Here is a 57,671-nt window from a genome sequence, read left to right as displayed (position 1 = left end):
TCGCCCAGCTTCAGGCTGCGGTCGGGCGAAGTGCCCTTGATGACATACACCGACAAGCCGAACGGCGGCGTCAGCAAGCCCACCTCGACGGCGATGACGGTGACGATGCCGAACCATACGGGGTCGATGCCCAGCGTCTTCATGATGTGAAAGAACAACGGAACGACGATGAGCAATATGGATGAGCTGTCCAGTATTGTGCCCATCGCAATAATCAGCACCACATAGGCCACGATGACGCCCCAGTAGCCGATGTCGCTTGCCGCAATGGCCATGCTCAGGTATTCGGGCAGGCCGCTAAGGGAAAGCATGCGGGAATACATGCTTGCGGCAATGATCAGAAAACAGATGGCCGCGGTTACCTGCCCGGTATCGGCCAGCACCTTCCAGATACGCCCGGCGGGCAGCGCGCGGCGGAAGAAGCCGATGATTATCGCGCCGAGCGCGCCGACCCCGCCCGCTTCCGTCGGCGTAAAGAACCCGCCATAGATGCCGCCCAGAACCAGGGCGATCAAGATCACGATGGGAGCGATCTTGCCCAGCATGGCGCCCAGGGAAAGCGGCGTGTCGTTTTCCGTAATGCCGCTGCCCGAGAACGCCGGCCAGCGCCGCGCCATGACATAGACGCCGGCCCCGAAAGCAATGGCCAGAATCATGCCGGGCACGATGCCTGCCAGAAACAAGTCGCCAACCGACTCTTCGGTGAGAATGCCGTAGAGAATAAGCAGCAGGCTGGGAGGAATCAGCATGCCCAGCACGGAACTGCCCGCGACGATTCCGTATGCAAACCGCTTGGAATAACCATGGCGCAGCATCTCGGGCACGGCGACCCGGGTGAATACCGCTGCCGAGGCAATGGAAATGCCGGTAATTGCCGCAAAAATGGCATTGGCGCCGACGGTCGCAATGCCAAGGCCGCCCTTGATGCGGCCCAGCATGCGGTTGGCCACATCGAAGGCATCCCGTCCTATGTCGGCCTGCGACACCACGAAACCCATCAGCACGAACAACGGCACGACACCGAAGATATACGAATCGATGGACTCGGAAGCGGCCAGCGCCAGCATGCGCCCGGCCAGCACCGAACTGCCCTTGATCGCGAACACGCCCAGAAAGGAACACAGCGCAAGCGCAATCGCCACATGCATGCCGGCATAAATGAGGCCAACCATGCCAAGCAGGGCCAAGGCCCCTATCATCAGGTCGCTCATGATTGCTCCTGCGCAATGTAGGCTGGACGGCGCTTGCAGACGACCAGGAGGGCCCGGATGGCCCGCACCGCGAACTGCACGCCCAAGGCGGCGACCCCAATCAGCATGATGAGGCGCACCGGCCAGAGCGGCGCGCTGAAGTCGCCGATATTGCCGACATAGACATTGCGCGTCCAGACCCGGAAGAACAACGGCAACAGCCCGTTGAACAGCACCACGCACAACCAGGCGCCGGCCGCGCAGTAAAGGGTCTCGAGTGCCGCCTGTGCCCGCAGCGGCAGCCTGTCCATCAGGACTTCCGCGCGGGTCAGGCCGCCCGATCGCAAGGCATGCGCCACCTGCAGGAATACGATGGCCACGATCGACATGCTGACCAGTTCGGGCACACCCGAAACCGGCCGGCCGAACAGGCTGCGGCTAAGCACGTCGGAGTTGATCGCCAGCATTACCGCGACAATGAGCAGCGTGCCGCCGACATTCAATAGGGAGGTAAAGGCATCCAGCAAACGCAATGCGGGATGATCGACGGGAGGAAGAAAATCTCCTTCCCCCGGAAGCGCATCGGGGGTTTCAGCCATGATGGTCTCCGTTCAGCAAGCCCGCCGGCTTATTCGCTGGCCCAGTCGCGGATCGGATGGGCTCCCGCCGCCTTGACCTCTTGCATATAGCTTCCAAGCACCTGGCGGGCCGGCAGCTTCTGGCGTTCAAGCTCGGTTACCCAAAGCCTGGCCGGATTCTCCATGACCTTGGCGTAGGCCTTGCCCAAAGCCTCGGAGTCGGCATTGAGCACTCCGCCGTTCTTGACCAGGGTTTCGAGGGCCGCTTTCGTTGCCTGGCGCAAATCGTCGAGGTAGGCCGTGCCGAACTGTCTGGCTCCGGCCGCCAGGGCCTGCTGCAAGGCCTTGGGCTGCGCTTCGTACCAGTCCTTGTTGACGGCGATGCCGCCGGCGTACTGCGCCCCGTAGCCGATACGGGTGATGTAAGGCGCGACTTCCTGGATCTTCGCCGGCAGCGCCGCCGTGGCGAAAGTCACGACGCCATCGTATAGCCCGGTCTGCAGGGCGTTGTAATATTCCGTAAGGTTGCCCGCCACGCCGACCGCGCCGGTGCCCTTGACCCAGTTGATGGACGGGCCCGGGGTGCCGATTTTGCGCCCTTTCAGGTCGTCCAGGCTTTTTACGGGGAATTTGGTGAACAGCAGGTAATCGTCAAGCGCAAAACCGCCCCCGATGTAGACGACGTCGTTGTCCTCCCAGGCCTGCATCATGGCCGGCGTCTTGCTTTGCACATCTTCCACCGCCTTGGTCACGATGCCGGGATCCGACGACACGAAGGGCGTGTAGTAGGTGATGTTCTGCAGCGGCATCTTGGACAATTCGAATATGGTCGGCACCAAGGCCACATCGGCCACGCCTTCCTGGGCGGCCTCCAGTTCTTCGCCCACCTTGGCAAGCGAGCCGCCGTATTGCTGCTTCCACTCGACGGTAATGCCCGAGCCCTCCAGCGCCTTGTCCACCGCGGGCACAAAACTTTGCTGCAAGTGCTTTACCCAGCGGAATACCGGCGGATGGCCATTGACGAGAGTCACGGTAATCGTCTTGGCCTGAGCCGCCAATGACGCCGCGGCAAGAATGGCCGCCAGAGCGGTCGATTGCAGAATACGCATGTGCTTGTCCCCTTTCGAGTTGTTGTACCGGATTGGTCCGGTTTACGTTGATGAATGCGAAGTCAAGGCTTCGATACCAGCAGAAATGAAAGGCACGATTCTCGCCATGACGGCATCGACGTCGCTGTCGTTGCAGACGCCGCCCGACAGCCGTCCCGCCCGGCCCGTGGCGGCCATCATGGTCATGCCCACGCCGATGGCGAACATATACGACCAGACGGCGTCCGAAGGCTTCAGGCCCGGCACGACCCGCTGGAAAGCATCGATGAAGCGCTGCGCTATGGCGTCGTAATGGGTCGCGATGAGGGCGCGCGAGCGCTCGTCGTCGGCATTGGCGGTAGCGGCCAGCACCCGGGAAAACATATTGCCGGCCTGCCCTTCGTGACCGAACTCGACGGTCGGCCGGAAAAGAGCTTCCAGCAGGCTTGCCAGCGATGGCAGTTGTTCGCCGCCTGCCGCAAACAGCACATCCAGGCGCGCGGCCCGTTCGGTGTTGATGGCGTCGGAGCGCCGGGAGAACATGGCCTCGTACAGTTTTTCCTTGGTGCCGAAATGGTAATGGAGCAAGGCCTGGGCCACCCCGGCTTCGACGGATATCTGGCGCATGCTGGCGCCCTCGAATCCGTGCAGCGCGAATATGCGCTCGGCGGCATCCAAAATGCTCTGGCTGGCGTTCTGCTCGGGCAAACCGTTCTCCTCGACTCTGGCAAAACATCATTTTTTCCGCAGTATAGGCACTGACTGATCAATCAGTCAACATCCATGCCAAAAAAAAGGCCCTGGTGCATCCAGGGCCTGATATCGTGACGGCCGTCAGGAAGCCGCGGCTGCCGAGGCGGTAGAGTCAGCCGACTGCTCCTGCTCGACCAGCATCGCCAGCACCCGCCGTGCGCGGATGGCGGCCGCGTCGGTGGTCAGCATGACCGGGTTCAGCGACATGAGGTCGGCGGTTTGCATGCGGGCCTGGCAGTCCTCGATCATGGGTTCGTCTTCCAGGCGGAAGGCGCCGTCGATGCCCTTCCAGATGATTTTGCTCAGTTCCTCGTCGTCCCGCATGGTGTCGCGCGCCGCCGCCCAGAAATAATGAGTCTTTTTTTCTGTTTCGGGGGTGAGGATGTGCGCGCTGGGCATGGAGGGACCTTCGGACGTGGGGCGGCCGCAATCGGTAAAGCCCACATCCAGCAGCAAGTGCGAAGGCGCGTCCCAGCGCATGTTGGCGCGCCTGTCGCCCACTTTGGCCGTGCTTTTCCACATCAGTTGCCACAGCTTGGTGGGCGGCTCGCCGGGCATGTTGTTGTAGGCCCAGACCGTGCTGCCCTCCACCTTCATCTCGAAGGTGTTGCGGTCGCTGGAATCGGAATTGCCGATGAAGGTGTGCACGAACTGCGCATGACTGAGATCGAGCAGGTTGTCGGTGACCAACTGGTAGTTGGCCTCGATCTTGAGGTAGCCATTCACAATTGCATAGTTGTCGTGATCGGCGATGATGCTGAAGTCGGGCAGCTTGGCCGGGTCGGCCTTGTCGGGGTCGCCCATCCATATCCAGATCAGGCCGTACTTTTCCAACAAGGGAAACGAGGCCACGTACGCGGCCCTGGGAATGGAACCGTGAGGGTTGTGCACACAGGCGCCGGAGGCCCCGAAACGCAGACCGTGATACGGGCACTGGATGGCATTGTCGATGATCTTGCCCTTGGACAAAGGCGCGAACCGGTGCGGGCAGCGGTCGGCAAGCGCAACGGGCTTGCCGGCCTCGTCGCGATACAGCACGACAGGCTGATCCAGAAAAGTGCGGCCCAAAAGCTGCCCCGCGGCAACTTCGTTGTCCCAGGCCGCCGCATACCACGCATTACGTAGATAAGTCATGTTTGTCTCCATTCTCCATAAGGCCTGCCGCAGTCCTTGTTATGTTTTTCGACTGACAGGCCGGCTATACAATAATCAGTTCAAGCATCGAGCCCCACAGCCACGGCCAGCGCCTTGCCACCCGCGGGCCATGTATCGCCAGCCCAGGCTATGTGCTGATCCGTCCTGATAAGGGTCAGGGCGCGGGGGTACAGGCCATGAATGGCTCCGATCTCGGGCCGGATCACCGTAAGCGGGATATTCAGGCGTGCCGCGTCGGCGGTGATCGCCGCGACCGAGGCTTCGCCTTGCGGCGCCGAAACCAGCAGAGTCAGGCCGGACCCGAAATGGTCGTACAGCGAGCTGCCGTCGTGCAGCCACGCGTGCGGCGCGCGATAGCCCGGTTCGGAACAGGGAATATAGTTGAGGAAATCGCGCTTGGCGTCGTCGGGCTTGGCGTAGCCGCTGCGATCGACCACCGGCGAATCGGCGTAGCAATCGCCCAGGATGGTGCCAAGCGTATAGAACTCTGACAGCTTGCCCGCCTGGATGCGCCGGCCGGCATGCTCGCGCGTTGCCTCGCCCTGGGGCGTATCGTCCTCGATGCCGCTTTCCAGCAGGGCATTGCTCATGAGGCTGTGATTGTTGGTCGCTTCGTCCATGACATGAAGGTGCACCGGACGGCGTTCGCGCTCGTAGCTATCCAGCAGCTTTGCGCCGCCCCAGCCCTGCAGCACGGCCGCCAGCTTCCAGCCCAGGTCGACCGCGTCGCCCACGCCCATGTTCATGCCGAAGCCGCCAAAAGGCGGATGCATGTGCGCCGCATCGCCGGCCAGGAAAACGCGCCGGTCGCGATAATGGGTGGCCAGCAGCCGGCTTGCCGTCCATTCGTCCGCGCTGATGATTTCGTAGGGCAGGTCGATGCCTGTTGCCTTGCGGATAAGAGCGGGCGCTTCTTCCTTGGTGATGTGCACGCCGGGCGCCAGGCCCGTTGGCATGAAGAACCAGCGATCGCCGGTGTCCATGGGACCGATCAGGCTGGGCACGTCGCTGTTGACCTGCCAGTACATGATGGCCGGGCCGTGATGATGCGCCTTGGCCAGCCCGGGCGCCCTGAATACAAAGTTGTAGTTCCTGGACAGGCCGTAAGTGCCTTCGAGCTTCGCGCCGATGGTCTCGCGAACAAGGCTGCGCGGACCGTCGCATCCGATAAGATACTGCGCCCTGACCTCCATGGCCATGCCGTTCTTCGCATCGTCCAGATGAGCGACCACATGGTCTTCGTGCTGTTCGAACCTGAGCAGTTCGCATTGCAGCTTCAGGCTCACGGAAGGCAGGGTGGCAAGGCGGTCGCGCATGATTTGCTCGACCGTATATTGGGGAATCCATTGCGCATGCTCGGAGTACAGCGGACTGCGTCCCGTGCCGCAATACAAGGCATTGTCGAACCGGGCCAACTGGTAGCCGGAAAGCCGCGTGGTAAAGATGACGTTGGACGGATAATAAATGCCCAGCGGAGAAGCTTCGCGCAATGCCTCGGCAATGCCCCAGCGCCGGAAATGCTCGCGCGTGCGGATATTGGTGGTTTTTGCGCGGGGCGCCGTGCCGACGCGCTCGTTCTTGTCGATGACCATGCAGTCGATGCCATGCAAGCCAAGCTCGATGGCCAGCCCCTGCCCCACCGGTCCGGCCCCGACAATAAGGACCTGCGTTTCAACGCGTGTGGATGTTGTCGTGTTCACTGGTTTTGCTTCCATGTTCTATACGTCGTCATAGCGCCGGTGATTGCCGCTACTCGATCCCCCATGATGTTCATGATGGAATATACCCAGCGCCCCCGGCCCGGAGAAGATGGCATTTCTTTTCGAACGATGCCTAGAATTAATCAGCTAAGATATAAAGGCAGGCAACGGTTCGTTCTTGCCCGGGCAAAATTCGCCGCCCCTTGCCGGATTCAATCGATACGAGACAGGCATCATGAAACTTATTCAAGTTCGCAATCTGCTGGCGATTGCCGAACACGGCAGCGTCCGTGCCGCGGCGCGCCATCTTGGCGTGGCGCAATCGGCGCTGACCCGCAGCATGCAGGAACTTGAACGGGAGCTGGACGTTTCGCTGTTCGACCGGGAGGCCAAGGGAATCAGCCTGACCCCCACCGGCCAGCGTTTCCTGACCCGCGCCCAGATCATACAAAACGAAGTCCGGCGCGCCCAGGAAGAAATCGAGCAGCTGCGGGGCAGCGCCACGGGCTCGGTCTACGTAGGCCTCTCGACCGTTACCCAGATCGCGCTGTTCCCTTATGCGATCAAGGCATTCCGCGCCCGCTACCCCGAAGTGGTCCTGAACGTTCGCGACGGGCTGTTTCCCACCATAGAGCCGCTGCTGAAAAACGGCACGCTCGACTGCTACGTGGGACCGATACTGGTGCCCGCGCCGGCGCCGGACCTGCTTGTCGAAAAACTGGTCGACAATACCCGCGCCATTCTGTGCCGGAAAGGCCATCCGCTGGCCGGGGCGCGCTCGCTGAGCGAACTGGTCGATGCCGAATGGGTCACGACCTCGGTCACGTTCAAGCCCGAGGAAGAACTGGGCCCCTTGTTTGCCCAATACGGCCTGCCCAAGCCCAAGCTCGTCCTGCGCGCGCACTCGGCGCTGATGTTCCTGACCGCGCTGACCACCACCGACATGGTGGCCGCCCTGCCTGTTCAGTTCGCCGAACTGGCCATGACCGGCGCCACGCTGGACATCATCAAGGTCAAAGAACCCCTGCCCGAGCCCCCCGTTTGCCTGGTGCGCCGCTCGGGCCTGCCGCCCACTCCCGCCGTCGAATATTTTTGCGATATGATCCGCCGGGCTGCCGTGCATCTGGAGAACGAACGCAAGACGCGTTCAGCGGTATAAAAATGGCATCAGTCCCGGCCTGAAAAAAATTGACAAGCCCAAATGGTACTGTCACCATACCAAGTATAAAAATCATCGCATTATTCATTGCGAAGGCAACCCTTGGGCGCATCGAAACAGCCCACGCAAACGGAGACCACTATGACAGCCACTACAACGCGTACCGGCGCCGCCAATCTTAAATTCAGCCACATGGGGCTAAGCGTTAAAAACCTGGAGGCCATGGAAGAGTTCTACACCAAGGTTCTGGGCTTCACGGTAACCGATCGTGGCCTGGCCGGCGGCATGCAACTGGTTTTTCTTTCACGCGACCCACTAGACCATCACCAGATCGTGCTGGCCACGGGCCGCCCGGCCCAACTGCCCCCCAACACGGCAAACCCGCAATTCGGGCCCAGCATCAACCAGATTTCCTTCAAGGTGGCTTCGCTGCCCGACCTGCGCGACATTCTCGAGCGCCTGAACGCGGGCGGCGGAGACAGCGTGTTCCCGGCCAACCACGGCGTGGCCTGGAGCATCTATGCCCACGACCCCGAAGGCAACAACCTGGAGTTCTTCGTCGACACCGACTGGTACATCAAGCAGCCTTTCCTCATCCCGCTGGACTTCTCCAAGACCGACGAGGAAATCTACGAGCTGACCAAGTCCATGTGCGAATCCAGCGAAGGCTTCCAGCCCTATGGCGAGTGGCGCGATCAGATCGCCCCCAAAATGAATCCGTACGTCGAAGCCGCCCGATAAACGCTAGCGGGAGCCGAATATGTACGTAAGATGTGGATACTTCATCGGGCAGCCGGTTGCCGGCAAAAAGGCCGAGCTGGACGCCCAATTGCACGGGATCGTGGAACTATACCGGCGCTTCCCGCGCATTCGCTGGGCGAATATGTCGGTTGCCGATGAGGTCGACGAAGGCGCGCCCGCCATCTATGCAACCATACAGTTCTGCTTCGACAGCAAGCAGGATCTGGAAGCCGCCCTGGCCACGCCGGTGCGCCAGGAACTGCGAACGCATTATGCCAGCGCCGTGCTGCCGTTGTTCGAAGGAACGATCAAGCACGCGAACCAAACCGTGACGCACATGGCAATGCCAGACTGAAAGCACGCCGACACCCGGGTCCGGAATACCCTTCGAATGGAAATTCGAGTCCGGGCCCGACTCCTTCTTCCCCAGAACAGGCCTCGTTTGCGCCTTACTCCCGGAAAGCCTGGGGGCCTTCCTTTTCAGCAAAATACGCGCGCAGCGCCTGCAGTGCGCGCAGCACCACGGCGCCGTCGTCTTCGCCCATGGCGGCCATCATTTCCGCCTGGACCTGCGTGATGGCGTTGCGGATGACCCCCATCAGCACGAAGCCCTGCTCTGCGAACGATACGACTTTCGCCCTGGCATCGCTGGGGTCGGGGCGCAGCGTCACCAGGCCGAGCTGCTGGCACTCCTTCACGATCTGGCCCATGGAACCCTTGGTGATGCCTGCGCGCGCGGCAAGCTCCACGATGCGGGTCCCTTCGAGATCGAGATGGCGGAACACCTTGAAATGCACACGGCGGATCATGGTGAAGCCCGCCTCGTGGATCCGGCGCATCAGGGCGACTTCGAAATACCCCCATCCCTCCATGAGCAGGCGGCCCACGTTATCGTGGCGCAAGCCTCGATTCAGCTTCAACTCCGGGTATGTTTCGTTTTGCTCCACCTTCATGCCTTTGTCACCGTGCTGATTCAAAATACCAGCGTCAAGGCCAAATCTTACATGAACTGGAACGACAGATTAAACGCCCACGTATTCGCGCAGCAGCTCGGGCCGGGAGCGAAGCTCGGCCGAAGCGCCATCCCATACGATGCGGCCCTTTTCTACGATGTAATGATGGTCGCCCACCCGGAGCAAGGGGCCGATGTTCTTGTCGATGACGATCAGCGCCAAACCCGACGCCTTCAGGTTTTCCAGGGACTTCCAAATTTCGGCGCGAATCACCGGCGCAAGGCCCTCGGTGGCTTCGTCCAGGATCAAGAGCGTCGGATTGGTCAGCAGGGCCCGGCCTATCGCCAGCATCTGCTGCTCGCCGCCCGAAAGGTTCGAGCCGAGGTTGCGTTCGCGTTCTTTCAGGCGGGGAAACATTTGATAGATTTTATCGATGCTCCAGGGGTTGCCGCGCTGCGACCGCTGGGTGGCCGTCGCCACCAGGTTCTCTTTGACGGTAAGCGTGGGAAAAATTCGCCGGCCTTCCGGCACCAGCCCTATTCCCGCCTTGGCAACCTGATACGGGGCGCGGCCCGTGATGTCTTGCCCCGCAAAATGCACCGTGCCGGATCTGGGCGGCACCCATCCCATGATGGTGTTTATCGTCGTGCTTTTGCCCATGCCATTGCGGCCGATGAGCGTCACGCACTGCCCCGCCGACACCTCGAAGGAAACCCCGAAAAGCACCTGGCTGGTGCCATAGGATGTCTGCAAATCGCTGATGGAAAGAAGCGCCGTCATACAGTTTCCTCCTGGTCGCCGAGGTATGCGGCCTTTACCTCGTCGTTGCCGCGGATTTCGTCGGGCGTGCCGCAAGCGACGGGACGCCCATACACCACGACCGTAATTCGATCGGCCAGCGCAAACACAGCATCCATATCGTGCTCGACAAGCAGGATGCTGTATTCGCCCTTCAGGCTGCGCAACAGCGAGACGAGCTCTTGCGACTCCTGCTGGCTCATCCCCGCCATGGGCTCGTCCAGCAGCAGCAGCTTTGGCTGCATGGCCAGCGCCATGGCGATTTCGAGCTGGCGCCGCGCGCCATGCGCAAGCTGCCCGACCGGCGTGTGCATTTCGCGCCCCAGTCCGGCGCGCTCGACCGCCTGGCGGGCCGGCTCGACCAGCTGCCTGTCCTGGAGCACCGGCGTCCAGAACCGGAAGCTGTGCCGGCTGCGCGCCTGCACAGCCATCAGGGTGTTTTCCAGAACCGAGAAGTCGTTGAACACGGAACTGATCTGGAACGACCGCGCAATGCCCGACAACGCCCGCTGATAAGGCCGCTGGCCGGTAATGTCCTTGCCTTCGAATAGAATGCGGCCCTCGGTCGGCGTGATGTCGCCCGAAAGCTGGTTCATCAGCGTGGTCTTGCCCGCGCCGTTGGGGCCGATGACGGCGTGAACCTGGCCCGCCTCGACGTCAAGGTCGAGGTGGTCGGTTGCCAGCAGGCCGCCGAAGCGTTTGACGAGCCCGGTAACGGAAAGTATGTTCATCACGCCCTCTCTTTTCCGGAAAACACCACGCCGTACAACCCGTGCTTGAGCGTGATGGTGATGACGATCACGAAAAGCCCCATGACGGCCAGCCAATGCGTGTGTATGTAATCGTCCAGGCCCCACGGCAACCCCAGCGACAGCGACGACAGCAGTTCTTCCAGGACCAGCCACGCCGCCGCGCCGACGATCGGCCCCATCAGGGACGCCATGCCTCCCAGCACCGCCATGACGATCAGGTCGCCGGAGAAAGTCCAGTGCATGTAGGAAGGCGACACGAAGCGGGTCAGGTTGGCCAGCAGCAGCCCCGCGACCACGCACACCAATGCCGAAATCACATAGGCCGTCAGTTGATAGCGCAACACGGGAAACCCCAGGGCGCCCATGCGCCGCTTGTTGGACTTGCCGCCGCGCAGCACCATCCCGAACCTGGCGTGGATGAGCTTGTGGAAGAAAAACACAACAAGGAAGAGAATGGCGAAAATCAGGTAATACAGCACGATATTGTTGTCGATGTCGATGATGCCGAAGTCGCTGCGCGTGGGCAGCGGCATGCCGTCTTCCCCGCCGAACGCCTTGAAACTGATGGCCAGCGAATAGAACATCTGGGCGAAGGCCAGCGTGATCATGATGTAGCCGACGCCGCTGGTTCGCGAGCAGACCAGCCCGATGATCGTAGCCGACGCCGTGCCGGCGGCCAGCGCCACGGCAAGCTGCACCCAGCCGTTGGTGATGCCGTAGGACGACAGGATGCCGACCGCATAGGCGCCGATGCCGATATACAGCGCATGCCCGAAGCTGACCATGCCGCCGTACCCGAGCACCAGGTTCAATCCCACCGCCGCCAGCGCGACGATCATGATGCGCGACACCAGCGTGATGTAAAAGGGCTCGGCAGTCAGGCTCGTTGCGACCGGCACCAGGGCCAGAATGGCGACGATGGCCAGGGGAGCGGCCACCCGAAGCCATGGCCGGCCCGGCTTTCGAGCCTGAGAAACCGGCGCGGAAGCGGGCGTGCCGTGAAGATTCTGTGTCGTATTCATATAAAGCGTCCTGGTGCGCTGCTTGATTGGTTCATGCCTTCGATTCGGCCAAATCCACGCGTGTTCCGTCTGTCCGGCCTAGCCGTGCCTTACCGGGAACAGCCCTTGCGGGCGCATGGCCAGCACGATGATCATCAAAATATAGATGGACACCGAGGCCACGGCCGGCCCCGCCACCTGGGCCAGCGCCGGATCGAGAATCGCCCGGAACAATAGGGGCAGGAAGGCACGCCCAAGCGTCTCGACCATGCCGATGATGAGGGCGCCGTAGAATGCGCCCCGGATGGAGCCTATGCCCCCCGTGACGATCACGACCAGCGTAAGGATGAGCACCGGGTCTCCCATGCCCGACTGCACCGACAATATGGGTGCGGCCATCAGGCCCGAAAGACCGGCCAGCCCGGCGCCCGCGCAAAACACCAGCAGGTTGACGAGCTTGATGTTGACGCCGAGCGCCGACACCATGGGCGCATCGGATGCGCCGGCGCGGATGAGCATGCCCACGCGCGTCTTGTTGATCATCCAGTACAGCGCCAGGCCAATGATCAGGCCCACCACGATGATGCTCGCCCGGTAAGCCGAGTAGTGCAGGCCGAACAGGTTCACCGTGCCGGACAGCGCCGAGGGAAGCTCGGCATACAGGGCCGCCCGGCCCCAGACCATGGTGACCAGCTCGTTGAGCAAAAGAATGAGGCCGAATGTCGCCAGCACCTGGTATAGGTGATCGCGCGCATAAAGCTTTGCCAGCACCAGGCGCTCCATGATGAAGCCCAGCAGCATGGTTGCCGCAATGCCCAGCAGCACGGCGCCGATGAACGATCCCGTCAAGTTGTAGGCAGCAACGGAAAAATAGGCTCCCGCCATGAACAGCGAACCATGGGCCAGGTTGACGAAATTCATGATGCCAAGCACCAGGGTCAGGCCGGCCGACAACAGAAACAGCAAGATGCCGAATTGGAACCCGTTCAAAAGCTGGGCAAAGATTATCGACGAACTCATTTCAGGAAACCTGCCTTGAACTTGCCCGCCTCATGGCCGGCGACAAAAAAGTGCCCGGCGGGCATGGGGCTTCCATGCCGCGACACTTACGATTTATTGACCGGCGCCCGCCCGCGGTCGGGCTTGGCGCAGGAGTGGAACACAGGGCCGAGGCCGGCCATGCGCCGGCGGCCTGGCGGGGCGCAGCGGCGAAGAGGCCGCCCCGCCCTGCCCGACTTACTTCATCGGGCACATCTTGTGATAGGCATCCTGATGGTCTTTCATGGGCGTGGCAACCGTGCGGACGGTATACCGGCCCTTGGCATCCTTGATGACTTCATACATGGACATGTCCTGGATGGGGAAGTGATTGTTGTTGAACTTGAACTTGCCGCGCACCGACTTGAAATCGGCCGCCTTAAGCGCGGCCCGCAGAGCATCTTTGTCCTGCATATTGCCTTTGACCTTGGCGATGGCCGAGTCGAGCAGCAGCGCGGCGTCGTAGCCCTGGGCGGCCCAGGTCGACGGAATATGGTTGTACTTGCTTTCGAAATCGGCGACGAACTTCTTGTTGACGGGATTGTTGGCATCGGGCCCCCAGAAGGATCCGCCGAACGCCCCCAGGGCGCTGTCCTTCAGTGCCGCCAAAGTGGGGATTTCGAGAATGCCGCTGGACAGCAAAGGGATGGTCTTGAGCAGGCCGGCCAATTGATACTGGCGCACGAACGTAATGGCCATCGACCCGGGGTAGAAGGCGAACACCGCATCGGGCTTGGTTGCCGCGATTTGCGTCAGTTCGGTGGAGAAGTCGAGCTGGTTCAGCGGCGTGTAGATTTCGTCGAGTATCTTGCCCTTGTAGAACCGTTTGAACCCGCCCAGGACATCCTTGCCGCCCTGGAAGTTCGCGGTCATGAGCACCACGTTCTTGTACCCCTTGTCGTTGGCGTACTGCCCCACGACCTCGGAGATGTTGTCGTTCTGCCAGGAGGCCACGAACAGGTTGGGCAGGCAGCCCGAACCGGCCAGCGGCGAGGGGCCGGAATTGGCGCTGATGAGGAACACACCCTTATCGGAAATAGGCTTGGCCACCGCCATCATGACGTTGGAGCCGACGATGCCGGCGATAATGGGTACGTGATCGCGCTCGATCAGCTTTGTGGCGGCCTGCGTGGCGACCTCGGGCTTGAACTGGTCGTCTTCCTTGATGATGTCCACCGGCACGCCGCCCAGCTTGCCGCCGCGTTCGGAAACCGCCAGCATAAAGCCCTGGTACATTTCATGCCCGGGAACGGCAACGGGCCCCGAGAACGTGGACAAGAAACCTATTTTTATCGGCTCTTGCGCAAATGTCGCCGAGGCGGCCAACAGGGCCGAGCCGGCGATCAGGTATCGAATTGAACGATTCAACATTGTTTGTCTCCTTGTGGGTATGTATTTTTATTATGTGAATATGTGCCGACTACTGTACGCGTTTGAAGCATTGCCCGGAAGATCACAATAAAACCGGTTCGATACCTGAAAAGCATCATCAGTTGCTTCAAAGGCACGCCGCATTCATCATTCGGCCATAATCGGCCGGCCGGCTGGACGGCGGTTTTTCCTCGCCATGATTCATTGCAGGCATCAATCGCGCTTTTTTTTCATCTTCCATCGCGCCCGTCCCTCGTTTACATTCAATTGGCCGGATCGGCGGCGAAAAACCAAAAGCAAATCCTCGAGACAAGCACACCACCGAACCACACTCTCTCCCATGCCGGAACGGCCCGTCCAATACGAAAACCACCCGGCCCAAACAAAGAATCGGTCATGCAAAAGAAAATAGACATCTACAACCACGTACTTCCGCCACAGTACCTGGAGCTGGTCAAGGCGCATTCCAAAGACGCCGGCATCGTCAAGCGCATGGTCAGCCTGCGCATGCTGTGGGATATGGAAGCGCGCGCGGCCATGATGGTCGAGAAATTCCCCGACGTCGTTCAGGTCCTGACCCTGAGCCAGCCGTCGCCCGAGATGCTCGGCGGCCCGGATCAGTCTCCGGAATTCGCCCGGGTGGCCAATGACGGCATGGCGGAAATCTGCCGGCGATGGCCCGACCAGTTTCCCGCCTTCGTCGCGGCGCTGCCCATGAACAACGTGCCTGCCGCCCTGGCGGAAATGGATCGCGCCATCAACCAACTGGGCGCGCGCGGAGTCCAGGTTGTCACCAACGTGAACGGCCGCCCCCTCGACGACCCCGAGTTCTTCCCGGTATTCGAAGCCATGGCGACGCGCCACGACCTGCCTGTCTGGATGCATCCTTTCCGGCCCGGCACCACCATCGATTACAAAGGCGAAGAACGCTCGAAGTACGAAGTCTGGCAAGTGCTGGGGTGGCCTTTCGAAACATCGGTGGCCATGTCCCGCATGGTGTTCTCGGGCATGCTCGAAAAACTGCCCAACCTGCGCGTCATCACCCATCATTGCGGCGGCATGCTGCCTTATTTCTCGGGCCGGGCCGAAACGCTCTGGGCGCAGCTTGGCAGCCGCAGCGCCGACGGCAGCGAAGCCGACGTGCTCAAGCGCCTGTCCAAGCCGCCCATCGAATACTTCAAGATGTTCTACGGCGACACGGTGCTGGGCGGCTCGGCCTCGGCGCTACGCTGCGGCCTCGATTTCTTCGGAGCCGACCATGTGGTGTTCGCCTCGGACTGCCCCTTCGACCCCGAAGGCGGCCCGATGTTCATTCGCGAAGGCATCCGTTCCATCGAAAGCCTCAACCTCAGCGCCGAGGATTCCGACAAACTGTATTTCGGCAACGCCCTGCGGCTGATGCGCCTGCGGCGCCTGGCCAAGTAAGGAGACACACCATGACCCAAGCTCTTGCGGCGCAAATTCCCGCCTCGCAGCCACGCCAGTACCGCCAGCTCATCGGCGGAGAATGGGTGGACGCGGAAGGCGGCGCCACCTTCGAAGACCTGAACCCCTACAACGAGGAAGTCTTCGCCCACATTCCCGCTTCCACCGGCGCCGATGCGCTGTGCACCATCGAAGCGGCCGACAAGGCCTTCCCCGCGTGGGCGGCCATGGGCGCCCGCGCCCGCCAGGCCCTGTTCCTGAAGGCCGCCGACATTCTCGAGCGCCGCGCCGACGAAGTCGTGCTCATCATGGCCCAGGAAACCGGTACGGCCACGCCGTTTGCGCGCTTCCAGATCCAGTGGGCCTGCGGGCTGCTGCGCCAGGCTGCGGGCTATCCCTATCTGCCCGGCGGCGAGATCGTGCAGTCGGACACCCCGGGCGTGTTCGCGATGGCTGTGCGCAGGCCATTGGGGGTGGTTGCCGGCATTTCCCCCTGGAACGGCGCCTTGGCCCTGGGCTTTCGCACCATTGTCGCGCCGCTGGCCTGCGGCAATACCGTGGTGCTGAAACCCTCGGAGGAAGCCCCCGTTTCCGCCGGCCTGCTGATGGGCGAAATCATGACCGAGGCCGGCTTCCCGCCCGGCGTGGTCAACGTGGTAACCCACGCGCCAGGCGCCGTGGGCCCCATTGCCGACCCCCTGTTTGAAAGCCGCAAGGTCCGGGCCTACAACTTCACCGGCTCGTCAGCCACGGGTTCGATGCTGGCCGCCCGCGCCGGCAAGCACCTGAAGCGCATCGCGCTGGAACTGGGCGGCTACAACCCCATGATCGTGCTGAAGAACGCCGATCTAGACTACTCGGTGGACACGGCCATTTTCGCGGCATTCTTCCACCAGGGCCAGATCTGCATGAACACCCGCAAGATCCTGGTCGAACGCCCGCTCTACGACGACTTCCTCGCCCGGTTCGCCGCGCGGGCCCGCGACATCAAGGCCGGCGACCCCAGCAATCCGCAGAACAAAATCGGCCCCCTGATCAACGATGCCGCGCTGGCCAAGTTCAAGCTGGCCATCGAGCAGGCCGTGGCCAAGGGAGCCCGCATCGCGGCCGGCGGCAACACTGAAGGCCGTTGCGCCGAACCGACCGTGCTGGTGGACGTGCCCGAAAGCGCGCCCATCCATTGCGAAGAGGTATTCGGCCCCGTGGTGATCGTCGAACCCTTCGACACCGAGCAGGAAGCCATGGACAAGGCCAATGGCACCGATTACGGCCTGTCGGCTTCGATCATGACCTCGGACGTCTGGAAAGGCATTACCCTGGGCGGCCAGATCCAGGCCGGCATGGTCAACGTCAACGGCCCGACCATGGGCGGCGAACCCCAGATCCCGTTCGGCGGCGTCAAGGACAGCGGCTGGGCGCGCTTCGGCAGGTGGGCCATCGACACGTTCAGCGACCTCAACCTCATCACCGTCAGCAACGACAAACGCAAGTATCCGCTATGACGCAACTTGGCTTGAACGGGGCCATGCAGGCCCTGGATGTACCGCGCACGCTTTGCGCCGCCGGCGCCATCTCGGCGCTGGCCGGCGAACTGGCCGCCTTGGGCGTTCGGCGCCCAATGCTCGTCACGGACAAGGGAGTGCTGGCCGCCGGCCTGGTGGCGCAAATTATCGACGCCTACGGCGACGCGGGCTCGATGGCGGTTTTCGACGGTGTGACTGAAAACCCGGTGTTCTCCGATGTGGACAACGGAACGGCGCTGTATGCGCGGCAAGCCTGCGACGGCGTCGTCGCCCTGGGCGGAGGGTCGGTGATCGACACGGCGAAATTCATCGCTCTGCTGGCCGCCAACCCGGGCGCCATTGCCGACTATGCAGGCAAGCCAGGGGTGGCGCACGGCGCAAGCGCGCCGCTTATCGTCATTCCCACCACGGCCGGCACAGGCAGCGAGGTCTCGCATTCCGCGGCCATCCATCCCGACGCCACCACCCCCGGCCTGGGCATGAGCTCGCGCCATCTCATCCCCACGCTCGCCATCCTCGATCCCGTCATGACGGCGGGCCTGCCGGCCCGGCTCACCGCCGCCACGGGCATCGACGCGCTTTCCCACTGCATCGAAGGATATCTGTCGAACAAGGATCAGCCGCTGGGCAAGGCCATCGCCCTGGACGGCATAGCCCGCGTTGCAAGCGCCTTGCGGCTTGCCGTATCCGAACCGCAAAACCTCGAAGCTCGCACGCAAATGATGCTGGCCGCCTTCGCCGGCGGCGTATCGATAGGCATGGGCCTGGGCCCGGCCCATGCCGTGGCGCTGGCGTGCAGCGACCAGGGCTTTCATCACGGCGTATTGAGCGGGATCGGGCTGGTCGCCACGCTCGATGCCACGGCAAGGCACGTGCCTGAACGCTGCGCCGCCATCGCCCAGGCATTGGGGGTGGCCCCGGCCGCTTCGCTGGCTCAGGAAATAGCCAACCTGATGCAAGCGCTGGATCTGCCGGCCACGCTGGGCGACCTGGGCTACGCGACCGACAATGTCCAGAACCTGGCCGATGCGGCGCAACGCAGCCATTTCAATCTGTTCGCGCCCTTCCGGCCGACCGCCGGCGAATACGCCTCGATGCTGGCGGCGTCGCTAAGCGGCGCCCGCACCTGCGCGACGCATTAAATCCCGCGCATCGGAAGGGCCGGCTGCGCCTATTGGCGTAGTAAGATAACAAGAGCCCTTCCTTGATACCACCTCAACATCAATAGGTCGCCGCCCCATGAAGCTGAGCGCGCTGCAATATCTGGTCGCCATCGTCGAGTGCGGGGGCATTCGAGCCGCTTCCCGCCGCCTGGGGGTGGCCCAGCCCCTGATCTCCCGCAGCATCCAGGACCTGGAACGCGAATTGAAGGTCGTTCTCTTCGAGCGGGCCAAAAAAGGGGTCATCCTTACCCCACTGGGCAGGGTCTTCCTAAATCGCGTAGTCAGGGCCACCGGAGAGTTGCGCCGGGCGCAAGACGAACTGGATCAGTTGCGGGGAGAAACCCGGGGCAGCCTGGCCGTCGCGCTGTCCATGGTCACCCAGATCACGCTCATGCCGGAAGCGCTCCAGCAATTCCGCATGCGCTATCCCAATGTAACCTTGAACATCATCGACAGCGTGTTCCCGGGGATCGTCTCGTCGCTCAAGGACGGCTCGACCGACTTCTACATCGGGCCCGTCGGCGAGGACGTGCCGGCCGAATTGAGCGTGCAGGAGATATTGCTGCCGAAGCGCCTGATATTCTGCAGGAAGGGACACCCTCTGGCCAAGGCGAAATCGCTCGAGGAGCTGGTTGGCGCCGAATGGATGACCTCTTCCATCACCGCGAAGGTCGAGGACGAAATCGGCCCCATATTCCTGCGATATGGTCTGCCCCAGCCCAAGCTGGTCCTCCATGCCCATGCGGGGTTGACGTATCTGCTTACCCTGGCGAACTCCGACCTCCTGATGGCGCTTCCGCACCCCTGGACGAAATTCCCGCTGTGGGATCAGCTTTTCGAGACCATCGAAGTCAAGGAAGAACTGCCCACCCGGCCTATATGCATTGTGCGCCGCACCGGCCTGCCCCTTACCCCCGCGGCCGAATATCTATGCGATATGTTTCGGCGCGCGGCGGGATATCTTGAAGACGGCGGCCTCGACGGCGGAAAAGCGCCGCTCGAACCGCCGCAAGCCGCATCGCTCAGCCCCCAGCCCGACGAGATCCACTAAGCCGAATCCAGAAAGGCTGCGTGGGCCGGCGCCTTATTGCATGGGGCACAGCTTGTGGTAGGCGTCCTGGTGATCCTTCAACGGCGTTGCCACGGTGCGAACGGTGTAGCGTCCTTTCGCGTCCTTCACCACCTGGGAGATATGCATGTCCTGGATGGGGAAGTGATTGTTGTTAAACTTGAACTTGCCGCGCACCGACGGGAAATCCGCGGCTTTCAACGCCGCCCTGAAAGCATCTTTATCGGCCACATTGCCCTTTACCTTGGCAATGGCCGAATCCAGCAGCTGTGCGGCATCGTAGCCTTGAGCGGCCCATATCGAAGGAATGCGGCCGTATTTTTCCTCGAAGCCTTTGACGAATTTCTTGCTGGCCGGGTTGTCGGTATCAGGACCCCAGAACATGCCGCCGAAAGCACCCAGGGCGCTGTCCTTGAGAGCCGACAGGTTGGGCGCCTCGAGCATGGCGCTGGACAATAAAGGAGTGGTCTTGAGCAAGCCCGACAGTTGGTACTGGCGCACGAAGGTGATCGCCATCGCCCCCGGGTAGAAGGCGTAGACCGCGTCGGGCTGCAGTGCCGCGATCTGGGTCAGCTCGGCGGAAAAATCGAGCTGGTTCAAAGGCGTATAGATCTCATCGAGTATCTTGCCTTTGTAAAAGCGCTTGAAGCCGCCCAGCAAGTCCTTGCCGCCCTGGTAGTTTGCCGACATCAGCACGACTTTCTTGTAGCCTTTGTCGGTAGCGTACTGCCCCACCACCTCGGCAATGCTGTCGTTCTGCCAGGACGCCACGAAGAAATTGGGCAGGCAGCTCGCGCCGGCCAGCGGCGAGGGGCCGGAATTGGCGCTGACCAGAAACACGCCTTTGTCGGAAATATGCTTGGCGACCGCCATCATGATGTTGGACCCCACGATGCCGGCAATGATGGGCACATGCTCACGCTCGATCAGCTTGGTCACCGCCTGGGTGGCGACTTCGGGCTTGAACTGGTCGTCCTCCTTGAGGATATCCACCGGCACGCCGCCCAGCTTGCCGCTGCGTTGCGACACGGCCAGCATGAAGCCGTCGTACATTTCCTCGCCCGGCACGCTGGAGACGCCCGAAAAGGTGGTCAGGAAACCAATCTTCAGCGGCTCCTGGGCCTGCGCGAAAGCGGCGGAAGCCGCCAACAAGGCCGAGCCTGCAACCAGATAGCGCACAGACTTTTTCAACATTGCGTATGTCTCCATGGATTTGAATCACCTATTGTTTGTACATATCGATACACCTTACGCGCATTGCCAGCGGCTCGGAAGATATCAATAAGTCAGATCCGATACCATGCCCGCATCACTGCGCGCCGAAGCCCGCTTCATGGGCAAGGGCGCGCGGCGGAGCGTGGTCAGCTCATGGGGCACTGGGTATGGAATGCGTCCTGATGGTCTTTCAATGGCGTAGCCACCGTGTGGACGGTATAGCGGCCCTTGGCGTCTTTCACGGCCTCGACCACCCTCATGTCCTGGATGGGGAAGTGATTGTTGTTGAACCTGAACTTGCCGCGCACCGACTTGAAATCGGCAGCCTTCAACGCCGCCCTGAATGCATCCTTGTCCGCGACATTGCCTTTTACCTTGGCGATCGCGGAGTCCAGCAGCAAGGCGCCGTCATACCCCTGCGCCGCCCATGTGGAAGGGATGCGATTGTGCTTGCTTTCAAACTTTTCGACGAAATGCTTGTTCGTGGGGTTGTCGACATCGGGACTCCAGAAGGTACCGCCCAATGCGCCAAGCGCGCTGTCCTTCAAGGCGGTCACTGCGGGAATCTCCAGAATTCCGGCCGACAATATGGGAATGGTCTTGTCCAGCCCCGCAAGCCGGTACTGGCGCACAAAGGATATGCCCAGCGCCCCCGGGTAAAACGCGAAGATGGCGTCGGGCTTGTCCGCGGCTATCTGGGTAAGCTCGGCGGAAAAGTCGAGCTGGTTCACCGGCGTGTAGATTTCATCGACCACCTTGCCCGTGTAATAGCGCTTGAACCCCGAAATGTAGTCCTTGCCCGCCTGATAGTTGGGGGCCAGGGCCACCACGCGCTTGTAGCCCTTGTCGCTGGCGTACTTGCCCACCGACTCGGACTGCATGTCGTTCTGCCACGACGCCACGAACAGGTTAGGCGAGCAGCTGGCGCCGGCCAGCGGCGAAGGCCCCGCATTGGTGCTGATCATGAATACGCCTTTGTCCGTTATGGACTTGGCAACGGCCATGGCCACATTGGAGCCCGATATGCCGCTGATGATGGGCACATGGTCGCGCGTGATCAGCTTCGTGACGATCTGGGTCGCGACTTCCGGCTTGAACTGGTCGTCTTCCTTGAGGATTTCGACGGGGACGCCGCCCAGCTTGCCTCCGCGCTCTTCGACCGCCTGCATGAAACCGTCGTATTGTTCCTGGCCGACGATGGCCAGCGGCCCCGAAAGCGTCACCATGAAGCCTATCTTGATGGGGGGCTGGGACTGCGCGAAAGCCGCCGATGCCGCCAACACGGCCGAACCGGCAAGGCAATATCGAAACGAACGCCGAAGGGAATGCTTAAGCATGATCTGTCTCCCGCCAGGGATATGCGTGCCGATCTCCCCAGCTATTATTTATAGGTTATTGATCCGGGCTTCAAGACCTGAACAGGCCCGAAACAGCCCGGTGCTTTGCATTGCGATTGTGTCATCGACGGCGGCAAGGCGGAAGATAACCAGACCGGACTTGTGATACCTGCAGGACATCACCCGCCTTTCGGGGTTGCATCGAAACGAAAGCAGGAAAGGCCCGCAGCCCGGAGAAGCCGCGGATGGTGTCGGGCGGCGCCTCTATGCCGCGTTGTCGAGGTCGTGCGCGCCCAGCAGCATTTCGTTCAGCCCCTTGCCCGCCTCGATCATGGGCCATACGCTTTCGCTGCGGTCCGTCATGAAATTCATGAACACCAGCTTGTCCTTCATGGCGAAGGCATCCCGCAAGGCCTGCTCCACATCGCCGGGGCGGTCGATGGTGACGCCGACGTGGCCGAACGATTCGGCCAACCGGCCGAAGTCGGGCAGAGCGTCCATATAGGACTCGGAATGGCGCGAGCTGTTATAGACGTCCTGCAGTTGGCGCACCATGCCCAGCGAACGATTGTTCAGCATGATGATCTTGGGGGTAAGGCGGTACTGCTTGCAAGTGGCCAGCTCTTGTATGCACATCTGGATCGAAGCCTCGCCCGTGACGCAGGCCACGGTCGCTTCCGGATTGGCCAATTGCACCCCCATGGCATAGGGCAGGCCCACGCCCATGGTTCCCAGGCCGCCCGAATTGATCCAGCGGCGCGGCTGATTGAACTTGTAGTACTGGGCGGCCCACATCTGGTGCTGCCCCACGTCGGATGTGACGAAGGCGTTGCCCTGAGTAACCTCGCACAGTTTTTCAATGACGTACTGGGGCTTGATGATGGAGTCCGACGCCGGATAGGCCAGGCATTTTTGCGCCCGCCACTCTTCGATCCGGTCCCACCAGGCCTGCGTCCGCGTTGCGGCGGGCGCGGGCAATTCATTCAGTTGCGCCAGCATTTGCGCCAGAACGTTCTTGACATTGCCCACGATGGGAAAATCGACTTTGACCCGCTTGGAGATCGAGGTGGGGTCGATATCGATATGGATGATGGTACGCGGCTGGCCGGAAAAATGCGTGGTGTTGCCGATGACCCGGTCGTCGAAGCGCGCGCCGATGGCGAGCAGCACGTCGCAATGGTGCATGGCCATATTGGCTTCGTAGGTGCCGTGCAGGCCCAGCATGCCCAGGAACTTGCCGCTGCTTGCCGTATAGCCGCCCAAGCCCATGAGGGTGTTGGTGCAGGGGTAGCCCAGGCGGTCGACCAGTTGGTTCAGTTCGGGGGCCGCATCGGCCAGAATGACGCCGCCCCCCGTATAGACAAGGGGCCGCTTGGCGTTCAGCAACACGCTCAATGCCCGCTTGATCTGGCCGGAATGGCCGTCGCCCGCTGGCCGGTATGCCCGCAGGCTGACGGAGGACGGGTAGTCGAAAACGCATTCCGCCGTGGTGATGTTCTTGGGAATGTCGATCAGCACGGGGCCCGGACGTCCACTGCGCGCGATATAGAACGCCTTTTTGATGGTCGCCGCCAGTTCCCGCACATCGCGAACCAGGAAGCTATGCTTCACGCAGGGCCGGGTAATGCCCACCGTATCGCATTCCTGGAAGGCATCTTGCCCGATTACCTGCAGCGGAACCTGCCCCGCAATGACGACCATGGGAATCGAATCCATGTAGGCCGTGGCGATGCCGGTGATCGCGTTGGTGACGCCCGGCCCCGAGGTGACCAGGGCGACGCCGACCTTGTTCGAGCTGCGCGAATAGGCATCGGCGGCATGGACCGCGGCCTGTTCGTGGCGTACCTGTATATGGCGTACTTCCTGCTGGCCGAACAACGCGTCATATATGTGCAGCACCGCGCCGCCCGGATAGCCGAAGACGTGGTCGACCTGTTCCCGCGCCAGGGAGCGCACAATGATTTCAGCGCCGGTCAGGCGCTCTTTGCCGCCGGCATTGCTGGAATCATCGGCGCCATGGAGAGCTTGGGCGGCTTCGGACAGTTTGACGATTTTCATGTTTTTCTCTTGTTCGGCGTGCCGGCCGCAACCCAAGTCGCCGCCCTTCTACGCAATGATTGACCGTATGGCAAAGAAAACAGAATAAACCTTAACGCGCAGAATTTGGATCTTAAATCAACCAGAATCCATGCCTGATTAGGCATAAAAATCCAGAAAAAAGCAAAACGGCGGCATTACCAACCAATGCACAGATCAAACCCCAGCCGGCGGCTGCCACCACGATTGCCGCAGAGCCGCGGTCAAAAGGGTCTGCCGTAGCGGCGCTCGGGCCCCGACACGGGAAGAAGCCCGCGATCCTATTGAAAAGACCGCCCCTGGCCCATGGAAAGTTCGCGCAGATTCATGGAAGACCCTGATTGTTTATCTCCACCCAAATCCTAATATATTACAAATTAAAAGTAATATATTAAAAGGATGCCAATGCATTTAGGCAGATTGTTCCAACGCAGCGTGCATATGTACGGCAGCCGGCCGGCCCTGGTCTCGGGCGACTCGGAAAGCACGGACTACGCCGGGCTGGATCGGCAGATCCGGGCGATGGCGCACTGGATGCGCCACGACCTGGGCCTCGAGCCGGGCGACCGGCTCATGCTGGCCATGAAGAACTGCTCGGAATACGCCCAGGCAATGCTGGCGGCCTGGCATGCGGGGCTGTGCGTCGTTCCCGTCAACAGCAAGCTGCATCCCAACGAAATCGATTTCATCTTGCGCGACTCCGGCTCGCGCGCCTGCCTGGCAAGCCCCGACATGCACCAGAGCCTGCGTGCCGTGGCCAATGCCATCGAAGGCCTGCAACTGGTGGATGCCGGCTCATCCGCCTGCACCTGGGCCATCCGGGGCCCTTCCATGTCCTCCGACGAACCCTTGCGGCAGGACGGTGCCACGCCTGCCTGGCTGTTCTATACCAGCGGCACGACCGGCCGCCCCAAGGGCGTAGTGCTTACCCACGCCAATCTCGTCAACATGGCCCTGAACTTCTACGTCGACGTGCAGCCCGTCTGCGAAACCGACGCCCTGCTGCATATTGCCCCGATGTCGCACGGCAGCGGCCTTTACAGCGTGCCCTACTTCATCAAGGGCGCCTTGCAGATCATTCCCGCCAGCGGCGGCTTCGACGAGACCGAGGTCTTCGCGGCCCTGAAACACCACCGCAATGTGAGCTTCTTCGCCGCCCCCACCATGGTGCAGCGCCTGGTTCGGCATGCCGCTTCGCACCGCCCCGATCTCGGTGGACTCAAATGCATGATCGCCGCCGGCGCGCCGTTCTACGTGGACGACATCAAATCGGCCGTGCGCGCTTTCGGGCCGCGCGTCGCCCAAATCTACGGCCAGGGCGAAACGCCCATGAGCATTACCGCACAGACGGCATGGCAGCTGGCCCGTGCCGTGGAGCAAGGCGACGATGCCTTCCTCGGCTCGGTGGGCCATGCGCAGACCAGCATCGACGTCAGCATCGAAGACGGCAAGGGCAATCGGCTGCCCGCGGGCGAACTGGGCGAAGTCATGGTGCAGGGGCCGACAGTGATGCAAGCCTACTGGAACAATCCCGAGGCCAGCGCCGGCACGCTGGCGGGCAACCGGCTGCATACCGGCGACATCGGCCTGCTCGACGAACGCGGCCTGCTGCACCTGAAAGACCGTTCCAAGGACGTGATCATCAGCGGCGGCTCCAATATCTACCCGCGCGAAGTCGAGGAAGCCCTGATGCAGCACCCCGATGTCGTCGAAGCTTCCGTCATCGGCATGCCCGATCCCGAATGGGGCGAGTCGGTGCTGGCCTTCGTGGTTCGCCATCCCGAATCGGCGCTCACGGCCGACGAGCTCGACGTCCTGTGCCTTGCCAGCATTGCGCGCTTCAAGCGCCCGAAGCGCTACGTCTTCCTGGATGAGCTGCCCAAGAACGCAACCGGCAAAGTGTTAAAAAGGCAGCTCCAGAACCTCATTCCACCATCATGACAGCACCGAAATCCGCCCTTTTCTCCCGCCGGGCGGGCAGCCAGACGGAAAGGGCCTACGGCCTGCTGGAAGAAATGATCGTCACCGGCGAGCTGCCGCCCGCCAGCCAGTGGTCGGAGCACGCGCTAGGCGCCAAAATAGGCCTGGGCCGGTCTCCGGTGCGCGACGCCCTGCAGAAGCTGGCGTTTCAACGCCTGGTCAGGATCGCGCCGCGCCAGGGCATTTTCATTTCCGAAATCGACTACCAGGGGCAGTTGCAGATCATCGAGGCGCGCAGGGAAATCGAACATCTCATCGTGGCGCAGGCCGCATTGCGCGCCACCGGCAAAGAGCGGCAAGCCATGGCCCGGCTCGTCCAGGAACTGAAAAAACTGAAACGCCGCCACGACATGCGCAGCTATCTGCGCCTGCATTTCGCGCTGACCAGCCAGCTGGGAACCGCTTCGCGCAACAGCTATGCGGCGGAATTCTACGCGATGCTGCAAACGCTGGCGCGCCGCTTCCTGTACTTCCATCAAAAACACCATTCCGAGCTGGAGCTGATCTGCGACCTGCACATCGGCCAGCTCGATGCAGTCATCGAGGGCCAGCCCGAAGCGGCCCGGCAAGCCGCCGCGGCCCGCAACGACTACGCCGAGAAGCTGGCGCGCGACACTATCATGGAGCTCATCGCCGCCTCCGAGGTCACCATCAAGCCCGTCGGCAAGGCGGCGGGAATATGAAGCCTGCTTAGGGTTTGCAGCCCCGGGGAGTTTCCGCCGCCCGGGCCGCCAGGACGCAGCCCGGCGTGCTGCCTGGTTAAAGCAGTATTCTTCGCAGGTCGGCCAGGGCCGAGCTTAAATACACGCTGAACCGCGCGCCCAGGGCGCCGTCTATGACGCGGTGATCGTACGACAGCGACATCGGCATCATCAGGCGCGGCGCGAACTGCTTGCCATCCCACACCGGCTTGATGGCGGTTCGGGACAAGCCCAGTATCGCCACTTCCGGCGCATTGATGATGGGCGTGAAGCCCAGCCCGCCAATGCCGCCCAGCGATGAAATGGTGAAGGTCGCGCCCTGCATGTCGGCCGGCTTGAGCTTGCCTTCGCGCGCCTGGGCCGACAGTTCCGCCATTTCCTGGGCGATCTGGGTGATGGACTTGCCGTCGGCGCCCTTGATGACGGGCACCACCAGCCCGTTGGGCGTGTCGGCCGCGAAGCCGATGTTGTAATAGTGCTTGAGGATGAGGTTCTCGCTCTTGTCGTCCAGGGACGAATTGAAAGCGGGAAACTGCTTGAGCGCGGCCACGCTGGCCTTGATCGCAAACGCCAGCAAGGTAAGCTTGACACCGGATTTGCTGCTTGCGTTGGCGTTCTTGCGAAACTCTTCCAGGTCCGTGACGTCGGCCTCGTCGTATTGGGTGATATGCGGAATCATCACCCAGTTGCGATGCAGGTTGGGACCGCTGATTTTCTGGATGCGCGACAGCGGCTGCAACTCGGTAGGACCGAACCTGGAGAAATCCAGCGATGGCCAAGGCAGCAGGTCCAGGCCTGCTCCGCCGCGTTTTGCCGACGCGCCCGAACCGCCGCCGCCCACCACCGCCTTGATGTAGGCCTGCACGTCGCTGCGCTGGATGCGGTTCTTGGGGCCGGTGCCGGTGATGCGCGCCAGATCCACGCCCAGCTCACGCGAATACCGGCGCACCGAAGGCGAGGCATGGGCAACGCTGGACGAGGCCTCTTCGCTTGCGGACTTTCCCGCGGCCAGAGAGTGTGCATCGCCGGGAATCGCAGCCGCCGGAGCCGGAGCAGCTACCGCAGGCGCACGTTGCGCCTCGGCCGGCGCACTGGCCGTCGGCACGGAGCTTGAAGAAGCCGGCGCCGAAGCGGACGGAACTTGCTGCTCGGACCCGGCATCAGGAACAACCGCCGTTTCAGGTTCCGAGATGGAAACCGCGCCCGCCTCGGCAGCCAAGGCCGGAGCCTGTATCGCCGCTTGCGCGTCCTGGAGTTCGATGCTGGCCAGCACGGAGCCTTCGGCCACTTTGTCGCCGACCTTGACCTTCAATTCCTTGACCACGCCGGCGTGGCTCGCAGGAATCTCCATGCTGGCCTTGTCCGATTCCACGGTGATGACGGACTGATCCACCGCAATGCTGTCTCCGGGCGCGACCAGCAGCTCGATGACCTCGACCTCGCTGAAGTCGCCTATGTCCGGAACCTTGATTTCGATGATGCTCATGATGCGGCCAGCCCCTTACACCGACGCCGGCAGCGGCTTGGACAGATCGAGTTCCAGCGCCTGCGCAAACTGCCTGATCGCTTCGGGATTCTTGCCGCGCATCAGTTCGCTGAACGCCGTGTACGCGATCCAGCGCGCATCGACCTCGAAGAAGTCGCGCAGGTTGGCGCGCGTATCGCTGCGCCCGAAGCCGTCGGTGCCCAGCGTGACGCATGGGGCGGGCACAAAAGCCCGGATGCTGTCGGCCACCGCGCGCACATAGTCGCTGGCGGCGATGACGGGCGCGGCACTGCCGGCAAGCTGCTGCGTCACGAAGGGCTGCCTGGAATCCACACCCAGGCGCTCGTCGCGCTGGGCCGCGACGCCGTCGCGCGACAACTCGGTAAAGCTGGTCACGCTCCAGACCTCGGCATCGACGCCCTGCTTTTCCTTGAGCAATGCCGCCGCCGCAATGGCTTCCTTGAGAATGGGCCCGGAAGCCAGCAAGCGCACGTCGGCGTTCTTCCGCGGCTGCAGGCAGTACATGCCGCGCTTGATGCCCTCTTGCGCGCCATCGGGCATGCTTGGCTGCGCGTCGTTCTCGTTGCTGACCGTAACGTAGTAGAAGACGTCTTCGTTGTTGTCCAACATGCGCCGCATGCCGTCCTGCATGATGACGGCGACTTCATACGCATAGGCCGGATCGTACGAAACGCAATTGGGCACGGTGGAAGCCAGCAGATGGCTGTTGCCGTCCTGGTGCTGCAGCCCTTCGCCGGCCAGCGTGGTGCGGCCGGACGTGGCGCCGATAAGAAAGCCCCGCGCCCGCTGGTCGGCAGCCGCCCAGATGAGATCGCCGATGCGCTGGAAGCCGAACATGGAGTAGTAGATATAGAACGGCAGCATAGGCGTGCCATGCACGGAATAGCTGGTCGCCGCGGCCGTCCACGACGCAATCGCCCCCGCCTCGGTAATGCCTTCTTCCAGAATCTGCCCATCGATGATTTCGCGATACGCCAGGATGGAGCCGATGTCTTCCGGTTCGTACAACTGGCCTTGCGAAGAATAGATGCCCACCTGCCTGAACAGGTTCGCCATGCCGAAGGTGCGGGCTTCGTCGGCCACGATGGGCACAACATGCCTGCCCAGGCCCGGATCCTTCAACAAGCCGCCCAGCATGCGCACGATGGCCATGGTGCTGGACATTTCCTTGCCGTCGGCCTGCAGCGCGAACTTGGCATAGGACTCGATGGCCGGCACCTCCAGTTGAACATGCTCGGTATTCCGGCGCGGCATGAAGCCGCCCAGTTCGGCCCGCCGCTTGAGCAGATGCTTCATTTCGGCGCTTTCAGGGGCCGGCTTGTAGAAGGCCAGCGCCTCGCAGTCCGCATCGGAAATGGGCAGGCGGAAGCGATCGCGGAATTCGAGCAAGGTGTCGGCATCCAGTTTTTTCTGCTGGTGGGTCGTCATCTTGCCCTGGCCCGCCGCCCCCATGCCGAAGCCCTTTTTCGTCAGGGCCAGGATCACGGTGGGACGGCCGCGATGATTCGCCGCCGCGTGGTAGGCCGCATGGATTTTTTTCATGTCGTGGCCGCCGCGCCGCAGACGATCGATCTCGTCGTCGGTCAGCATGTCGGCAATGGCCTTCAGCCCCGGCGTCTGACCGAAGAAGTGCTCGCGGTTGTAGGCGCCATCGTTGGCGGCAAACGTCTGGAGCTGGCCATCCACCGTGCGGCCCAGGACTTCGGCCAGCTCGCCGGTTTTATCGCGGGCGAACAGCGGATCCCAGTCGGCGCCCCACAGCAGCTTGATGACGTTCCAGCCCATGCCGCCGAAGGTGGTCTCCAGCTCGTCGACGATGCGGCCATTGCCGCGCACCGGGCCGTCCAGCCTCTGCAGATTGCAGTTGACGACGAACACCAGGTTGTCGAGGTGTTCGCGCGAGGCCAGGCTGAGCGCCGCCAGGGATTCGGGCTCGTCCATCTCGCCGTCGCCGAACACGCCCCAAACCTTGCGGCCCTGGCTCGCCATCAGGCCACGATTTTCCATATAGCGCATGAAACGCGCGTGGTAGATGGCGCTGATCGGGCCCAGGCCCATCGAACCCGTGGGAAACTGCCAGAAGCTGTCCATCAGCCAGGGATGCGGGTATGACGACAGTCCCCGCTTGCCGTGCTTCTTGGCTTCGATTTCGCGGCGGAACAATGCCAGCTCTTCTTCGTTCAGGGTGCCTTCGAGAAAGGCCCGCGCATAGATGCCGGGCGCCGAATGCGCCTGGAAGTACACGAGATCGCCCCCGAAGCTGTCGGTGCGGGCGCGAAAGAAATGGTTGAAGCCGACCTCGAACAGGTCCGCCGCCGAGGCATAGCTGGCAATATGGCCGCCCAGCTCGCTGGATACGCGGTTGGCGCGCACCACCATGGCCAGCGCGTTCCACCGGATGAGGCTGCTCAGGTGCAGTTCCATCTCCAGGGCATCGGAGCCGCCCGGGAAAGGCGGCTCGTCCGGGACCCGGATGGTGTTCACATACGGCGTCGTGCGGGACTGCCGCCAGTCCAGGCCCATTTGCTGGGCCACCGTGCTTAATTGTGTGAGCAGGTAGCGGGCCCTTTCGGGGCCGGCGGCCTGCACGACACCGCGCAAGGCGTCGAGCCATTCGGCGGTTTCAAGGGCGTCGGTATCGGTGTTCAAGTAGTTGGCTGATGACATTTCCATGGTGCTCGTTCCTGTCGGTTCATACAAAACAGAATAAGCCCAATGACGCCGCACATGGAACCAAAATAAGCTTAGGAAATTACCGGAATAAGCATAAAATGCGTCAATATCGCCAACCACAGATAAAAAATACCGATATGGAACTGGATACCATAGATTTACGCATTTTGCGGATCTTGCAGAACGACTCCAAGATCAGCAATGTCGAGCTTGCCAAGAAGATCAATCTCTCGGCGTCGCCCACGTTGGCCAGGGTCAAGAACCTGGAAACCCAGGGCGTGATTTCCCGCTACGTGGGCCTGGTCGACCCGGCCGCCCTGGGCCTGAAAATGACGGTGTTCATCCAGGTAAGCCTGGACAGGCAGGAATCGGCCACCCTGAACCGCTTCGAAGAGGAAGTCGTGCAGTTCAACCAGGTCATGGAGGTATACCTGATGACCGGCGACGAAGACTACCTGCTGCGCATCGTCGTGCCCGACATCCAGTCACTGGAACGCTTCATCCTGGATCACCTGACCAAGATTCCGGGCATCAAGAAGATCCGTTCGAGCTTCGCGCTGAAGCAGGTGAAATACAAGACGGCGTTGCCGGTGGATATATGAAGAAAGAATGGAAGTGCGGTGTTGCCGTGGAGGGGCGCCATTCTCCAGCTCGGCGCAACCTTATGGGGTGTCTCTCATGTAGTGGTCTCGGGAGACCCCAGCGATCAGCCCGGCGTCTTTCTGTCGTCGCGGCAACGTGTAGGGTATACGCACAATTGGGAAGAAGACACCGGGCTGAACACTGAACGTCACCCGCATATTTGGCCTCTACATGCGGAACACCCCATTCTGCCCGGGGAATAACGCCCCTCCACAGCAATCACCCTTACAGTTGACCCGGACGATCATTGACATCTATATCCTCGTACTCGTACGTCTGGAACTTGGATTAGCGTCGGGTCGCGATTGCCCCCGCATACGCGAGGAACACTGGTCCGGCTACGCCCTCGTCCGTGGCGGCTGCGGTTCATCCCCGCATACGCGGGGAACACCTCTGCTGCGGTCCCGTCAATTTGGACATATTCGGTTCATCCCCGCATACGCGGGGAACACTGCATTATTGATGGCATCGACCGCATCCGACCCGGTTCATCCCCGCATACGCGGGGAACACGCCATTTACTCGGTCGGCGTAGGTGGCAGCCTCGGTTCATCCCCGCATACGCGGGGAACACCAGTCCCGTGTCGGGCACGGCCACACCCGTTTCGGTTCATCCCCGCATACGCGGGGAACACGCGGCGGCTGAGCGGCCGGACTGATGCCGAAACGGTTCATCCCCGCATACGCGGGGAACACAATTGCGCGAATAGCATCCCTGATCATGCCGCCGGTTCATCCCCGCATACGCGGGGAACACGCGATCAAAGCGCCCGGTTCGCGTCATGCAATCGGTTCATCCCCGCATACGCGGGGAACACATAGGCGTATGACAGAAATCAGGCAGGCGACTCGGTTCATCCCCGCATACGCGGGGAACACTTCTGGCGACAGTCGAAATAAGCCTGTACCAGCGGTTCATCCCCGCATACGCGGGGAACACCAGCGCTGATGGTCGAGCCGCATGCGTATGGTCGGTTCATCCCCGCATACGCGGGGAACACTGTTTTCCGCTACTAAAGAGCTGCACTGTCTTCGGTTCATCCCCGCATACGCGGGGAACACTAACTGCCACGCAAATAGCTAAACGGTTTGGGCGGTTCATCCCCGCATACGCGGGGAACACCGTCAACATCAATTTCCATGCCGCCAAGAAAGCGGTTCATCCCCGCATACGCGGGGAACACCAGGCCACACTCGGCCGATGAACCACGAACAGCGGTTCATCCCCGCATACGCGGGGAACACACGACGTACCTGAACAAGAAGCTAGGGCCATACGGTTCATCCCCGCATACGCGGGGAACACGGTATGCTGAATGGATCCCCGCCGTTCCAATACGGTTCATCCCCGCATACGCGGGGAACACGGTTTCAACCTATTAACTGCTGCATACGCCGCCCGGTTCATCCCCGCATACGCGGGGAACACCCAAAACACCCCATGCCCACGTTGATAAATTACGGTTCATCCCCGCATACGCGGGGAACACGCTACCGGAACCTAGACCGCCTGAATAAGATTCGGTTCATCCCCGCATACGCGGGGAACACGTGTGATTGGGTGGCCCTACGGGCGGCCAACGCGGTTCATCCCCGCATACGCGGGGAACACGCCGATACCGCGCCACCTGCCACGATGGTACGCGGTTCATCCCCGCATACGCGGGGAACACGTTTGCAATTTGACGCGACCAATTTTGTTTTCCGGTTCATCCCCGCATACGCGGGGAACACTGAGCTTTTAAAACAATGTCAATCGCTGTTTGCGGTTCATCCCCGCATACGCGGGGAACACAAAAAGTGAAAAGGATAGTTTGATTGCAAAAGCGGTTCATCCCCGCATACGCGGGGAACACCCCTGAGTCGTCGCCTGATACGACTGAGAACCCGGTTCATCCCCGCATACGCGGGGAACACTTCGCCTAAAAAACACGCTGATAATATATAAGCGGTTCATCCCCGCATACGCGGGGAACACTTGCGTGGTAGGCCTGGGCACAGATGGCAATGCGGTTCATCCCCGCATACGCGGGGAACACTGGCGCAGCTCGGCCGCATCGGCCGCATGGATGCGGTTCATCCCCGCATACGCGGGGAACACGCGATGCCGTTGGCTTTGCAGATCTCGATGATCGGTTCATCCCCGCATACGCGGGGAACACTAGCAACTCAACTGCAGCTACCTCTCTCGGGCCGGTTCATCCCCGCATACGCGGGGAACACGAACCATGCTTAGGAACCAAACCCAGCAGTGGCGGTTCATCCCCGCATACGCGGGGAACACGGACGAACGGTTAGACTACTGGCACACAATGCCGGTTCATCCCCGCATACGCGGGGAACACAGCTTTACGTGATGTTGCCATGATTTATTTTCCGGTTCATCCCCGCATACGCGGGGAACACCCCTTCGATAATTTCGTGGATCACGACTTCATCGGTTCATCCCCGCATACGCGGGGAACACGCGGTGGCCTTGGATTTTGGCTTGGGGGTAAGACGGTTCATCCCCGCATACGCGGGGAACACGCGTCCCCATCGATCACGTCGCCCGGCTGAACCGGTTCATCCCCGCATACGCGGGGAACACTGCGGAGGCCCAGAAAGCGCGTGATTATAATGCGGTTCATCCCCGCATACGCGGGGAACACCGCGTACCACCGCGTGCATCACGCTCCAGCAGCGGTTCATCCCCGCATACGCGGGGAACACTACTGTTTAAGCTGGTATTGAATATCCTCGCCCGGTTCATCCCCGCATACGCGGGGAACACTGCGCCCACTGCTGCAGCCGTTCATCCACCCACGGTTCATCCCCGCATACGCGGGGAACACGACATGGTGCTGCGAGAGCTGGCCAAGATCGGCGGTTCATCCCCGCATACGCGGGGAACACTCAACGATTGGCGACGGGCGATACATCGTCAACGGTTCATCCCCGCATACGCGGGGAACACGATTCGCTGATGATTTTGGGCCTCAAAACCCTCGGTTCATCCCCGCATACGCGGGGAACACGCCACCGGCATTGATGGCGAGGTGGAAAGCCTCGGTTCATCCCCGCATACGCGGGGAACACGCATAGAACGTGGGCTCGCCCTTCAATCCCTTGCGGTTCATCCCCGCATACGCGGGGAACACGGGCAAAATCATCGCCAATAACTCCTTACTGACGGTTCATCCCCGCATACGCGGGGAACACGCCCTTCCCGTCGAATTTTCCAGGCACCCTGTCGGTTCATCCCCGCATACGCGGGGAACACACCATGCCATGGTACGCCGTGCCGCTGGCCATCGGTTCATCCCCGCATACGCGGGGAACACACTGGCGTTACCTACAGCGCCGTGCAGTTCATCGGTTCATCCCCGCATACGCGGGGAACACCTGCGGCTGTTACAAAATAATCTGAAATAGTGCGGTTCATCCCCGCATACGCGGGGAACACGCGAGCGGAGGACGAGCGAGGCGGCGGCATATCGGTTCATCCCCGCATACGCGGGGAACACTCACTACGACGGAAACGTACTTGTCAGACTGGCGGTTCATCCCCGCATACGCGGGGAACACGGTTGTAACAAGAAGTAATAGTTTAAATATAGCGGTTCATCCCCGCATACGCGGGGAACACTGCATCATGCCTCGGCCGTGCTTTCCGACCTGCCGGTTCATCCCCGCATACGCGGGGAACACTTGGGGCGGGTGAATCAGACCATGGGGCAAGGCGGTTCATCCCCGCATACGCGGGGAACACCTCTTTAAAACTGTTTCCCCTCACTGTTGATCCGGTTCATCCCCGCATACGCGGGGAACACACTTTCCGCAAACCCTTAATACATAAGGGAAATTCAACAAAGAAGAATTGTACCGATTTTTCTGGTTGTTAAAGAGCGTCTGGATCTGTTGACACTATTGGCCGAAAAGACACCAATCGAAGTCCATCAAAATCAGTCGGAACGCGCCGATTTTCTCCTAAAGTTTGAAATTCATAGCCCGATTCATTACGACTTCCCCAAGCCATAACAACACTCCCCTCCGAATACCCTTCTTGCAACTGCTCCCACAACATCTCGCGCGTGCGCCGCGATACATCGCCGATATAAACACCAGCACGCACCTCTAGCAACCAAATAGCCATACGGCCACGTAAACGCGGGGGGACATTTTCAGTAACGACAACAGTAAAACTCATGACAAGCGCCGTTCAAAAAAATTTCTTATTGAGTACGATGCCCAGCATCGCCAATGCTTTGCGGGTTCGGAATAGCGGGAAGAACGGACTCAGGCGGTGTCGTAGGCGGTTCTATTTCGCCCGCAGCCAATACATCTTCAATAGAAGGAATAATTTTCTCTAATAGTTTGCTGCTACGAAATAGATCGCGACAACCTTGACGGACTTCCCGTTCCGGCTGAAATGGAGATTTGGATGCAATGCTGAATGCAAGTGGTACAACGGTCTCGAATTTAAATAAATCGGCAATGTCATAGACAAATGAAAGCGGCTTACCTGTATGGATAAACCCTACGGCCGGAGCATAACCCGCCGCTAAAACGGCTGCCTCAGTAATGCCATATAAACAGGAAGTAGCCGCTGACAAACATCGGTTGGGGATATCAGCAGCGTCCCACTGATGCCGATCATAATTTCGAGCGCGCCAATTGACTTTGTATTGCTGAGCCAAAAGTTTATAGGTTTCGCGTACACGCGCACCCTCGATGCCACGCAACTGCTCAATACTTCGGCGTTGTGGCGCCACTTCACCAAAACGCAATTCGTACATCTTGCGCACGACCTTGAGGCGCAAATCATCATCTAAAGCCAACTTGGCCTGATACAAGAGCCGATCGGCGCGCGCGCCTCCCGGTTGACCACTAGCATACAAACGTACGCCAGATTCTCCTACCCACACAAGTAGAGTTCCAACGGTAGAAGCCAGATGCACAGCCGCATGGGATACCCGCGTACCCGGCTCCAACATAATACATGCCACCGACCCCACCGGTATCAGCATTCGTACACCGTTCTGGTCGATGACAGCAAACGCTCCATCCTGCACATCGATCTGGCCATACTGAATGAAAACCATCGAGATACGGTCTTTCATAGGTAATGGCTTGATGGGTGGAAGCATGCAAAGCCCTCCTTTCGGTTAATGTCTGATTTCCGCGAGGCTGAGCAAACCAAAACCAAATGCTTTGCCTGGGCCAATACCACCCTCAACAGCGGCCGCCAATCGGGTTATATCAGCAGCGGCCAAAACACCCTCATAGCAAGCGCGTTGCAAACTGATGCCAATATCGCGTTTATGCGTTTTCAACATATCGCTAGCCATCACAACAGCAGACTCAAGCTCAAAACCATGTCGCTCCCCCTGTCTGCTCAACCAAGCTAACTGGTCCACTTCCGAAGCAAGGCCATAGCGCTTCCCGTCGCGCGACACCGTGGGATTGGCAAACAAACGAAAACGGTATCGCCGCAGAGGCTGCATCCAATCGCCCAGATCAAGCATCTTGGTTTCTGGAAGAAGCTTTAAATAATTTGGTTCTACCTGCAGAAACTGCCAATCTGCCGTATGAGAGGACTGAACAAGTAAAACCGGTGGGGTTCCCCAACTCACCTGCGGCTCGAGCCGCCACAAAAAGCGTGGGGGAGTTTGCTCCCCATCAACGGCAAATGCTCGCACCAAGGTTCGATGCATGTCATAGGGACTAGCCAAATCTCGACGCGCCTGGGCGCTGCGAGAATCAAGCGTTAGCCGGGTCAAATACATGCTTACCCTCCACAGCCATAAGAACTGATTTCACAAAACGCGGGCCAAAACGCCGTTCGGAAAATGGAGCGACCGGTTGATCCAAACGCACAACGCCCTCTACATCGTCTTCCAAAACAACACGCAAAGTAACAGCTGGCGACTTGGAATCCAGCAACAGCGGCCAGCCTTCCAGGGCATGTTGTAAAGGCTCTTCTACAACCGCGTTACGCATATGGACGGGTAGAGATGGCACAAAGCTTTTACGTCCTAAAGCTAGGGGCCAACAAGGTTCTTTCAAAGCGGCATGGATCCGCTCCAACAAAACGCGCTCACCCTCCAGCCCCACAAGAAACACTGCATCTGAAAGATAATGACGCGGACTAACGACTGTTCGCAACATATCAGGTTTTCCACTGGAAGCAATTACCACGCCAGTAGCTGTTTGATAGTCGCGCATCAATACCCCTTCACGGTCTACACGCACCCCCATGCGCAAGGCAGCCAAATCATCCACCGATTCTGCTCGGTCGCGCCCCAGAGCGGCACAAATCAAGCCAAGCACACCCGACTTCGACGGCTCAAGCTGAGAGTCGCGCTCGTCGAAGCGGCTGGTCGTGCCCCAGGACTGCATAGGCCCCTGCAGCCGCAGCAGCAATGTGCTCATCCCTTACTCCCCTAGTTTTCGGTCGACCAGATGACTTACCTTCTGCACGAGTTCAGGCAAGCTGGAGGCCTTATCACCTTTACTCTGAGGCCACGAACCGGTGAGATCAAGATAAAGCCATTGATCATCAACCGCTGCATATGCTGCGGCAAGCTGCTCTTCGTAAGTACCCATATGCTCAACCGATTGCTGCGTCAGCGCCTTTCCGGCGCGTGGTGCAACGGGCCGCTCAAAAGCATTGGCCAGGCTCAAAGGAGAGCCATGGCGCAGGCTGACTCCTATGAACTCCGGAGGGTTATGCGCCGCAAAGCTGTTTTGCTTGCCCGTGGGAATAGCACGCGCAATAGCCTCGGTAAAGGCGGCTACAGAAGAAAGCGCCAATTCGCGATCATCCTGCAAGTTTTTGCGTAACTTGTTCACATCAAGCACTGCATAGCGATAGAAGGTGGCCGAGTTGAACTCGATTTGACCGATCATGCCCGCGCCGGTTTCATCTTCGTCTCCCCTATCATCGACGGCTGTGAAATAGTCAAATTCGCGCTCCACACGGTGGGTGCTGATCGCATGAGCCACCTGGCATGCAGCTTCTTTATTAACAGCCGGTAGGTCTGCCAGCATACGGCCAAACAGCGCCACATCCACGGCCTTACCTCCATCAAGCAATGCCTTTGCCTGCTTGGTGATTTCAGCCGGCATTGCCGCTTTGCTGTCCTTCTTGCTTTTCTTGTCGCCCCCTACCGGCAAGTCGTCCCAATGTTGCTGAATCAGGTCAGCAAAGGCTGTTACTTCGTTCTCGCCCAAAAACAGCAGGTACTCCGTCTTGCCATCGTCCTTGAGCTTCAGCCCCGCTGCGGAAAGCGCAGCAGCAACTTTCCCTTTGGCTTCCTCCAGATCACGGTCACTCAGCCTTTCAAGTAATAAGGACTGAAGCTTTTTTGTCCGTATCCCGCGGTTCTCGGATGGCAAAAGATCATACTCGGACGCGGCCTGGCGAATTGCTCTCTTAATACACTGGCTACTAATGCGCGCCCGGCGCTGACCACCGAAGATAGCGTCCTTGGGTGCCCCGGTATCGTCACGGTTGAGATTGGAAGGAGCAAAATTCTGGATCAGGTGAAACTCAAGAAATAAACTCATGGTGGATTTCCTTTACAAGTCGTTGGCTTGGCCAGTTATGATGTCTGTGTCGCTAGGCACTTCGGTCAGGGCCGCCCGGTAAAAGTCGCGAGCCCAGGACTGGCGTAATCTGTCGATATCAGCGTCGGGACGCATCCATTGCGACAGCGCATCCAGCAACGCGGCGTAATTCAAGCCGATGTCATCAGCAGCCAGCAGACTTATCACCAGACGCAGATAGCTGAAGATATTTCCGGCATCCGCTCCAAGCAGCGCCAGAAAACGGTTTTCGATGCTGGCGCTGTAGTCTTTACCTGCCGACGCTTCACGTTTTCTGGCAAGCAACCCAAACGCGGCGGATAAACTTCGTTCATGTTGCTGCGGATGTCGAGCATACAGCGCCGCCACGGCATATAACGCGAGGCGGCGCGCATCGCGCTCGTAGCTTGCTGCGCCAGCAAATCGCTCTACATAAGGAAACGCCCTGGGATACGTGCCTGGTTCGAAAGCGAGGCTATGGCGCAGAACAGCCAATGCCCCTCGGTCTCGGTCCCTAAGAACCGTCAAATGCCGGACAAACTGTTCAGAATGTTCGCTCACGCTGCTATCTCCTTTCTGGACGAAGGTGGATTTATTAACGGCACATGTTTATTTAACAAGCCATGAAATCTTGGCAGGAATTTAGCGTTCGCACGCAAGGCTCGAGGCAAAAAACCCATGTCAGCTACGACGTGTCCCCAGGCCAACAAGGCACTGCGTCGCAAAATGGAATCCCAGCACTCATCAGCCCCTTCAAATTGCCCTTCGCCCAACAGTTGCAGAATTTGCACCAACGCTCTCTCGGCAGCGGCAAAATAGCTGGCGGAGAACATGCCTGTCTCCAGCAGACTTCGGGCACGACCGCGCGTATCCTTACTGTCGGAATCGGGCAAGGTTTCAGCCAACATTCGTACTGCCAAGTTGTTTATATCTTTGAATAAGGTTTCTGCACGCTCCACCAGCGTGCGCAAATAAGCAGCCCGTTCCGCGTTCTGCAACAGTGCTACGGGAAGGCTGATCTGCTCAGAGCGCCAGCGCAGCAACTTCGCCTGATCGCTGGCCAAACCAGCGACCAACAGTGGCTGGTAAACCCTCTCATCGCTGATTTCCTCATGCAAGCTGACAGCGCTATTCAACACCGCGGGCGCCCGGCTGTCTTCCCCGGGCTTTGGATCAGGGTTAGGTAGCAAAGCGGGAAGATCACGCCACATGGCACGCCCCCCATTAAACGTAAGCCGCACCAAGCCATTACTACCCGCGCGAAACGCAGCCATTGGATCTGGCGCGTTAGCATCTTCACCCAAGGCCCAGCCCGCGGCAAAACGCAGCCAGCGAATATTTCCATCTTTTTCAGGCACAAACAGCACAGCACGACTTAAACGTGTATAGCGATCATTGGCGCCCGTCGCCAACACAGGAGCGCCACGCAATTGAGCAAGTGTTAGCGGGGCTAGCTCCCACGCTGGCAGGTCGGGCTCAGCATGCTGCCTTGCTGGAGGATGCAACCCCAGCACCAGGGTCTGCGCCAAAGTTGAACCTATAGGAATCACGGCAGCCGTATTGGCCAATGCACCAGCCTTGTCCGCATCCCGCAGGGTCTTGACCAACCCGCCTGGCGTAAACTGTAAAAAGCCCAACAAAGTACGCACTGCGCTCGCGGGACTAATCGCCTTCGGAGCACCGTCATATGCGTGGTCGAATACCACAGGCATATTACCGCTGGCACTGGCCAGCGATATTTGCGTCCATGGTTTGTACTTGTCCCGTGTTTCTTCAGCCGTTGCCAACACCGCCGCCTGCATGAAGGGAAACTCAGGATGAAACAGCCAGAAGCGGTCACGCCACTGTTCCAGATAAGCATCCAGCACCGCTGTCGGCAACCCCTCACGATACCAACGAACCCGATCCTTGACTTTCCAGTTCCCGATCTCGAGCGTCAGGGCGCGGTGAACTATTGCCAATAGCAAACGATGTTGCGCCACCAGATTGGGCGGCTCAGTTTCGGCCAGCGCGACAATTTCACTGCTTCGGGCAAGCACTTCACGCAAGCTAAAGTCAACAACCCGCCTATCGACTAGGCGCACTGGCAACCACGGTTCGTCCAACAGGTTGAAAGCGCCGCTCATAAACGCATCCCCCAGTAACATTTTTTACATAAGTAAATATTATTTTATATAAGGTTGAATGGTCAATAAGATTTTTATGATTTACAATCGGAACCCAGAATCTGCTAGTTTGTCGCAGGCTCCCTTGAGGGGGATGAACCGGTTGAATGGTCTATAACCATTTCCAATCAATATGATTTCCCTGCATCAGCAGGGATGCGCGGATCCCCTTCCGCTTTTTCAAAAACCAAGCCCAGTTCTCGATCCAGCATCACATTCAAGTTGCCCAGCCTGTAACACCTATCAACCAGAATCAGCGGATAAAAGTGTCGCAGCACCGCATTCTCGGCGAACGATGCGGGCGCCTGCCCGTATTGATTCAATTGAAAATGCTTGACTACCGCCGTTTTGGAAACGGCGATCTGTCGGCTGTAGAGTTTTCGAACGGTCTGACCATCCAACCTCTGATCGGGTTGAAAAACAACCCCATCAACCTGCCATCCACCCTCAACCTTTTCCACAGGAATTAACATCACTGTGTTACGTCCAAGACGGGTCTCATTGCGCAGATCGTCCCCTTCTTCATTGCCTTTGGGCTTTCCCATATAGGCGTCGACCAACTCGGCCCCGCTGTCCAGCGTAATATTCATGGCCTGCTGCCGCTCTCGTTTTTCTTTGGCCAAATGCTGGCCATAAGACTCTATGTCTATGCTGCTTTGCACCGCCTCCTGCAACCCCTCCGGCAACGGATCATCGCCATAGACCCATTGCACCAAGCGCTCAATATCGTCCGGCAGATGCAATTCCGCTTCCTGCCTGAGCTTGGCCCAGGTGCGGCCGAGGATATAAGGGTCATACACAAAGCCCCAGGCTGTCGCATTCAAATCAGGAAATTCTGGCGTCAGGCCTGCCACCCAAAGCCCCGCCTGCATATGTGCCGCAGGGCGGGAACGGCTATGGCGATGCAAGCGGCCAGCGCGCTGCAATAACAAATCGACTGGAGCTAAATCGCTGAGCATGAAATCAAAATCAATATCCAGAGACTGTTCCGCAACCTGTGTTGCAATCATCAAAGCGCGCTCGGGACGCGATTTCGACAAGCCGAAATGACTAAGCACCTGTTCCTCATGCTCTCGACGCTCGTCTGCAGGAAATCGTGCATGAAACAGCAATAGCTCGATATCATCGCCCTTCAAGCGTTCGCGCAATGAGCAGTACAGCATTTGCGCCCGCTCCACCGTGTTGACGATCAATGCGCCGCAACCGCCAGCACCCAACAACTCAATGGCCTTGCCGCTCATGTCTTCCACACCTTCACCCAGACAGTGCAGTTGAATGGACGGCAGAGGCCGGCTGGAGAACGTACTTCCCCGCACACCGGCGTCATCAACCAGCAACACACGCGGGTAGGGCAGTTCCGGCACCTGACTGGCAGGTAGGCCCCAGGCTGCGAGTAATTCGTCTCGCCGCAAGCGGGGTAATGTGGCGCTCATCAGCACTACTGAACTACCCAGTGCTTTAAGCCATTGCAGCAATGCCACGATCAGGCCGGTGGTATAGGTATCGTATGCATGGATTTCATCCAGGATTACCACGCGATTTCCCAAACCCCATAACCGCACAAAATGATGCTTGACGTTAAGCGTTGCCAGCAATGCCTGATCAACCGTGCCCACGCCATAGGGTGACAACAACGGACGACGCCGTTGCGAGAACCACATCGATGCAGACAGCGTAGCGTCACGGGACTCATCAATACCGCGCAAGCGCAATAGATCATCGTTCATAGCTGCACCACCATGAACCAACTGCACATCCGTAGGGTTGTCCGCAAATTGATTCAGAAAGCTCAGAACACGCCGAAACATGGCATTCCCCGTGGCCTGAGTGGGTAAGGCTATATACAACCCCCGGTGGCCATTGCGCGCCTGCAAACGCAAATGCGCCAGAAATGCCAGTTCTGTTTTGCCTTCACCCATCGGAGCCTCCACCAACAGTAGCGATGGCCCCGCCGCTTGCTGCAATAACAGGTCACCCGCCTGCTGCAAGGGGCGAATCGACCAATCGTTATCCCTTACCATCCGCGCCAACAAGTCTCCCGTAGATGCTTCAGTATTCAAGAAGGGCTGCATAGGTCGCCAACCCACATGCTTCAATGCGTCGTGCGCCAGTTGCGCAGCATGAGCAAAATAATCAGCCAAACTGGCATGCCCTCGCTCACCCAGAGGAAACCACTCGGGATTGGAAGCGATCCAGTCGGCAGTACTGGTCAACCCTGCCAGCCAATTAACCACGGGCAAAGCCAATTCGTCGCGTTCCGGCAACCCTTCCGGAGCAAGTAACTGCCAGTAGATGTTCAGTATGGCTTTCCGTGCCTCAGCCCACTCTTCAGGCTCGGCAACGGGCTTGGCACTATTGATTTCAGTGGGTGAGAAATGGTAGCCATGATGGGCGCCAATAGCTCGAACGACAGCTCGAAGCCAGCCTCGCTCCGCTCCGGTCACGCTTCGCAGCACCGGCTCAAGCAATGCCGCAGTAGCACAGGAATGATTATCCACCGCGCATGCAGCGGTAGGGAATGCCAGCCCTTGCGACATGTCAGCTTGCATTCCCTCCGGCCACTTGGCCTGAAAGCCAGGAATAGCCTTGCCAAAATCATGTAGGCCTACAACAGCAGCCACCCAGCGCTTTGCCTGCTCTACTGGTATCCCCATTTGCGCAGAAACCCACTGTAGGCTGGATACAGGCTCCATATTCATAATCGTCTCGGCAACAGCCGCCACATCCAGCATATGCGTCAACAAACCGTGCCCGGCGCCCTCGCCACTCTTGGCCCAGATGCCTCTTGCCCTAGACGGGATCGGAGAACCTCGGTCGACCAATTGGCTGCAACCGGATGTCGCCGTCACGCCAGAACTCATTTTGCAGCTCCTTTAATCGAGTGACGCTGGCGGTAGTTGCCGGCCTCGTTCCTTATGAATTAACAGCCATCCCTCTACTGACGACAAATAACCTCCTCGCGCTGAGCCCACGTCAACTGATCGAACCCGCGCTTAGGGAAGTATTTTTATGAATGCTTTTGTAGCATGATTGTCTGTCTTCAGAGCCGATAACCACCTCCTCGTAAACACCAATATCAGCGCACCACCAGCAGCGCCGGATACCTCTTGGCACGAAGCTCGGCAACCACCTTTTCAGTCAGCTTCCAGGCGTCGCCTTTGAGTCGAACCACCAGTTGCAACCAAACACGCTCAAAGACATCTATCGCGTCGTCGTCGTTGAAACGCACGCCGGCGGGCAGCAACGGCGCAACGTCTTCCGTCAGGCTGCGCGTCAATTTCTCCAGCATGCGCTGCTCGGCGATCGCACGCGTGATGGGTTTGCCTTCCAACGCAAGACAGTGCTCGAAGCAGGCCACCAACTTGTCGGTGTCAAGCGCCAGTTCTTTCAGCCCCTCCCCGAGATCGAACAGGTCTCGATTCTTGCGCCGCTGCAAGAGAGCACGCAGCTTGGTGCCGAATAATTCCTCAGGCTCAAAAGACGCGATCTCGGTCTTGCCCTGATACCAATCATTCTCCACAGTAAAGGGATAGTGGCGAACGCCGAGCAGGCTCTCATGTTCGCGAGTGTTGATTTCGACCTTCAACTTCAGCTCCGATTCCGCGTCGACTTCGGGTGCGAACCGGAATACCAGGTGCATCGAATGCCCGGCCTGCTCCCGCCTGCACGCGCCCAACCACGACAGCGCGTTGCGGATGGCGTCAATCGTCGCGCCGATCGGCTCGGCATGCGTCTGCACTAGGTCGATGTCTTCGGAATAGCGCAGTGGTTGCCGGAACAACAGCTTATTGATCGCAGTGCCACCGCGAAAAGCAATTTTTCCGCGCAGCGCAGGCGCGTTGAACAAGTCGCACAGCGCGCGGCATATGACGAGGTCTTGCTCAACTTGTTGCAGATCAGGCCATGGAGCCACGGCACTCCAGGCCCGAAGACAGGCCAGGGGTATCAAAAATCGACCTCCACGGATTCATTGAGAATCAACTTCCACCGAGACTCTTTCTCGTAGCAGTTGGACAATTCCTTGACCAAAGGCTTGACGGAAGGATCCAATAACACCGCTGTCTTGGCTTTTTTGGTAAAGGGCCGCAAGGCATCTGCTTGCCTCATGTGTCGCATGCGTTCCAGCAAATAGCCGAGGCGGCGTACGGATGAGTTTTCGTAATGCACGGCCAGCTTGACCAGCGTAGCCGCCCTCGCCTGCCCGCCTAAATCCTTCACGATCTGAGCTACGCCGTTGATGCCTCCCGCCTTGTGGAAATAGCGTGCACAATCGAGCAACGTCAATTCGATACCCGCGACCTTCGCGAAGCCCGTCTCGCTTTTCAACGAGCCCAACCAGCCCGGCTGATTGACTTTGCCAAACGCGGACGGATTCTGATAAACGAACTCCAGACGGTGTCGACCCACCTCAAAACCACGCATCTGCTTCGGTACGATTACCTGAAATACCATGGCGGCCTGGTGCGCGGCACCATGGAACGCCGCCGCACGCAACAACGCGACCCGGTAGTCAAGCTGCAAGTATTTCATCATCGGGTCGATCCATCGAACCGGATCGGGTGCCCCGATGGCCCGATCCTCTGGACGAAGAATCAGATAAAAACCACGGCGAGGACTCACCAAGCGGTGCTTCCTGGCTTGCCGCATGAGCGCCATGTTCAGCGTCTCGGGCGATGAGCCAAGCACGGCCAACGCTTCTTCCCTTGAAAAGTAAGCGCGGCCCTGCGCGAGGCGATCCCCCATATATTGTTCGAGTGTGGCCATACCCAAATCATACGCAAAAAACAACTATTTTTGTATAGTTTGACATATGATTTGGGATTCAACCATGTAGAGATTACGCAAACGGGAAAGTAAAACATAAGCGCAACTCTAGCTCCCACGCTACAGCAATACCTACGTCTCAAGGACGTGGCCGGCAACGCGCACAATCAGGCTGGCGAATCAGACAGGCGCGCCAAACGCCAGTTGGCGCGGGCTTGCCAATACGGCGTCGACGTCCGCATAGACCCAGTCGCCGGCCGAAAACTCGACGCCGCCGAAACGCACCGGCGCACTTGCCAGGCCGCCCCGCTCGGTCTGGCAGCGCCTGGCCGTGGTGCCCAGGCTCTTGACGCCGATGTCCAGGGCGTCGATGGCCGTGCTGTCGCGTATGGCGCCATGAACGACCACGCCTGCCCAGTTGTTCTCGACCGCAATGGCGGCCAGCCGGTCGCCCATGACACCGACGCGCAGCGAACCGCCCGCATCGACGACCAGCACCCGGCCCTCGCCCGGCGTCGACAGCATGGCCAGCACAGGCCGATGGTCTTCGTTGACGAGCAAGGGCACGCAAGGTCCGAAAAAGCGTTGTTTCTTGCCGAAACTGCGAAATTGCAGCTCGCAAACCGAAACGGTATCGGCGTTGGCATCGAAAAGATCGGCGGTAGAGTCCAAAAACGTCTCCTGAGGTTTGCGCGGCGGGCGCAGTGAAAAGGTTCGGCATAAAACCATGAACAGCAGAGCGCGGATTATGCCGCAGCCCCGCATCGGGCGGCTTGATTTCCCCCTTGGCACTATTTTATTCCAATTCTTTTATATGTAATTATTTACATAAGTCAAAAGTTATTCTAGAATTCGCCATACCCATCATATTGAAGCGACACATACCAACAACACCATCAGGGGCGAAGAGATGAACACCATGACTTGCGAGGAAATCCCTGTATTGATCGTCGGCGGGGGGCCCGTAGGCCTGGCCTTGGCCAACGAGCTCAACTACCGGAACATCCGCTACGTGCTGGTCGACGAGAAAGACGGCCAGGTTACTTTCCCGGCGGGAGAAGCCATTTTTTCCCGGACCATGGAGCACCTCAGGCGCTGGGGGCTGGCGCAGCGCGCCCGCTTTCCGTCCGAATTCCCAAGCGACTATCCGCTGAACATCGGCTTCTTCACGGCGCTGAACGGCCGGATGCTGGCCGCCTTCCCGGGCCTGAGCAATCAGGAAATCCCCGCCGCGTCCGACGGCATTTCCCCCGAAGGTCCGGTCATCTGCCCCAAGCGAATTTTCGATCCGCTGCTGCGGGACGCGGCGCTCGAAAAAGCGCCCGGAGCCATCCGCTACCACACACGGCTGGAGGATTTCGTCCAGGACGAAACCGGCGTGACTGCCACGCTTGCCGATCTGGATACTGGCGCCCGCAGCACGGTACGCGCTCAATACCTGGTCGCCTGCGACGGCGGACACGGCCAGACCCGCTCGAAAATCGGCGTCAAATACGCCGGCTCGTTCGCGCAGGGCCGCAACTTCGCCGCCTTCTTCCGCTCGCCCGACCTGCTGGATCGCATCGTCGCCAAGTACGGCGCCCCTTTCTTCCAGATGCATACCGTCAACACGCCACGCCGCCCCTACCTGACCACCGTCGACGGCAAGGAACTGTGGCGTCTTTCCATGTACGTGGAGGAAGGCGAGCAGATCGACCCCCTGCCGACCGTGCTGGCCTCGCTGGGCATGGACGTGCAGGTCGAGATCATCCAGGCCCAGCCCTGGACCGGGCATATGGTCGTGGCCGAACGCTATGGGTTGAACCGGGTCCTGCTGGCCGGCGATGCCGCCCACCTGAGATGGCCGAAAGGCGGATTCGGCGCGAATACGGGAATCGGCGATGCCGTCGACCTGGGCTGGAAGATAGCCGCCTCGCTGGCGGGCTGGGGCGGGAAAAACCTGCTGGCCAGCTACGAGGCCGAGCGCCGGCCCATCGCGCTGCGAAACACGGCGGAAGCCGCCAACAACTACAAGCTGGACCAGTTGATTGTCGCCGACCCCGAACTCGACAGCCCCACCGTCCAGGGAGAATGGACGCGGGCGAAAATGGCCTCGCTGGTCAATGAGAAGCGGCGCCGCGAATTCACGACCCAGGGCATACAGCTTGGGTATCGCTACCGCGACTCGCCCATTTGCTGTCCCGACGGCACGCCCGAGCCTCCCGACGACGCCGTGGACTACAAGCCCTCGACCTGGCCCGGGAGCCGGGCGCCGCACGCCTGGGTGAAGGACGGCGTCTCGACCCTGGACTATTACGGGCAAGGCTTCGTGCTGATGAGCTTCGACGAGTCGATCGACACGGATGCGTTCACACGGGGCTTCGCCCAACGCGGCGTGCCGTTCGCCAGGCACGGCATCGCGTCCGAACAAGCCAGGAAGCTGTATGAATACCCGTTGGTTCTGGTGCGCCCCGACGGGCATGTGGCCTGGCGCGGAAGCCGCGCGCCCGACGATATTCTGCAAGTCGTCGACCGGGTCAGGGGCGCCTGAAAACGAACGCGGCGGCCAAAGGAACTGGCCGCCATCCGGCGGCGGGGCCGGCATCACGCCACGGGCTCGCCACTCAGCAAGACACCAGTCGCGTCAACAACGGCTCGTCCTTCAGCAAATCGGCGCTCGAGCCCGAATAGCTGACCTGCCCCCTGTTCAGCACGATGGCCTGCTCGGTGATCTCCAGCGCAACCGTTGCATGCTGTTCGACGAGAACAATCGTAAAGCCGCCCAGCGACTTCAACGTCACGATGGCATCCAGCAGTATGTCGGCAACCGCCGGCGCCAAGCCTTCCAGCGGTTCATCGAGCAGCAGCAGTTCGGGGTTGCCGACGAGCGCACGGCCGAAGGCCAGCATCTGCTGTTCTCCGCCCGACAATCGGTTGCCCAGGTTGCCCCGGCGCTCCGCCAGTCTGGGGAACAGCTCGTACACCTTTTCCACGTTCCATTCGCCCGCCCGTACCGCCACCCGCAAATTGTCTTCCACGCTGAGCGAATGAAAGATTTCCCGCTCCTGGGGTACCAGCCCTATGCCCAGCGCCGACCGGCGATGCGGCGGCATGCGGGAGACATCCGCGTTCCCGTATCGAATGCTTCCGGACTTGAAGGTGTTCAGCCCCATGACCGTCGACAGCAGCGTGCTTTTCCCGGCGCCGTTGCGCCCCAGCAGCGCGCAGGCTCCGCCCCGCCGCAAGTCGAGCGAAACGTTTTCAAGTATGGTGGTGTCGCCGTAGCCGGCGCACACGTCCTCGAACCGAAGATGGCTATCCATGGCGCCTCCCTAAATAGATTTCCTTGACCCGCGGATCGCTTTTGACCTGGGCGCCATCCCCTTCGATCAGGATGCTCCCTTCCACCAGCACGGTGATCCGCCGGGCGAACCGGAACACCAGGTCCATGTCGTGCTCGATGAGCAGGATGGCGATATGCGCGGGCAGCCGTTCGAGCATTTCGATAATGGCATGGCTTTCCGAAGCCGGCACGCCCGCCGCCGGTTCATCCAGCAACAGCACCTGGGGCCTGATGGCAAGCGCGATGGCGATTTCCACCATGCGGCGCTGGCCGTAAGCCAGATCCGCAATTTTCTTGCTCGCCATGTCGAGAATATTCAGATCCTCGAGCAGGGCCGCCGTTTCGTGCTCCAGTTCGGAGTCGCGCTCCACCCGGCTGAACATGCGGCCTGCCGAGCCCTTTCTTTCGCCGATGGCCAATGCGACATTCTCGGCCGTCGTCAATTGCGGAAACAGGCTGTTGATTTGAAAGGTCCGGGCCAGGCCCCGCTTGACCCGCTGGCGCGGGGACAAATGCGTGATGTCGTTCCCGTCCAGATGAATGCTGCCCTGCGTCGGGGGAATCACGCCGGTCAGCAAATTGACGAACGTGGTCTTGCCCGCGCCGTTGGGGCCGATGAGCGCGTGGCGAGCGCCCGCCTCCAGGGAAAAATCGACGTGGTTCGTCACGCACAAGCCACCGAAATTCTTTGTCAGGCCGAAGGTCTGAAGCGGTGTCGTCGTATGAAGAGGCGTCGTCATCTATCCTCCGTGAATTCTGGTTTTTGTTCATGCATGCCGTTCACCATTTCGCCGCCCTCCTGAGCCGCGCCGCGACCCCTGCCACGAACGCGTTGTCCGAAAACCTGACGCTGAGAATGAGGATGAGCCCGATCGCGAACATCCAGTGCTGGGGGCTGAACGCCGCCGCCCTGTCCTGCACCAGCAGGAAAATGATGGCGCCAATGAAAGGCCCGTAAAGCCGGCCCAGACCGCCCAGCACCACCATGATCAGCAGATTGCCCGACAGGTCGAAAGACAGCGACTCGAGCCCGACCACCTGGATGGTCTGCGCGTACAGCGCGCCGGCCATGCCGGCAATGGCCCCCGAAAGCGAATACACGACCACCAGCCGACTGGTGACAGGAGCGCCCACCAGCTTCATCCGCGAAATGTTTTCCCGGATCCCGCGCAGGGACAGCCCGAACGGGGAATCGACGATGGTTCGAACCAGCAGGAACACCAGGGCAAGCACACCCAGGGCATACAAGTAGCCCGTTCGTCCGTCCAGTCCGAAATCAAAGACTCCGAACAAAGGCCCCGGAGAAATGCCGGACAGTCCATCATCGCCACCCGTCACGGACGACCACTTGTTCGCGAACTCGTAGACCGCCATGCCCACCGCCAGGGTCAGCATCAGCAGCGTCAGGCTGCGCATGCGCAGCAGAAAATAGCCCGACACCGTGCCGAACACCCCCGCGACGATGGCAGCGGCCAGCAGGCCGCTGACCGGCTCGGTGGAGACATGGATGGCATACAGGCCCGCCGTATACGCGCCAATGCCGAAGAAGGCGGCATGGCCCAGAGTCTCGACGCCGGCATAGCCGAGAACCAGGTTCAGGGACATGCAGGCGATGATCATGATGATGATGACGGTTCCAAGCGCCAGGTAGCCGTCGAAGAAATAGAAGACCGCCGCGGCAAGCAGCCACGGCAGGATGTCGCGCGCCTTCCAGTGGTGCTGGCTGAAGCTGCCGGCCGGCAATAGCGTCGTTTTCATTACGCCCTCCCGAACAAGCCCTGCGGCTTGATGAACAACACGGCAATCATGATGAAATAAACCAGGAATGCCCCGATGTCGTCGAAGAAGTACGTGCCGAAGGTATCGATGATGCCCAGCCCCAGGGCGGCGGCCAGCGTGCCCTTGATGCTGCCGAGCCCTCCTATCGACACGACGATGACGACGATGACCAGGTACCTGAGCGCGTAGAACGGCTGCAGCGGCATGAGTTCGGCGCCCAGGGCTCCGCCCAGCGCGGCCAGGCCGCAGCCCGCGGCAAACGTGCCGGCGAAATAGACGTCGACGTTGATGCCGACGCACTTGGCCATGCCCGGGTTGTCGACCGCCGCCTTCAGCTTTTTGCCTACCCCGGTGCATTCGATGAAGTACCAGATGAGGGCGCCGACGATCATGGATGCGCCGATCAGGAAAAACCGGTAGATGGAAAGACCGACGCCCAGAACCTTGACATTGCCCTTAAGGACGTCCGGGATGTCCAGGTTATGCACGCTTGCGCCAAAGACCAGGTTCACCGATGCAATCATGACCAGCGCCAGGCCAAGGGTCAGGATCACCTGCTTCAGTTCCGACTGGCGGTATATCGACCGGTACAGCAGGAATTCCAGCAGCGCCCCCAGCATCGTGGTGAGCGCAAACGATAAAAGCACCGCAAGCCAAAACGGCACGCTGCCGTCGGTCATCAGTGCATAGGCAATGTAGCCGCCAACCATGGCAAAGCCGCAATGCGCCAGATTGACCACCCGCATGGTTCCCATCGTCACCGAGAGACCTGCGGACATGATGAAAAGTATCATTCCATACGCTACCCCGTTGAACAGCAGCGCGAATATGGTTTGAAATAATTTAACGTCCATCGGAAGCACTCCACACCCGAGTTTTTATCCGCTTCGAATCCGCAAGCGCGATCCAGGATCAACGCGGATCCTGGATCGCCTCCGATCATGCCGCGCTGTGTTTATTCCGGATTCTGTTCTTTCCAGGGATCCTTGACGTCGGGCACCGTGAAGAACGTCTTGTTGACGTACCCGTCGCCCGATTTCTCGACACGGCGGATGTAGACGTTCTGCACGAGATCGCGGGTCTTGGGATCAATGGAAACGGGCCCCCGCGGGCTGATCCACTTCATGCCCCGCACCGAGTCAATGGCCTTTGCGCCGTCCTGCTTGCCATCGGTCCGCTTGATCATCTCGAAGATCATGTGCATGGCGTCGTAGGCTTCGACCGACGCCAGATCCGCATACGCCTGCGGGCCGAACTTCTTCTTCAACGCGGCGATGAACGCTTTGTTTTCCGGTGTGTCGTTGTTGGGGGAATAGATGCTGGCCGTAATGATGCCCAGCGCCGAATCGCCGAAGGCGGGCAGGTCCACTTCCTGCGTTTCCGCTATCCCCAGCGCCTTGACTCCGGAGGCGGCCAGGCCGCTGCTTTCAAACGCCTTCACGAACCCCACCGCTTGCGGGCCCACTGGAGAGAACATGAGCAGGCAATTCGGCTGGGAGTCCTTGATCTTCTGCATATAGGAAGAATAATCGGTCGTGCCGAGCGGAATGCGCAGCTCGGCGACGACCTTGCCGCCCGCCGCCGTGTACGTCTTGTGATATGCCTCGAGGCTGTCCAGCCCCGGCGCGTAGTCGGCAACCGCGATGGCCGCCTTCTTGCAGCCGCCCTCCTTGGCGGCCCAGTTGGCCAGCGGGACGGAAACCGTCCACTGCGAAAATCCCGCGCGCAGCATGTAGGGGGATTTCCGGGTGATGTTGGCCGTGCCCGCATTGAAGATCACGATGGGCACCTTGGCCTTGGTGGCCACCTCGGCGGCGGCCAGCGCGGTGGGGGTAATCGCCAATCCAGCCAGATAGCTGACCTTGTCGCGCACGACCAGCTCCTGAGCCAGTTGCCTGGCCCGGGACGGGCTGGTGCCCCCGTCGTCGCGGTACAGCACCTTTACCGTATGCCCTCCCGCCTTGCCATCGTGCTGGGCCAGGTACAGTTCTATGGCTTCCTTGAACTGCGTTCCCCAGTAAGCGATGGGGCCTGACATGGGGCCGATGACCCCGACGCGGATTTCGTCGGCATGAGCCGGGCTCAAAGGCCCCGCCAGCGCAAATGCCGCCAGAGCCGATGCATATATCTTCGTATATGGTTTCATGTTTTGTCTCCTGAGGGGATATAGCTTTTTTATTGACGCGAGGCTGCGTTCAATCTTCGACTTCCTGCACTACTGTATTGCGCAAAAGGCCCAGTCCCTGGACTTCGACCTCGATGGTGTCGCCCGGCTTCATGAACTTCTGCGGGTTTCTTTTATGGCCCACGCCGCCCGGTGTGCCCGTGGAAATCACGTCGCCGGCCCGAAGCTCGCAGAACGTGGAAATATAGTGAACCAGATGCGCCAGGTCCCAGACCATGTCGCCGAACGGCGCATGCTGAACCTGCTCGCCGTTCAGGCGGGTGGTGAGAATGAGCTTGGCGGGATCGGGCACCTCGTCGGCGGTCAGCATCCATGGGCCGAACGAGCCGCTCTTGTCGAAGTTCTTGCCCGCGGTGATGCTGTGCTTCTGCCATTCGCGGATGGAGCCGTCCATGAGGATGGAGTATCCGCCGATATGGCTTTTTGCGGCGTCCATGGGAATATGGCGCCCGCCCTTGCCGATGATGACGGCGACCTCGCCTTCGTAGTCGAAGGTATCCGAGATGTTCGGCTTGACAAGATGCGCGCCGTGGCCGACCAGCGACTCCGGCAGCCTGTTGAACATATTGGGAAACGCCGGAGGCTCTTTGCCGGTTTCGGCCTGGTGCTCGGCATACGCCCAACCCAAGGCGAAAATCCGGGCGTCGCTGCGGTCGTTGGGCGTGCGGAACACGATCTCGTCCAGGCCGCAGTCCGGCTGCGTCCCGGCCGCCAGTTCGCGGGCCTGGCCAACGAGGTTTCTTTCGAACAGGTCGACGATGTCGGCCGCCTGCTGGCCCAGCCGCGAACCCAGGTCGATGAAACCCGAGTCCGTCACAATGCCGAACGTATTCGTGTCGCCGCGCTTCACATTGGCTAGCTTCATGTTTTTTTCCTTATCGTTTGAAATCAATGGAGACGGATTTGTCGTGGATCATCCAGACCCCGCCGGCCCGCTTCAGCACGTCGGTGTAGCGGCCCATGACGGCAGGGCCGGCCAGCGCGGCGGGATACGAGATTTCCTGCTCGAAGTCGTAGCGGTAGACCGTCACGTATGACTCGACGCAGATCGTGTCCTGGTCGATGCGCCGCGACCGCAAGTTGGTCATGACGTGGCGCACCAGAAGGCCGCGCGGGCGCTGCGCCATCCGGCTCAGAAAATCCTCGCGGCCGTGGATGTCGCCATCGGGCCGGTGCCATACGCCGTCGGGCGCGAACAGCGTGGAAGCCTGTTCGTAGCGCTGCGCGTCGAAATCAGCCATGAATCGGATGGACTGCCTTTCGCACTCCAAGAGCTCGACGTCGAAATCTCCGCCTGGGTATTGCGTCATAGTCCCCTCCTTCGGGGTCTCAAACCATGAAAAGAACGGCGGCCAGGGCCGCCGCATTGGACGTTGCCGGAGTTACTCGATGCGGATCAGCTCTTCCACCGGCACGCCGCTATCGAAACGCGCCACGAACTCCTTGTAGTCCAGCTCGATTCCCGAAGGATTGTTGCGGTAGGCCTGGGACTGGAAATAGCCGAGGAAGGATTCCTGAGTCTGGAAATTGTTGCTGCAGAGCTCCACGATGTTCTTGTCGGGGTCGTAGTAGTAGAAGCTGCTGATGGGGCCGTGGTTGGCGCAGCGATGCGGGACGATTCCGTGCTTTTCCAGCAGCTTGACCCTTTCCATCAAGGCGGGAATGTCGACATGCTTGAACTGCATGTGGTTCAGCCCCGGATCCGTCGTGGGAGCCTCGCCGACGAACGGGATCTCGAAAATGGCGAAAAGCTGGCCGTACGGCAGGCTTTTGTCGATGAACATGAAGCTGGAGCGCACATCGCTTGCGCGGACCTGCTTGTTGCCGTTGGCGGTGGCCTGCTTTTCGGTGGCGGCGTCCTTGGGTGTATTGACCACACTCCACTTGTTGCCCAGCACCGCCTCATACCATTGCCCCATGCGGTCGAACTGCGAGGTCTGAAGCACCACCTCGGATATCCGGATCTCGGGCAATCCGGCGGTTTTCTCTTTAAGGCCGGCCAAATCGGCTGGCGCGGTCGTGTTCGACATAGTGTCTCCTCTGCATCGATCGGGATATGCGGCCGGCTCGTCGTCCCGAGCCCGGGCAGCGCGAAAGCTCAATTTCGTTGAACTGTAAACCCGCTTGCCATAATATGTCAATAAATTTATATGTAAATTATTTAATATGATTCCCAATACCTTGACGCTGTCCGCCAGCGCCGCCCGGCGCCCGCCCGTCGATCTGAGGCATCTGAGAATTTTTCTCGGCATGTATCATCTGCGCAGCGTTTCACGCACCGCGGAACATCTGGGCATGGCGCAATCCAGCATCAGCATCGCCCTGTCCCGCTTGCGCGCCCACTATGGCGACCCGCTTTTTGTTCGCACCGGACAAACCATGCAGCCCACGGATCGCGCGACCTTGCTGGCGCCCGCCATCGAACACGCTTTGCAGATACTGGACGAGGCCGATCGCCGGACTCCCGAGTTCGTGCCGGCCCTGGCCATGCGGCGCTTCACGCTTGCGCTGGCGGATGCCGGAAAGATCGTGGTGCTGCCCAGGATCGCCCGCATCCTGGAGGCCGCCGCCCCCGGGGTGTCGCTGCAAATCCAGAACATCAATAGCGGCACGCCCGAGGCGCTGGAATCCGAAGGCGTGGATCTTGCGTTCGGCTTCATGAGCCTGCGCAAAAGCGGGCTCTACAGCCAGCGTCTGTTCCAGGACTTTTTTGTTTGCATCAGCTCGTCCAGATCGAAGTACAACGTGCTGACGCAGGAAATCTTCGACTCCGCCGGACACGTGATTCTGGAGGACAAGGTAAGCTCCGCCCCCTTGCTCAGGCACATCATGGAAAAGAACCGGCCTTCGCTACGGATCGCCATGTCCGTGCCGACGCCGTTCGGGCTGGCCGAAGTCATTGCCGCCACGGAGCTGATCGCGACGATTCCGTATCGCATGGCAAAGGCGCTGAACGAGCATGGCGAGCTCAGGATTCATCCCCTGCCGTTCGACAGCCCCGCCTTCGACGTCGGCCAGCACTGGCATGGCCGATTGCAGCACGACGAGGGGCATAAATGGCTGCGGAAAACCATTTTCGAGGCATTTCGCGGCCTCGACGCGCCCGATGCCGCTCCTTTCAGCCGGACAGCGCCGCGCGCCCGGCGCAAGCCAGGCGAGTCTGCCTGACCACGCGCCGAAGGCGCCCCTACTCTCCTACTTGAGCGCCACCTCGAAGCCTCGGCGAACGCCGGGCCGGCTCATCATCTCGGTGTGCCAGCGCTTGACGGCCGGGAAGTCGTCCAGGGAAACCTTGTGTTTTTCATGCCTCCACGCCCAGCCGAGCAGGGCGAAATCGGCGATCGAAATTTCCGAGGCAAAGTATTGGCTGTCGGTGAGCCTGCGGTCCATCACGCCGTAGAGCCTGCGCGTTTCCTTCATGAACCTTTCCAGGCCGTACTTTCCGTCGACGCCTTCGGGCAAGGCAAGAAAGTGGTGGACCTGGCCGGGGATGGGGCCGAACCCGCCCATCTGGAACATCAGCCACTGCAGCACCTCGGTGCGCGCCGCCAGCGACTTGGGCCAGAATTTGCCCGATTTCTCGCCAAGATACGTCAGGATGGCGCCCGACTCGAAAACACTGATGGGGCGGCCATCGGGCCCGTCATCGTCCACGATGGCGGGAATCTTGTTGTTGGGGCTGATGCGCAGGAACTCGTCCTTGAACTGCTCGCCGTTTCGTATGTCGACCACACGCACGGTGTAGGGCAGCGCCATTTCCTCCAGCGCGACGCTGATCTTGCGGCCGTTGGGCGTATCGAATGCATAAAGGGAGATCATGAATGCAGAACCTTTGACGCTGTTGTCGGGCTTGACGGGTTAAATGTAATAATTAAGTGTAATAACTTAGAAACGCACCCTCAAGTACAGCGAACCGGAGTTGTCCGTCACGCCCTGACCGATCTGGGCGCTGTAGCTCAACCCCAGCGCGGCCTGCCTCCCAAGCGCAACCTGCACCCCAAGATCCAGCACCGCCGCATCCCTGGCAACCGGGGCGCCCGTCACGGTAAACGCCAAATTGCCCGCCTGCACAAACGACAGTCGAAGGCCCGGGGCTACATCCCCAGCCGCATGGCGCCAGCCCAGCCCCGCCGTCAGCCTTGTTTCTGCTCCGGCAATCTCGAGCGAGGTCTTGCCACGCAAGCCCAGCGTCACGGTCGTAATGCGATCCGTGCTGCCGTCGCCCCGCAGGGCGGCTGCGCCGCCCGTCTCGACAAAGCCCTGGCTTCGCTGATTCAGCCAGGCCAGCCCGGCATAGGG

Annotated in this window: 50 protein-coding genes and 1 CRISPR repeat array (2 of these 51 cut by a window edge); of the genes, 12 read left to right on the top strand and 38 right to left on the bottom strand. The window is 60.3% G+C overall.

Annotated elements, in window-relative coordinates; translation table 11 throughout:
* The 6 genes from VNT00_RS05475 to VNT00_RS05450 all read right to left on the bottom strand — a co-directional run.
* Positions 1–1,211, bottom strand: partial view of a TRAP transporter large permease gene (locus VNT00_RS05475; RefSeq protein WP_325585280.1) — the 5' portion only. It extends 100 nt beyond the left edge of the window; 1,211 of the gene's 1,311 nt are visible here — the first part of the coding sequence; the start codon lies at positions 1,209–1,211; the stop codon falls past the left edge of the window.
* Positions 1,208–1,789: a TRAP transporter small permease gene (locus tag VNT00_RS05470; protein WP_325585278.1), complete on the bottom strand. Its 582-nt coding sequence runs from the start codon at positions 1,787–1,789 to the stop codon at positions 1,208–1,210. Before VNT00_RS05470 ends, VNT00_RS05475 begins: the two co-directional genes overlap by 4 nt.
* A 29-nt stretch (positions 1,790–1,818) precedes the next feature.
* The gene (locus VNT00_RS05465; RefSeq protein ID WP_325585276.1) at positions 1,819–2,877 is read right to left on the bottom strand and encodes a C4-dicarboxylate TRAP transporter substrate-binding protein; all 1,059 of its coding nucleotides are present in this window, start codon (positions 2,875–2,877) and stop codon (positions 1,819–1,821) included.
* Positions 2,878–2,919: 42 nt separating this feature from the next.
* A complete protein-coding gene (locus tag VNT00_RS05460; RefSeq protein ID WP_325585274.1) occupies positions 2,920–3,564 on the bottom strand; it encodes a TetR/AcrR family transcriptional regulator in 645 nt (214 codons plus the stop codon).
* 126 nt (positions 3,565–3,690) lie between these two features.
* On the bottom strand, positions 3,691–4,743 hold the full coding sequence (locus VNT00_RS05455; RefSeq protein WP_325585272.1) for an aromatic ring-hydroxylating dioxygenase subunit alpha: 1,053 nt from the start codon (positions 4,741–4,743) through the stop codon (positions 3,691–3,693).
* An 80-nt stretch (positions 4,744–4,823) separates the two neighbouring features.
* Positions 4,824–6,479, bottom strand: coding sequence for an FAD-dependent monooxygenase (locus tag VNT00_RS05450; RefSeq protein WP_325585270.1), 1,656 nt, complete (start codon positions 6,477–6,479; stop codon positions 4,824–4,826).
* Between the two features lie 220 nt (positions 6,480–6,699).
* On the opposite strand from VNT00_RS05450, the gene VNT00_RS05445 reads away from it, so the two are divergent.
* From VNT00_RS05445 to VNT00_RS05435, 3 genes are all read left to right on the top strand, one after another.
* The gene (locus tag VNT00_RS05445; protein WP_325585268.1) at positions 6,700–7,623 is read left to right on the top strand and encodes a LysR substrate-binding domain-containing protein; all 924 of its coding nucleotides are present in this window, start codon (positions 6,700–6,702) and stop codon (positions 7,621–7,623) included.
* A gap of 141 nt (positions 7,624–7,764) precedes the next feature.
* Positions 7,765–8,364: a VOC family protein gene (locus VNT00_RS05440; RefSeq protein WP_325585267.1), complete on the top strand. Its 600-nt coding sequence runs from the start codon at positions 7,765–7,767 to the stop codon at positions 8,362–8,364.
* Between the two features lie 19 nt (positions 8,365–8,383).
* On the top strand, positions 8,384–8,719 hold the full coding sequence (locus VNT00_RS05435; RefSeq protein ID WP_325585265.1) for a hypothetical protein: 336 nt from the start codon (positions 8,384–8,386) through the stop codon (positions 8,717–8,719).
* 94 nt (positions 8,720–8,813) lie between these two features.
* Here the strand turns inward: VNT00_RS05435 and VNT00_RS05430 are convergent, their stop codons facing one another.
* The 6 genes from VNT00_RS05430 to VNT00_RS05405 all read right to left on the bottom strand — a co-directional run bounded on the left by VNT00_RS05430 (position 8,814) and on the right by VNT00_RS05405 (position 14,277).
* Entirely contained in the window at positions 8,814–9,341 is a 528-nt protein-coding gene (locus tag VNT00_RS05430; RefSeq protein WP_325585263.1) for a MarR family winged helix-turn-helix transcriptional regulator, read from the bottom strand.
* Between the two features lie 45 nt (positions 9,342–9,386).
* Positions 9,387–10,097 (bottom strand): ABC transporter ATP-binding protein, encoded by a 711-nt coding sequence (locus tag VNT00_RS05425; protein WP_325585262.1) that lies wholly within the window; start codon positions 10,095–10,097, stop codon positions 9,387–9,389.
* Positions 10,094–10,846 (bottom strand): ABC transporter ATP-binding protein, encoded by a 753-nt coding sequence (locus VNT00_RS05420; protein WP_325585260.1) that lies wholly within the window; start codon positions 10,844–10,846, stop codon positions 10,094–10,096. The genes VNT00_RS05425 and VNT00_RS05420 overlap by 4 nt, the downstream gene beginning before the upstream one ends.
* On the bottom strand, positions 10,846–11,889 hold the full coding sequence (locus VNT00_RS05415; protein WP_325585258.1) for a branched-chain amino acid ABC transporter permease: 1,044 nt from the start codon (positions 11,887–11,889) through the stop codon (positions 10,846–10,848). The genes VNT00_RS05420 and VNT00_RS05415 overlap by 1 nt, the downstream gene beginning before the upstream one ends.
* 78 nt (positions 11,890–11,967) lie before the next feature.
* Positions 11,968–12,888: a branched-chain amino acid ABC transporter permease gene (locus VNT00_RS05410; RefSeq protein WP_325585256.1), complete on the bottom strand. Its 921-nt coding sequence runs from the start codon at positions 12,886–12,888 to the stop codon at positions 11,968–11,970.
* Between the two features lie 216 nt (positions 12,889–13,104).
* The gene (locus VNT00_RS05405) at positions 13,105–14,277 is read right to left on the bottom strand and encodes an ABC transporter substrate-binding protein (protein ID WP_325585255.1); all 1,173 of its coding nucleotides are present in this window, start codon (positions 14,275–14,277) and stop codon (positions 13,105–13,107) included.
* 396 nt (positions 14,278–14,673) lie between these two features.
* Here VNT00_RS05405 and VNT00_RS05400 point away from each other — a divergent pair, with 396 nt between their 5' ends.
* The 4 genes from VNT00_RS05400 to VNT00_RS05385 all read left to right on the top strand — a co-directional run bounded on the left by VNT00_RS05400 (position 14,674) and on the right by VNT00_RS05385 (position 19,439).
* The gene (locus VNT00_RS05400) at positions 14,674–15,702 is read left to right on the top strand and encodes an amidohydrolase family protein (RefSeq protein ID WP_325585253.1); all 1,029 of its coding nucleotides are present in this window, start codon (positions 14,674–14,676) and stop codon (positions 15,700–15,702) included.
* An 11-nt stretch (positions 15,703–15,713) separates the two neighbouring features.
* The gene (locus VNT00_RS05395; protein WP_325585251.1) at positions 15,714–17,204 is read left to right on the top strand and encodes an aldehyde dehydrogenase family protein; all 1,491 of its coding nucleotides are present in this window, start codon (positions 15,714–15,716) and stop codon (positions 17,202–17,204) included.
* Positions 17,201–18,367, top strand: coding sequence for an iron-containing alcohol dehydrogenase (locus tag VNT00_RS05390; protein WP_325585249.1), 1,167 nt, complete (start codon positions 17,201–17,203; stop codon positions 18,365–18,367). The genes VNT00_RS05395 and VNT00_RS05390 overlap by 4 nt, the downstream gene beginning before the upstream one ends.
* A 97-nt stretch (positions 18,368–18,464) precedes the next feature.
* On the top strand, positions 18,465–19,439 hold the full coding sequence (locus VNT00_RS05385) for a LysR family transcriptional regulator (RefSeq protein ID WP_325585247.1): 975 nt from the start codon (positions 18,465–18,467) through the stop codon (positions 19,437–19,439).
* Positions 19,440–19,472: 33 nt separating this feature from the next.
* Here the strand turns inward: VNT00_RS05385 and VNT00_RS05380 are convergent, their stop codons facing one another.
* The 3 genes from VNT00_RS05380 to ilvB all read right to left on the bottom strand — a co-directional run bounded on the left by VNT00_RS05380 (position 19,473) and on the right by ilvB (position 24,067).
* Complete coding sequence (locus VNT00_RS05380) at positions 19,473–20,651, bottom strand: ABC transporter substrate-binding protein (RefSeq protein ID WP_325585245.1); 1,179 nt, start codon at positions 20,649–20,651, stop codon at positions 19,473–19,475.
* 167 nt (positions 20,652–20,818) lie between these two features.
* Positions 20,819–22,009, bottom strand: coding sequence for an ABC transporter substrate-binding protein (locus VNT00_RS05375; protein WP_325585243.1), 1,191 nt, complete (start codon positions 22,007–22,009; stop codon positions 20,819–20,821).
* A gap of 264 nt (positions 22,010–22,273) precedes the next feature.
* Entirely contained in the window at positions 22,274–24,067 is a 1,794-nt protein-coding gene (gene ilvB / locus VNT00_RS05370) for a biosynthetic-type acetolactate synthase large subunit (RefSeq protein ID WP_325585241.1), read from the bottom strand.
* A gap of 423 nt (positions 24,068–24,490) precedes the next feature.
* On the opposite strand from ilvB, the gene VNT00_RS05365 reads away from it, so the two are divergent.
* Entirely contained in the window at positions 24,491–26,026 is a 1,536-nt protein-coding gene (locus VNT00_RS05365) for an AMP-binding protein (protein ID WP_325585239.1), read from the top strand.
* Entirely contained in the window at positions 26,023–26,748 is a 726-nt protein-coding gene (locus VNT00_RS05360; RefSeq protein ID WP_325585237.1) for a GntR family transcriptional regulator, read from the top strand. The genes VNT00_RS05365 and VNT00_RS05360 overlap by 4 nt, the downstream gene beginning before the upstream one ends.
* Positions 26,749–26,824: 76 nt before the next feature.
* On the opposite strand, the gene VNT00_RS05355 is transcribed toward VNT00_RS05360, so the two are convergent.
* Both VNT00_RS05355 and mdeB read right to left on the bottom strand, forming a co-directional pair.
* Positions 26,825–28,252 (bottom strand): dihydrolipoyllysine-residue acetyltransferase, encoded by a 1,428-nt coding sequence (locus VNT00_RS05355; RefSeq protein ID WP_325585235.1) that lies wholly within the window; start codon positions 28,250–28,252, stop codon positions 26,825–26,827.
* A 15-nt stretch (positions 28,253–28,267) separates the two neighbouring features.
* Entirely contained in the window at positions 28,268–30,946 is a 2,679-nt protein-coding gene (mdeB, locus tag VNT00_RS05350) for an alpha-ketoglutarate dehydrogenase (protein WP_325585233.1), read from the bottom strand.
* Between the two features lie 137 nt (positions 30,947–31,083).
* Here mdeB and VNT00_RS05345 point away from each other — a divergent pair, with 137 nt between their 5' ends.
* The gene (locus VNT00_RS05345; protein ID WP_325585232.1) at positions 31,084–31,548 is read left to right on the top strand and encodes an Lrp/AsnC family transcriptional regulator; all 465 of its coding nucleotides are present in this window, start codon (positions 31,084–31,086) and stop codon (positions 31,546–31,548) included.
* Between the two features lie 402 nt (positions 31,549–31,950).
* A CRISPR array of direct repeats spans positions 31,951–35,400; the repeat unit is 29 nt; unit sequence CGGTTCATCCCCGCATACGCGGGGAACAC.
* Between the two features lie 68 nt (positions 35,401–35,468).
* Here the strand turns inward: VNT00_RS05345 and cas2e are convergent.
* From cas2e to rraA, 11 genes are all read right to left on the bottom strand, one after another.
* Positions 35,469–35,777, bottom strand: coding sequence for a type I-E CRISPR-associated endoribonuclease Cas2e (cas2e, locus tag VNT00_RS05340; RefSeq protein WP_325585231.1), 309 nt, complete (start codon positions 35,775–35,777; stop codon positions 35,469–35,471).
* 25 nt (positions 35,778–35,802) lie between these two features.
* On the bottom strand, positions 35,803–36,717 hold the full coding sequence (cas1e, locus tag VNT00_RS05335) for a type I-E CRISPR-associated endonuclease Cas1e (protein WP_325585229.1): 915 nt from the start codon (positions 36,715–36,717) through the stop codon (positions 35,803–35,805).
* A gap of 18 nt (positions 36,718–36,735) precedes the next feature.
* Positions 36,736–37,356, bottom strand: a complete 621-nt coding sequence (gene cas6e, locus VNT00_RS05330) for a type I-E CRISPR-associated protein Cas6/Cse3/CasE (RefSeq protein WP_325585227.1) — start codon at positions 37,354–37,356, stop codon at positions 36,736–36,738.
* Positions 37,331–38,002 carry a type I-E CRISPR-associated protein Cas5/CasD gene (cas5e, locus tag VNT00_RS05325; RefSeq protein ID WP_325585225.1) on the bottom strand — a complete coding sequence of 224 codons (672 nt, stop codon included), beginning with the start codon at positions 38,000–38,002 and terminating at the stop codon, positions 37,331–37,333. Before cas5e ends, cas6e begins: the two co-directional genes overlap by 26 nt.
* Positions 38,003–38,005: 3 nt before the next feature.
* The gene (gene cas7e, locus VNT00_RS05320; RefSeq protein ID WP_325585223.1) at positions 38,006–39,139 is read right to left on the bottom strand and encodes a type I-E CRISPR-associated protein Cas7/Cse4/CasC; all 1,134 of its coding nucleotides are present in this window, start codon (positions 39,137–39,139) and stop codon (positions 38,006–38,008) included.
* 12 nt (positions 39,140–39,151) lie between these two features.
* Positions 39,152–39,718, bottom strand: a complete 567-nt coding sequence (gene casB / locus VNT00_RS05315) for a type I-E CRISPR-associated protein Cse2/CasB (RefSeq protein WP_325585221.1) — start codon at positions 39,716–39,718, stop codon at positions 39,152–39,154.
* The gene (casA, locus tag VNT00_RS05310; RefSeq protein ID WP_325585219.1) at positions 39,715–41,283 is read right to left on the bottom strand and encodes a type I-E CRISPR-associated protein Cse1/CasA; all 1,569 of its coding nucleotides are present in this window, start codon (positions 41,281–41,283) and stop codon (positions 39,715–39,717) included. Before casA ends, casB begins: the two co-directional genes overlap by 4 nt.
* A gap of 167 nt (positions 41,284–41,450) precedes the next feature.
* Positions 41,451–44,183 carry a CRISPR-associated helicase Cas3' gene (gene cas3 / locus VNT00_RS05305; RefSeq protein WP_325585217.1) on the bottom strand — a complete coding sequence of 911 codons (2,733 nt, stop codon included), beginning with the start codon at positions 44,181–44,183 and terminating at the stop codon, positions 41,451–41,453.
* A gap of 215 nt (positions 44,184–44,398) precedes the next feature.
* A complete protein-coding gene (locus VNT00_RS05300; protein WP_325585215.1) occupies positions 44,399–45,235 on the bottom strand; it encodes a nucleotidyl transferase AbiEii/AbiGii toxin family protein in 837 nt (278 codons plus the stop codon).
* A gap of 32 nt (positions 45,236–45,267) precedes the next feature.
* Entirely contained in the window at positions 45,268–46,086 is an 819-nt protein-coding gene (locus VNT00_RS05295) for a type IV toxin-antitoxin system AbiEi family antitoxin domain-containing protein (RefSeq protein ID WP_325585213.1), read from the bottom strand.
* A gap of 180 nt (positions 46,087–46,266) precedes the next feature.
* Positions 46,267–46,758 carry a ribonuclease E activity regulator RraA gene (rraA, locus tag VNT00_RS05290; RefSeq protein ID WP_325585211.1) on the bottom strand — a complete coding sequence of 164 codons (492 nt, stop codon included), beginning with the start codon at positions 46,756–46,758 and terminating at the stop codon, positions 46,267–46,269.
* 238 nt (positions 46,759–46,996) lie between these two features.
* Here rraA and VNT00_RS05285 point away from each other — a divergent pair, with 238 nt between their 5' ends.
* Positions 46,997–48,616 (top strand): FAD-dependent monooxygenase, encoded by a 1,620-nt coding sequence (locus VNT00_RS05285; RefSeq protein WP_325585209.1) that lies wholly within the window; start codon positions 46,997–46,999, stop codon positions 48,614–48,616.
* A 73-nt stretch (positions 48,617–48,689) separates the two neighbouring features.
* Here the strand turns inward: VNT00_RS05285 and VNT00_RS05280 are convergent, their stop codons facing one another.
* From VNT00_RS05280 to VNT00_RS05245, 8 genes are all read right to left on the bottom strand, one after another.
* On the bottom strand, positions 48,690–49,388 hold the full coding sequence (locus VNT00_RS05280) for an ABC transporter ATP-binding protein (RefSeq protein WP_325585207.1): 699 nt from the start codon (positions 49,386–49,388) through the stop codon (positions 48,690–48,692).
* A complete protein-coding gene (locus VNT00_RS05275) occupies positions 49,381–50,148 on the bottom strand; it encodes an ABC transporter ATP-binding protein (protein ID WP_325585206.1) in 768 nt (255 codons plus the stop codon). Before VNT00_RS05275 ends, VNT00_RS05280 begins: the two co-directional genes overlap by 8 nt.
* Positions 50,149–50,188: 40 nt before the next feature.
* Positions 50,189–51,166: a branched-chain amino acid ABC transporter permease gene (locus VNT00_RS05270; RefSeq protein ID WP_325585205.1), complete on the bottom strand. Its 978-nt coding sequence runs from the start codon at positions 51,164–51,166 to the stop codon at positions 50,189–50,191.
* Complete coding sequence (locus VNT00_RS05265) at positions 51,166–52,041, bottom strand: branched-chain amino acid ABC transporter permease (RefSeq protein ID WP_325585204.1); 876 nt, start codon at positions 52,039–52,041, stop codon at positions 51,166–51,168. The genes VNT00_RS05270 and VNT00_RS05265 overlap by 1 nt, the downstream gene beginning before the upstream one ends.
* Before the next feature lie 101 nt (positions 52,042–52,142).
* Entirely contained in the window at positions 52,143–53,333 is a 1,191-nt protein-coding gene (locus VNT00_RS05260; RefSeq protein WP_325585202.1) for an ABC transporter substrate-binding protein, read from the bottom strand.
* 49 nt (positions 53,334–53,382) lie between these two features.
* Entirely contained in the window at positions 53,383–54,237 is an 855-nt protein-coding gene (locus VNT00_RS05255; RefSeq protein ID WP_325585200.1) for a fumarylacetoacetate hydrolase family protein, read from the bottom strand.
* Positions 54,238–54,247: 10 nt separating this feature from the next.
* Complete coding sequence (locus VNT00_RS05250; RefSeq protein ID WP_325585199.1) at positions 54,248–54,682, bottom strand: nuclear transport factor 2 family protein; 435 nt, start codon at positions 54,680–54,682, stop codon at positions 54,248–54,250.
* Between the two features lie 72 nt (positions 54,683–54,754).
* On the bottom strand, positions 54,755–55,402 hold the full coding sequence (locus VNT00_RS05245; RefSeq protein ID WP_325585198.1) for a VOC family protein: 648 nt from the start codon (positions 55,400–55,402) through the stop codon (positions 54,755–54,757).
* 136 nt (positions 55,403–55,538) lie between these two features.
* Between VNT00_RS05245 and VNT00_RS05240 the strand changes: the two genes are divergently transcribed.
* Positions 55,539–56,540, top strand: a complete 1,002-nt coding sequence (locus VNT00_RS05240) for a LysR family transcriptional regulator (RefSeq protein WP_325585196.1) — start codon at positions 55,539–55,541, stop codon at positions 56,538–56,540.
* Positions 56,541–56,567: 27 nt separating this feature from the next.
* Here VNT00_RS05240 and VNT00_RS05235 read toward each other — a convergent pair whose 3' ends face one another.
* Positions 56,568–57,191: a glutathione S-transferase family protein gene (locus VNT00_RS05235; protein ID WP_325585194.1), complete on the bottom strand. Its 624-nt coding sequence runs from the start codon at positions 57,189–57,191 to the stop codon at positions 56,568–56,570.
* 66 nt (positions 57,192–57,257) lie between these two features.
* Positions 57,258–57,671, bottom strand: partial view of an autotransporter domain-containing protein gene (locus tag VNT00_RS05230; protein WP_325585192.1) — the final stretch only. 2,397 nt of this gene lie beyond the right edge of the window; 414 of the gene's 2,811 nt are visible here — the last part of the coding sequence; the start codon falls outside the window, past its right edge; it ends in the stop codon at positions 57,258–57,260.

It is taken from the genome of Eoetvoesiella sp., from assembly GCF_035555955.1.
In the GTDB taxonomy this organism is placed as follows: domain Bacteria; phylum Pseudomonadota; class Gammaproteobacteria; order Burkholderiales; family Burkholderiaceae_B; genus Eoetvoesia.
The sequence above is the reverse complement of the archived record's forward strand: the minus strand, read 5'-3'. Positions and strand labels throughout refer to the sequence as shown.

Excerpts from the sequence above, each read along its gene's own strand:
- VNT00_RS05395 (WP_325585251.1), top strand. The coding sequence starts at position 15,714 with ATGACCCAAGCTCTTGCGGCGCAAATTCCCGCCTCGCAGCCACGCCAG.
- VNT00_RS05250 (WP_325585199.1), bottom strand. The coding sequence starts at position 54,682 with ATGACGCAATACCCAGGCGGAGATTTCGACGTCGAGCTCTTGGAGTGC.
- VNT00_RS05415 (WP_325585258.1), bottom strand. The coding sequence starts at position 11,889 with ATGAATACGACACAGAATCTTCACGGCACGCCCGCTTCCGCGCCGGTT.
- cas7e (WP_325585223.1), bottom strand. The coding sequence starts at position 39,139 with ATGAGTTTATTTCTTGAGTTTCACCTGATCCAGAATTTTGCTCCTTCC.
- cas2e (WP_325585231.1), bottom strand. The coding sequence starts at position 35,777 with ATGAGTTTTACTGTTGTCGTTACTGAAAATGTCCCCCCGCGTTTACGT.
- VNT00_RS05295 (WP_325585213.1), bottom strand. The coding sequence starts at position 46,086 with ATGGCCACACTCGAACAATATATGGGGGATCGCCTCGCGCAGGGCCGC.
- casA (WP_325585219.1), bottom strand. The coding sequence starts at position 41,283 with ATGAGCGGCGCTTTCAACCTGTTGGACGAACCGTGGTTGCCAGTGCGC.
- VNT00_RS05425 (WP_325585262.1), bottom strand. The coding sequence starts at position 10,097 with ATGACGGCGCTTCTTTCCATCAGCGATTTGCAGACATCCTATGGCACC.
- VNT00_RS05470 (WP_325585278.1), bottom strand. The coding sequence starts at position 1,789 with ATGGCTGAAACCCCCGATGCGCTTCCGGGGGAAGGAGATTTTCTTCCT.
- VNT00_RS05440 (WP_325585267.1), top strand. The coding sequence starts at position 7,765 with ATGACAGCCACTACAACGCGTACCGGCGCCGCCAATCTTAAATTCAGC.
- VNT00_RS05445 (WP_325585268.1), top strand. The coding sequence starts at position 6,700 with ATGAAACTTATTCAAGTTCGCAATCTGCTGGCGATTGCCGAACACGGC.
- cas3 (WP_325585217.1), bottom strand. The coding sequence starts at position 44,183 with ATGAGTTCTGGCGTGACGGCGACATCCGGTTGCAGCCAATTGGTCGAC.
- VNT00_RS05245 (WP_325585198.1), bottom strand. The coding sequence starts at position 55,402 with ATGTCGAACACGACCGCGCCAGCCGATTTGGCCGGCCTTAAAGAGAAA.
- VNT00_RS05450 (WP_325585270.1), bottom strand. The coding sequence starts at position 6,479 with ATGGAAGCAAAACCAGTGAACACGACAACATCCACACGCGTTGAAACG.
- VNT00_RS05465 (WP_325585276.1), bottom strand. The coding sequence starts at position 2,877 with ATGCGTATTCTGCAATCGACCGCTCTGGCGGCCATTCTTGCCGCGGCG.
- ilvB (WP_325585241.1), bottom strand. The coding sequence starts at position 24,067 with ATGAAAATCGTCAAACTGTCCGAAGCCGCCCAAGCTCTCCATGGCGCC.
- VNT00_RS05355 (WP_325585235.1), bottom strand. The coding sequence starts at position 28,252 with ATGAGCATCATCGAAATCAAGGTTCCGGACATAGGCGACTTCAGCGAG.
- VNT00_RS05345 (WP_325585232.1), top strand. The coding sequence starts at position 31,084 with ATGGAACTGGATACCATAGATTTACGCATTTTGCGGATCTTGCAGAAC.
- VNT00_RS05405 (WP_325585255.1), bottom strand. The coding sequence starts at position 14,277 with ATGTTGAATCGTTCAATTCGATACCTGATCGCCGGCTCGGCCCTGTTG.
- VNT00_RS05280 (WP_325585207.1), bottom strand. The coding sequence starts at position 49,388 with ATGGATAGCCATCTTCGGTTCGAGGACGTGTGCGCCGGCTACGGCGAC.
- VNT00_RS05285 (WP_325585209.1), top strand. The coding sequence starts at position 46,997 with ATGAACACCATGACTTGCGAGGAAATCCCTGTATTGATCGTCGGCGGG.
- VNT00_RS05410 (WP_325585256.1), bottom strand. The coding sequence starts at position 12,888 with ATGAGTTCGTCGATAATCTTTGCCCAGCTTTTGAACGGGTTCCAATTC.
- cas5e (WP_325585225.1), bottom strand. The coding sequence starts at position 38,002 with ATGAGCACATTGCTGCTGCGGCTGCAGGGGCCTATGCAGTCCTGGGGC.
- VNT00_RS05375 (WP_325585243.1), bottom strand. The coding sequence starts at position 22,009 with ATGCTTAAGCATTCCCTTCGGCGTTCGTTTCGATATTGCCTTGCCGGT.
- VNT00_RS05255 (WP_325585200.1), bottom strand. The coding sequence starts at position 54,237 with ATGAAGCTAGCCAATGTGAAGCGCGGCGACACGAATACGTTCGGCATT.
- VNT00_RS05400 (WP_325585253.1), top strand. The coding sequence starts at position 14,674 with ATGCAAAAGAAAATAGACATCTACAACCACGTACTTCCGCCACAGTAC.
- VNT00_RS05235 (WP_325585194.1), bottom strand. The coding sequence starts at position 57,191 with ATGATCTCCCTTTATGCATTCGATACGCCCAACGGCCGCAAGATCAGC.
- VNT00_RS05275 (WP_325585206.1), bottom strand. The coding sequence starts at position 50,148 with ATGACGACGCCTCTTCATACGACGACACCGCTTCAGACCTTCGGCCTG.
- VNT00_RS05435 (WP_325585265.1), top strand. The coding sequence starts at position 8,384 with ATGTACGTAAGATGTGGATACTTCATCGGGCAGCCGGTTGCCGGCAAA.
- VNT00_RS05360 (WP_325585237.1), top strand. The coding sequence starts at position 26,023 with ATGACAGCACCGAAATCCGCCCTTTTCTCCCGCCGGGCGGGCAGCCAG.
- VNT00_RS05265 (WP_325585204.1), bottom strand. The coding sequence starts at position 52,041 with ATGGACGTTAAATTATTTCAAACCATATTCGCGCTGCTGTTCAACGGG.
- VNT00_RS05385 (WP_325585247.1), top strand. The coding sequence starts at position 18,465 with ATGAAGCTGAGCGCGCTGCAATATCTGGTCGCCATCGTCGAGTGCGGG.
- VNT00_RS05390 (WP_325585249.1), top strand. The coding sequence starts at position 17,201 with ATGACGCAACTTGGCTTGAACGGGGCCATGCAGGCCCTGGATGTACCG.
- cas1e (WP_325585229.1), bottom strand. The coding sequence starts at position 36,717 with ATGCTTCCACCCATCAAGCCATTACCTATGAAAGACCGTATCTCGATG.
- VNT00_RS05420 (WP_325585260.1), bottom strand. The coding sequence starts at position 10,846 with ATGAACATACTTTCCGTTACCGGGCTCGTCAAACGCTTCGGCGGCCTG.
- cas6e (WP_325585227.1), bottom strand. The coding sequence starts at position 37,356 with ATGTATTTGACCCGGCTAACGCTTGATTCTCGCAGCGCCCAGGCGCGT.
- VNT00_RS05240 (WP_325585196.1), top strand. The coding sequence starts at position 55,539 with ATGATTCCCAATACCTTGACGCTGTCCGCCAGCGCCGCCCGGCGCCCG.
- VNT00_RS05260 (WP_325585202.1), bottom strand. The coding sequence starts at position 53,333 with ATGAAACCATATACGAAGATATATGCATCGGCTCTGGCGGCATTTGCG.
- VNT00_RS05380 (WP_325585245.1), bottom strand. The coding sequence starts at position 20,651 with ATGTTGAAAAAGTCTGTGCGCTATCTGGTTGCAGGCTCGGCCTTGTTG.
- VNT00_RS05455 (WP_325585272.1), bottom strand. The coding sequence starts at position 4,743 with ATGACTTATCTACGTAATGCGTGGTATGCGGCGGCCTGGGACAACGAA.
- mdeB (WP_325585233.1), bottom strand. The coding sequence starts at position 30,946 with ATGGAAATGTCATCAGCCAACTACTTGAACACCGATACCGACGCCCTT.
- VNT00_RS05365 (WP_325585239.1), top strand. The coding sequence starts at position 24,491 with ATGCATTTAGGCAGATTGTTCCAACGCAGCGTGCATATGTACGGCAGC.
- VNT00_RS05270 (WP_325585205.1), bottom strand. The coding sequence starts at position 51,166 with ATGAAAACGACGCTATTGCCGGCCGGCAGCTTCAGCCAGCACCACTGG.